The 42,381-nt window shown below is 62.7% G+C and carries 40 protein-coding genes and 4 pseudogenes; 31 read left to right on the top strand and 13 right to left on the bottom strand.

Translation table 11 applies throughout. The features are described 5' to 3' along the window. Positions 1–275: 275 nt before the first annotated feature. Together JMY28_RS37190 and JMY28_RS37195 are read right to left on the bottom strand one after the other, a co-directional pair. Positions 276–2,549, bottom strand: a complete 2,274-nt coding sequence (locus JMY28_RS37190) for an EAL domain-containing protein (RefSeq protein ID WP_201700873.1) — start codon at positions 2,547–2,549, stop codon at positions 276–278. Between the two features lie 354 nt (positions 2,550–2,903). Next, positions 2,904–5,117, bottom strand: coding sequence for a glycoside hydrolase family 3 C-terminal domain-containing protein (locus JMY28_RS37195; protein WP_201700874.1), 2,214 nt, complete (start codon positions 5,115–5,117; stop codon positions 2,904–2,906). Between the two features lie 509 nt (positions 5,118–5,626). On the opposite strand from JMY28_RS37195, the gene JMY28_RS37200 reads away from it, so the two are divergent. Further along, entirely contained in the window at positions 5,627–6,064 is a 438-nt protein-coding gene (locus tag JMY28_RS37200; RefSeq protein ID WP_201700875.1) for a carboxypeptidase regulatory-like domain-containing protein, read from the top strand. 401 nt (positions 6,065–6,465) lie between these two features. Continuing rightward, entirely contained in the window at positions 6,466–7,179 is a 714-nt protein-coding gene (locus JMY28_RS37205; RefSeq protein ID WP_201700876.1) for a GNAT family N-acetyltransferase, read from the top strand. A 13-nt stretch (positions 7,180–7,192) separates the two neighbouring features. Here JMY28_RS37205 and JMY28_RS37210 read toward each other — a convergent pair whose 3' ends face one another. Continuing rightward, entirely contained in the window at positions 7,193–8,158 is a 966-nt protein-coding gene (locus JMY28_RS37210) for a GlxA family transcriptional regulator (protein WP_201700877.1), read from the bottom strand. Positions 8,159–8,267: 109 nt separating this feature from the next. Between JMY28_RS37210 and JMY28_RS37215 the strand changes: the two genes are divergently transcribed. The 3 genes and pseudogenes from JMY28_RS37215 to JMY28_RS39230 all read left to right on the top strand — a co-directional run. Next, positions 8,268–8,561 (top strand): hypothetical protein, encoded by a 294-nt coding sequence (locus JMY28_RS37215; RefSeq protein WP_201700878.1) that lies wholly within the window; start codon positions 8,268–8,270, stop codon positions 8,559–8,561. Positions 8,562–8,730: 169 nt separating this feature from the next. Continuing rightward, positions 8,731–9,105 (top strand): BON domain-containing protein, encoded by a 375-nt coding sequence (locus JMY28_RS37220; RefSeq protein ID WP_201700879.1) that lies wholly within the window; start codon positions 8,731–8,733, stop codon positions 9,103–9,105. A gap of 113 nt (positions 9,106–9,218) precedes the next feature. Beyond that, a pseudogene (locus JMY28_RS39230) lies at positions 9,219–9,506 on the top strand (NAD(P)-dependent oxidoreductase); the annotation flags it as partial. A 42-nt stretch (positions 9,507–9,548) separates the two neighbouring features. Here the strand turns inward: JMY28_RS39230 and JMY28_RS37230 are convergent. Beyond that, positions 9,549–9,638 (bottom strand): annotated as a pseudogene (locus JMY28_RS37230) (GNAT family N-acetyltransferase); the annotation flags it as partial. A gap of 265 nt (positions 9,639–9,903) precedes the next feature. Between JMY28_RS37230 and JMY28_RS37235 the strand changes: the two are divergent. After that, the gene (locus JMY28_RS37235) at positions 9,904–10,212 is read left to right on the top strand and encodes a hypothetical protein (protein WP_201700881.1); all 309 of its coding nucleotides are present in this window, start codon (positions 9,904–9,906) and stop codon (positions 10,210–10,212) included. Between the two features lie 348 nt (positions 10,213–10,560). Here JMY28_RS37235 and JMY28_RS37240 read toward each other — a convergent pair whose 3' ends face one another. Beyond that, positions 10,561–10,836, bottom strand: a complete 276-nt coding sequence (locus JMY28_RS37240) for a hypothetical protein (RefSeq protein WP_201700882.1) — start codon at positions 10,834–10,836, stop codon at positions 10,561–10,563. 244 nt (positions 10,837–11,080) lie between these two features. On the opposite strand from JMY28_RS37240, the gene JMY28_RS37245 reads away from it, so the two are divergent. Further along, a complete protein-coding gene (locus JMY28_RS37245; protein WP_201700883.1) occupies positions 11,081–11,941 on the top strand; it encodes a substrate-binding domain-containing protein in 861 nt (286 codons plus the stop codon). Between the two features lie 46 nt (positions 11,942–11,987). On the opposite strand, the gene JMY28_RS37250 is transcribed toward JMY28_RS37245, so the two are convergent. Beyond that, on the bottom strand, positions 11,988–12,473 hold the full coding sequence (locus tag JMY28_RS37250) for a VOC family protein (RefSeq protein ID WP_236597216.1): 486 nt from the start codon (positions 12,471–12,473) through the stop codon (positions 11,988–11,990). A 197-nt stretch (positions 12,474–12,670) separates the two neighbouring features. Here JMY28_RS37250 and JMY28_RS37255 point away from each other — a divergent pair, with 197 nt between their 5' ends. Next, on the top strand, positions 12,671–13,837 hold the full coding sequence (locus tag JMY28_RS37255) for a radical SAM protein (RefSeq protein WP_201700884.1): 1,167 nt from the start codon (positions 12,671–12,673) through the stop codon (positions 13,835–13,837). 22 nt (positions 13,838–13,859) lie between these two features. On the opposite strand, the gene JMY28_RS37260 is transcribed toward JMY28_RS37255, so the two are convergent. Then, complete coding sequence (locus JMY28_RS37260) at positions 13,860–15,191, bottom strand: leucine-rich repeat-containing protein kinase family protein (RefSeq protein WP_236597217.1); 1,332 nt, start codon at positions 15,189–15,191, stop codon at positions 13,860–13,862. 510 nt (positions 15,192–15,701) lie between these two features. Next, positions 15,702–16,157 carry an MEKHLA domain-containing protein gene (locus tag JMY28_RS37265; RefSeq protein WP_201700885.1) on the bottom strand — a complete coding sequence of 152 codons (456 nt, stop codon included), beginning with the start codon at positions 16,155–16,157 and terminating at the stop codon, positions 15,702–15,704. A 389-nt stretch (positions 16,158–16,546) separates the two neighbouring features. On the opposite strand from JMY28_RS37265, the pseudogene JMY28_RS37270 reads away from it, so the two are divergent. From JMY28_RS37270 to JMY28_RS37280, 3 genes and pseudogenes are all read left to right on the top strand, one after another. Next, positions 16,547–18,087, top strand: a pseudogene (locus tag JMY28_RS37270) (methyl-accepting chemotaxis protein). Between the two features lie 166 nt (positions 18,088–18,253). After that, positions 18,254–18,748 (top strand): molybdopterin-dependent oxidoreductase, encoded by a 495-nt coding sequence (locus JMY28_RS37275; RefSeq protein ID WP_201700886.1) that lies wholly within the window; start codon positions 18,254–18,256, stop codon positions 18,746–18,748. Between the two features lie 303 nt (positions 18,749–19,051). Next, entirely contained in the window at positions 19,052–19,258 is a 207-nt protein-coding gene (locus JMY28_RS37280; RefSeq protein ID WP_201700887.1) for a hypothetical protein, read from the top strand. Positions 19,259–19,332: 74 nt separating this feature from the next. On the opposite strand, the gene JMY28_RS37285 is transcribed toward JMY28_RS37280, so the two are convergent. Next, positions 19,333–19,701 carry an antibiotic biosynthesis monooxygenase family protein gene (locus JMY28_RS37285; RefSeq protein WP_201700888.1) on the bottom strand — a complete coding sequence of 123 codons (369 nt, stop codon included), beginning with the start codon at positions 19,699–19,701 and terminating at the stop codon, positions 19,333–19,335. Between the two features lie 145 nt (positions 19,702–19,846). Between JMY28_RS37285 and JMY28_RS37290 the strand changes: the two genes are divergently transcribed. The 4 genes from JMY28_RS37290 to JMY28_RS37305 all read left to right on the top strand — a co-directional run bounded on the left by JMY28_RS37290 (position 19,847) and on the right by JMY28_RS37305 (position 24,133). Further along, entirely contained in the window at positions 19,847–20,275 is a 429-nt protein-coding gene (locus JMY28_RS37290) for a MarR family winged helix-turn-helix transcriptional regulator (RefSeq protein WP_236597218.1), read from the top strand. A gap of 118 nt (positions 20,276–20,393) precedes the next feature. Continuing rightward, positions 20,394–21,665 carry a cardiolipin synthase gene (gene cls, locus JMY28_RS37295; protein ID WP_201700890.1) on the top strand — a complete coding sequence of 424 codons (1,272 nt, stop codon included), beginning with the start codon at positions 20,394–20,396 and terminating at the stop codon, positions 21,663–21,665. A gap of 133 nt (positions 21,666–21,798) precedes the next feature. Next, positions 21,799–22,785, top strand: coding sequence for a GNAT family N-acetyltransferase (locus JMY28_RS37300; RefSeq protein WP_201700891.1), 987 nt, complete (start codon positions 21,799–21,801; stop codon positions 22,783–22,785). 106 nt (positions 22,786–22,891) lie between these two features. Continuing rightward, positions 22,892–24,133 (top strand): cystathionine gamma-synthase family protein, encoded by a 1,242-nt coding sequence (locus tag JMY28_RS37305; RefSeq protein ID WP_201700892.1) that lies wholly within the window; start codon positions 22,892–22,894, stop codon positions 24,131–24,133. A gap of 62 nt (positions 24,134–24,195) precedes the next feature. On the opposite strand, the gene JMY28_RS37310 is transcribed toward JMY28_RS37305, so the two are convergent. After that, positions 24,196–25,098: an NAD-dependent epimerase/dehydratase family protein gene (locus JMY28_RS37310; RefSeq protein ID WP_201700893.1), complete on the bottom strand. Its 903-nt coding sequence runs from the start codon at positions 25,096–25,098 to the stop codon at positions 24,196–24,198. Positions 25,099–25,241: 143 nt separating this feature from the next. After that, positions 25,242–25,388 (bottom strand): annotated as a pseudogene (locus tag JMY28_RS39240) (LysR family transcriptional regulator); the annotation flags it as partial. A gap of 745 nt (positions 25,389–26,133) precedes the next feature. Here JMY28_RS39240 and JMY28_RS37315 point away from each other — a divergent pair. From JMY28_RS37315 to JMY28_RS37370, 12 genes are all read left to right on the top strand, one after another. Next, complete coding sequence (locus tag JMY28_RS37315) at positions 26,134–26,904, top strand: GntR family transcriptional regulator (protein WP_201700894.1); 771 nt, start codon at positions 26,134–26,136, stop codon at positions 26,902–26,904. Then, a complete protein-coding gene (locus JMY28_RS37320) occupies positions 26,901–28,640 on the top strand; it encodes a fumarate reductase/succinate dehydrogenase flavoprotein subunit (RefSeq protein WP_201700895.1) in 1,740 nt (579 codons plus the stop codon). The genes JMY28_RS37315 and JMY28_RS37320 overlap by 4 nt, the downstream gene beginning before the upstream one ends. Before the next feature lie 11 nt (positions 28,641–28,651). Next, complete coding sequence (locus JMY28_RS37325) at positions 28,652–28,897, top strand: 4Fe-4S dicluster domain-containing protein (RefSeq protein ID WP_201700896.1); 246 nt, start codon at positions 28,652–28,654, stop codon at positions 28,895–28,897. A 46-nt stretch (positions 28,898–28,943) separates the two neighbouring features. Then, complete coding sequence (locus tag JMY28_RS37330; protein WP_201700897.1) at positions 28,944–30,371, top strand: ABC transporter substrate-binding protein; 1,428 nt, start codon at positions 28,944–28,946, stop codon at positions 30,369–30,371. Positions 30,372–30,416: 45 nt separating this feature from the next. Next, complete coding sequence (locus JMY28_RS37335) at positions 30,417–31,277, top strand: ABC transporter permease (RefSeq protein ID WP_201700898.1); 861 nt, start codon at positions 30,417–30,419, stop codon at positions 31,275–31,277. Positions 31,278–31,279: 2 nt separating this feature from the next. After that, positions 31,280–32,092, top strand: coding sequence for an ABC transporter ATP-binding protein (locus JMY28_RS37340; protein WP_201700912.1), 813 nt, complete (start codon positions 31,280–31,282; stop codon positions 32,090–32,092). Positions 32,093–32,158: 66 nt separating this feature from the next. Then, entirely contained in the window at positions 32,159–33,154 is a 996-nt protein-coding gene (locus JMY28_RS37345) for a HEAT repeat domain-containing protein (protein WP_201700899.1), read from the top strand. Beyond that, positions 33,151–33,444: a gamma-butyrobetaine hydroxylase-like domain-containing protein gene (locus tag JMY28_RS37350; protein WP_201700900.1), complete on the top strand. Its 294-nt coding sequence runs from the start codon at positions 33,151–33,153 to the stop codon at positions 33,442–33,444. The genes JMY28_RS37345 and JMY28_RS37350 overlap by 4 nt, the downstream gene beginning before the upstream one ends. Before the next feature lie 85 nt (positions 33,445–33,529). Continuing rightward, the gene (locus JMY28_RS37355) at positions 33,530–34,414 is read left to right on the top strand and encodes a hypothetical protein (RefSeq protein WP_201700901.1); all 885 of its coding nucleotides are present in this window, start codon (positions 33,530–33,532) and stop codon (positions 34,412–34,414) included. 314 nt (positions 34,415–34,728) lie between these two features. Beyond that, on the top strand, positions 34,729–35,724 hold the full coding sequence (locus tag JMY28_RS37360) for an aldo/keto reductase (RefSeq protein WP_201700902.1): 996 nt from the start codon (positions 34,729–34,731) through the stop codon (positions 35,722–35,724). Positions 35,725–35,946: 222 nt separating this feature from the next. After that, positions 35,947–36,693, top strand: coding sequence for a glucose 1-dehydrogenase (locus tag JMY28_RS37365; RefSeq protein ID WP_201700913.1), 747 nt, complete (start codon positions 35,947–35,949; stop codon positions 36,691–36,693). A 128-nt stretch (positions 36,694–36,821) separates the two neighbouring features. Beyond that, positions 36,822–38,129 (top strand): chloride channel protein, encoded by a 1,308-nt coding sequence (locus JMY28_RS37370; RefSeq protein ID WP_201700903.1) that lies wholly within the window; start codon positions 36,822–36,824, stop codon positions 38,127–38,129. Between the two features lie 33 nt (positions 38,130–38,162). Here the strand turns inward: JMY28_RS37370 and JMY28_RS37375 are convergent, their stop codons facing one another. Both JMY28_RS37375 and JMY28_RS37380 read right to left on the bottom strand, forming a co-directional pair. Next, positions 38,163–38,804: a DUF1109 domain-containing protein gene (locus JMY28_RS37375; protein WP_201700904.1), complete on the bottom strand. Its 642-nt coding sequence runs from the start codon at positions 38,802–38,804 to the stop codon at positions 38,163–38,165. Beyond that, a complete protein-coding gene (locus JMY28_RS37380) occupies positions 38,801–39,346 on the bottom strand; it encodes a sigma-70 family RNA polymerase sigma factor (RefSeq protein ID WP_201700905.1) in 546 nt (181 codons plus the stop codon). The genes JMY28_RS37375 and JMY28_RS37380 overlap by 4 nt, the downstream gene beginning before the upstream one ends. Positions 39,347–39,764: 418 nt before the next feature. Here JMY28_RS37380 and JMY28_RS37385 point away from each other — a divergent pair, with 418 nt between their 5' ends. The 4 genes from JMY28_RS37385 (at position 39,765) to JMY28_RS37400 (ending at position 42,139) form a co-directional block, all read left to right on the top strand. Further along, the gene (locus JMY28_RS37385) at positions 39,765–40,403 is read left to right on the top strand and encodes a cytochrome b/b6 domain-containing protein (RefSeq protein ID WP_201700906.1); all 639 of its coding nucleotides are present in this window, start codon (positions 39,765–39,767) and stop codon (positions 40,401–40,403) included. Positions 40,404–40,459: 56 nt separating this feature from the next. Further along, positions 40,460–41,236, top strand: a complete 777-nt coding sequence (locus JMY28_RS37390) for a molybdopterin-dependent oxidoreductase (protein WP_201700907.1) — start codon at positions 40,460–40,462, stop codon at positions 41,234–41,236. A gap of 92 nt (positions 41,237–41,328) precedes the next feature. Further along, positions 41,329–41,595 (top strand): pentapeptide MXKDX repeat protein, encoded by a 267-nt coding sequence (locus JMY28_RS37395; protein WP_201700908.1) that lies wholly within the window; start codon positions 41,329–41,331, stop codon positions 41,593–41,595. A 142-nt stretch (positions 41,596–41,737) separates the two neighbouring features. Further along, a complete protein-coding gene (locus JMY28_RS37400; RefSeq protein ID WP_201700909.1) occupies positions 41,738–42,139 on the top strand; it encodes a hypothetical protein in 402 nt (133 codons plus the stop codon). Positions 42,140–42,381: the final 242 nt, after the last annotated feature.

The raw sequence follows: 42,381 nt of genomic DNA on the forward strand, positions 1-42,381 counted from the left end.
CGCTTCGTTTTCGTTCGCAGCGATCAGCGAAGGAGGCGAATTATGCGGGTCATCCCGGATATCGTCAAGCGACTTTCGAATAATATTTTTGGGGGTCGCTACGCCGATTATTTAGACCCGCATTGCCGCTTGCTTCTCCATTCGCTTGCAGCCAGTCGAGGAAGGCCCGTATGCCCACGGGTGGCACCAACGTGTAGTTCGCCCCTTCTGTCACCAGATCGGGGAATGGCCGTGCACCCTGCCCGCAGCACAATCCGCGTTGATGTCGTTGTTGATCAAACGCTGACGGTCTCTACTACTCCTTCGGGAAGGGGCTGTGGCAACCCGACACAAAACCCTTGCGCGTAGTCGATGCCAATCCCGCTGAGGCGCCCGATGATCGCCTCGCTTTCCACAAATTCGGCGATAGTCGCCTTGCCCGCGGCGTGGGCCACCTGGTGAATGGACTGGACGATTGTCCGATCGAGGTCGCTGCTGGCAATACCACGCACGAAGCTGCCGTCGATCTTCAGGTAGTCCACGGGCAGGCGCTTCAGGTAAGTGAACGAGGACATGCCGGAACCGAAATCGTCGAGTGCGAATCGGCAACCAAGCGCGCGCAGACTCTCCATGAGGGCAATCGCTTTCGAGAGATTGGTAATCACAGCTGTTTCCGTGATCTCGAAGCAGACACTTTCGAAGCTAATCCCGCAGCGTTGCTGCTGCTGCACGATATACGCGAGCAAGTCCTCGTCGCCGAGCGACGCGCCGGAGAGGTTGATCGACCAGACGTTTGCTGCAAGATGGCCCGCCGCGATGGCTTCGAAAGCATGGCCGATTACCCATCGGTCGACGCGGGGCATCAAGTTGAAGCGCTCGGCCGCTCCGATGAAGTGCGCGGGGGGAATCACTCCGCCCGATTCGTCGACCATGCGTAGCAGCAACTCGACGTGCACTTCCTCGCCGCCAGCCCCCTCTTTGAGCGACTTGATCTGTTGCGCGTACAGGCGGAACCGGTCGTGCTCGAGCGCGGCTTTCACGCGGGCCACCCACTCCATCTGCGTATGGGTGGTCGACTGGAGTTGATCTTCGAGGCAGTACTGATGCACGCGGTTGCGGCCTTTTTCCTTGGCCATATAACAGGCGACGTCGGCGGCCTTCATGATGTCCCAAGTCGAGGTCTGCGTGGCGTCTACGTCCACTACGCCAATGCTCACGCCGGTCGTCAGCAAACGCTGGTCCCATGGCAGGCGAATGACCGTCACGGCCTCCCGCAGATCCTCCGCGACCCGCAGGGCGTCGTCGATGCAGCACTCCGGCAGCACGACGCCGAATTCATCGCCGCCGAGGCGTGCCAGGACATGGGCGGCTCGCAGTTGTTGTTTCAAGGCGCTGCCCACGCAGCGGATCAATTCATCGCCGGCCGCGTGGCCGCACGTATCGTTGACGACCTTGAACTGATCGAGGTCGAGGAACATCACCGCATGCGAGCGTGTCCCGGCCTTCTCGAGCAAGCCCGATAGCCGGCGCTCGAATTCGCGGCGATTCAACAGACCCGTCAAATGATCGTGCGTAGCCTGATATTCGAGTTCAGCAGCGTGCTTGCGCTCCGTGCTGGCGTCTCGAAGCACCATCACCGTGCCCAGCATTTCCGCTTCGTCGTCGCGGATCGTCGCCACGGAACACGCCACGGGCAAGAGCGAGCCATCCGGGCGCGTCACCGAAAGTCTGCGCTGTGCTTCGTCAACCGCTGCTGCGCGGTTGTGCAGGCATTGAGCGGTGACGATATTGCCGGAGCGCTCGTCGTAGAGATCACAAACGTCGAACAGCGGCTTCTGGTAGATATCGCGCGAGGGACGCCCGAGCATGCGCTCGGCGGCGGCGTTGCAATAGGTCACGCTCGCCTCGTTGTCCATGCGGATCACACCGTCATCGATCGAAGCGAGCGTCGCTTCGGTGAGACTCTTTTCCTTGGCGGCAGCCGCCTCCGCGCGCTTGAGCCCGGAGATATCGAATAGGCAACCGACGATACGCGTCGCCCGGCCGCTCTCATCGCGTATGGCCTTGCCGCGCCCCCGGCACCAAAGGTATTGACCATCGGCCATTCGCAGCCTGTACTCGACGTCGTAGAGGCTGTCATGCTTCAGGTGGTTGACGATGGTCTCGCGCAAGCGGAGCAGATCCGCCGGATGCACGAGCGCATTGAAAGCGCGCGTGTCCATGGGGAGGTCGCCGTCGCCATAGCCGAGTTGCTGGTACAGATAGCGCGAATAGTAGGCACGGTCGCTGACAAGGTCCCAGTCCCATAGCCCAGCATTGATGCCTTCGAACCCGAGGCTGAGGCGCTCCTCGCTCAAACGCAAACGGGCGGCAAGGCGCTGGAAGAGGCGCAGCAGCAGCGCCGTCGTACAAGCGAGCACGATCACAACCCACGCTACTTCAGCGCGGGAGTAATGAGCGAGCGCGGCCGGCGCTACGGCACTCACCCACGCAGGGACAAGCACCACAACAATTCGACCGCGACGATTGCCTTCGGTAAGCCAGTTCACTGCGCGTGTGATCAGTCTCATGGCTGATTTAGTATTCTTTTTGGTTCAGCTTCCATGCGTCGCGTGCGCGCGGCACTACGAAACAACGTCACAGTGAAGCGTGACGGTGTGTAACTGGAAAACGCGCAAACGGAGGAAGGCCCGCGGACGGGTGGGTCAGTTTATCCGGTTTCCCTATTCAGAATGAATGGGGATTACCCGCGGAAGTCATTTGCGTTTGCGGGAATTTGCGTTTGCGTTCTTACGCTCACGAATGGTAAATATGGAAAGACTTGCGAATCGACTTTAGAACCGGCTCGCAAACGTTCGCGAGCCGCGCGTTCTCATGTATTGAAGCGTGGAGGCTGCCAACACAGCCTCCACGCGCCCTCTTGATTAGCGGCTCTGCAGACGGATATCGCGCGAAGACGCGCCCACATACACTGCGCTGCCAGGCACATAGGCCCAGTCGTTATGCGTCGTGTCCCAAACGCTTTGCGCGCGTTCGGTAATCGTCACGCGCACCGGCTGCGACTGGCCCGGCTTCAGGAACACCTTCTGGAAGCCAACCAGACGACGCGGCGGCTCGCCGGCATAGCTCACGCCCAGATACACCTGTGCCGTTTCCGCACCGGCTACGCGGCCATCGTTGCGCACCGTGAACGACGCCGTGATCGTATGCCCCGGACCCTGCTCCACCGTCAAACCCGAATAGCTGAAGTGCGTATACGACAGGCCATAGCCGAACTCGTAAAGCGGCGTGATGTTGTTCGCGTCATACCAGCGATACCCCATGTCCAGCTTTTCGGAGTACACAGGATCGGTCGCGAAGGCGCCGTTCGTCCCCCACGTCGGCGTGTCCTGATCGCGCACCGGGAACGTGACCGGCAGCTTGCCCGAAGGGTTCACCTGACCGAACAGCACGTTCGCAATCGCTTTGCCGCCGCCCTCGCCCGGATACCATGCGTCGACGATCGCCGCGACCTGGTCCTTCCACGGCATCAGCACCGGATTGCCGCTCTCGATGATCACGATCGTGCGCGGGTTGGCTTTCGCAACGGCCTCGACCAGTTGATCCTGATTCGACGGATTAGCCAGGCTCAGGCTTTGCAGATCGCCGAAGTCCTCACCCGCAGGCTGCGCCACGACGACGATCGCCACGTCGGACTGGCTCGCGAGCGTCGCGGCCTGAGTGATCTCCTGCTGCGTATAGGCGCGGAACGGCTGCGTCTGGTCGGTGTTGCCCGCGAAGCTCACCTGCGCCGAAGGCGCGAGTTGCTGGATCGCCTGCGTGATCGGCGTATTGAGCTTGAGCCACGGGTTGGTCCACCATCCGCAGCCCGTGGACGACGCGAACGTGAGTCCGCCGCAGCCCGAGAAGTTGCCCGTCACCGGATCGCGCGTGTTGCCCGAACCGCCGCCGGTCAGTACGGCCGTATCGGCATGAGCGCCGATCACCGCGATCTTGTGCAGGCTCGGCGCCGAAAGCGGCAGTTGGCTGTTGTCGTTCTTCAGGAGAACGATGGATTGCTCTTCTGCGGCCTGCGTGAACGCGTTGTACTTCGCGAAGTCGATCGTGGCGCCGCCCTGAGCCGGATGGTCCAGCACACCGGTGCTGATCATCACATAGAGCTTGCGTCGCACCATGTCGTCCAGACGGTCCTGCGAGACTGCCTTAGAGGCAATCGCCTGTTTGACCAGATCGGGCGTGAGGTAGACCGTCGGGCCCACGTCCTCTTCCTCGTCGAGGCCCGCGTTGATCGCCGGCGCCGTGCTATGCGTCGCGCCCCAGTCCGACTGCACCTGGCCCTGGAAGCCCCAATCCTTCTTCAGCACATCGGTCAGCACATGCGTGTTCTCGCATGCGTAGGTGCCGTTCAGGCGGTTATAGCTGCACATCACGCTGCCCGGCCGCGCTTCCTTCGCTGCGATCTCAAACGGCAGCAGATAGAGTTCGCGCAGCGTGCGCTCGTCGATCTGGCTGTTGCCGCCCTGACGGCCCGTTTCCTGTTCGTTGCCGACGTAGTGCTTGATCGTGGCGATCACCTGCTGGCTTTGCGTGCCGATGGTGCGTGCCGCCAGCATTTCGCCCGCCAGCACGGGGTCTTCGCCGAGATACTCGAAGAGGCGGCCGCCGCGCGGTTCGCGCGCGAGGTTCGTGCCGCCGCCCAGACCCATGCCGAATCCTTGCTCGCGCAACTGGTCGGCTATGCGAGCGCCGAAGTCGCGCGCGAGATACGGGTCCCAGCTTGCCGCGAGCGCGATCGTCGCCGGAAAAGTCGTGCTCTTCTGGGTCGTACTGCCGGAGCCCGTTGCGGAATCAACCATATTCAGGTCGGGAATGCCCAGACGCGGCACGCCCTGAATATAGCCCGCGCCGCCGCCGGGCACGGCACTCATTTGATATTCGGAGTGGATGAACTGGAGCTTCTCATCCTGTGTCATGCGCTTGAGCAGCAGGTCCGCGCGAACGTGCGCGCCGAGATTCTGGGGGACGGCCATCAACGGCATCGGCAACGGATAAGGTACGTCGTTGCTGCTGTCGCCGGCATAGGCGGTAGCGGCCATCGCAAACAGTACGGCGGCGGTGGGCCAACGGGTGATCCTCATATGTCTCTCCGAGAGTTCGAATACGTTATGGAGTACTGATCAGACCGGTAAACGGGGTCTGGCAGAGCAGCCGGCCGCGTCAGGCACCGGCAAACTTCCTGCAGGGGAAACTGGCTGAGCCGCTGCGCGCAAACGTTTGCTTCTGTGCTCGCGTGTGGGCTTCGCCGGTTGATGTAGCAAAACTCCAAATAATCATATAAAAACTATTGAGTAGCCTTACGGGCTTTTATCTCAGTATTTTCCCGGCTGGCGGTAGCTAACACGCATGAAAGGCGCGAAAACGACAGTTAAACGTAATACTTGAGTAATGTTATTGTTGCGAACGCAACGGAAATCGGCATTCGATGTGAATTGCATGACGCTCGCGAATCGGCAGCGGGCCCCTGTGAACGCAGCGCGCGGTGCGCGTCGCGGGCCGAAAAAAGCTAATCTGTCACGAGGCTAGGCGCCAAGCGGCGGCGCTCGCGCTGCCGTGCGCGAAATCGACATCACCGTAAGGAGTGGCCACGATGGAAAGGCAACGCAAGGCTCCCCGAATCGCTTCGACCCTGCTTGTCGTGGCGTGCGCATTCACCGTGGCAAGCGGCGCACTCGCGCAAACGGGCATGCCGCAAACGGAGCAGCAAGGCGACATCTCGTTCGTGTCCGGAGGGGTTGGCCGCGACGAGTCCACGGCGCTGCGGCACGCGCGCAGCCAGTGGCCGCTCTCGCTGCTGTTTACCGGTCCCGGTTCGAGCTATGTCGCGGATGTACAGGTGCAGATCTCGGGCGCCGGCGGAGCGTCCGTGCTCGACACGCGTTCGCACGGCCCGTACATGCTCGTGCGGCTGCCCAACGGACGCTATACAGTCAGCGCCACCTATAACGGCGTAACGAGGACGCAGCGCGTGAACGTCGCCGGCAACGGCAGCGCGCGTGCAACGTTCTCGTTTCCGGGCAAGCACTGAGGGCGAGTCGCATTCGAGATCGGCGTGCGCGTGCTGACTGCATGCCGGCAACACGTGCCGCTGCGATGTATCCGCAATCAATGCGCCGCGCCGAGGCGACGATGAAGTCGATGAATGCGCGCGTATTCGCGGGCACGTAATGGCGCGCGGGATAGTAGACAAAAAGCGGAGAGCGTTCGTTAGTCCAGTCGGGGAACAGGTTCAATCGCGCGGCTCACGTCGGGTGGCTCCACGCGGCATGTCGAACTGGATACCGTGCTCGAAGCGCGGGTCAGGGGTGCGTGACGAAAAGCATTGGCGCGAATGACGCCAAAGTTGGCGCGTTCGGCTGTGGTCCGCCGAACGCGCCGCGACTAGACTATCGTCGCAAACCACCCACATGCTCCAGGGAAGCGCGAATCATGCTCGATGTGCTGGCAACGAAACAGGCGGGCAGCACGTCCGCGCTGGACAACACAGTCTGGCACGCACTAACCGGCCGCCAGCGCCATCTTGCCGTTGGAAATGACCGCGCACTGCGGTATGCGCCCACCGTTGCCCCTTTCGCGGCCTTGACGGACGCCACGGCCGAATCATTCGACGCCTTGCGGGAACTGATCGAAGAAGACGCCCCCGTTGCCCTGACCACGCTGGATGCCGTGGAGCCTCCCGCGGGCTTCGCCCTGATCAGGCATGCCACGCTGCTGCAAATGGTCTGGCAAGGCGAACCGCATGCGCCCAACGCGCTGGAACACGTCCGGCTAACGGAGCGTGACGTGCCGGAGATGCTGGCGCTGGCCGCGGCAACGCAGCCCGGCCCGTTTGGTCCGCGCACCATCGAATTCGGCGGCTACGTTGGCATACGCAGAGATGGCAAGCTCGTCGCCATGGCGGGCGAGCGCATGAAGATCGAAGGGCACACCGAAATCAGCGCCGTGTGCGTGGACCCGGCGTTCAGGGGGCAAGGGCTCGCGGCGAGCCTCATGAAGCTGCTGATGGCGGCGATCTGCGCGCGCGGCGAGACACCCTTCCTGCACGTGCTTACGTCGAATCACGGCGCCATTGCGATCTATCGCGCGCTGGGCTTTGTCGAGCGCCGCGAGATGCATCTCACGGTGCTTGGCCTCGCGCCATAGCAAAGCCGGCCGCTCACAACAAGTCGGCGCGCAGTTCCCGCACCCCTCTTCCCAACCGCTGCCGCAACAGGCTGCGCAGCGTCGCGCCGTCGCCGTAACCGACTTCGGCGGCAATCCTCTCCAGGTCGAGCTTGCCGCTGCGCAGCAGCGACTGCGCGTGCTCGACCCGCAAGTCCTGAAAGTACGCGAGCGGCGACTTGCCGAGCACCTCCTGGCAGCGGCGCTGCAATGAGCGCGAACTGGTTGCCAGCGCCTTCGCGGCGTCCTGCAGCGAGAATCCCGACTTGAGATTTTTCCTCGCCCATTGTTCGAAGCGCTGAATGAGCGGATCGGCTTGCGCCAGATGATTCGGGATGATGTACGGCGCCTGCGAGGAGCGGATGTCGGCCAGCAGATAGCGCGAAACGAGCGACGCCAGTTCCGGGCTCGCAGAGCGGATCAGCCAGAGCGCGAGATCGAGATGCCCCATGGCCGCGCCGGCCGTCACGCCGATATCCGAAGGCACTAGCATGCGCGATTCGTTGAGCTGGACATGCGGATAGCGCTGCCGGAAGAACGGCGCGAGCGCCCAATTGGTGGTGGCTTCGCGGTGATCGAGCAGCCCCGCCTCCGCGAGGATGAACGTCCCGACGCACGAAGCGCCGACACGCGCGCCCCCCGCTTGCCATTCGAGCAAACGCGCCATTGCCTGCGCGACGTCCGGCCGCTCAAAAGACTCCATCAGTTCTTGCGCAGACAGCGTCAGCAACGCCGGCACGATCACCCAGTCCGGCTTCGCGTCCGGCGCGACCGGCTGCACCGGCACCGCCAGGCCGTGAGCCGAGCGCACCCGCTTTCTCACCCCCACGAGCGTGACGTCGAAACGCGGCACGCCGCCCATGGCCGCGGCCGAAAGCTTGTTTGCCGCCGAGAACGCGTCGAGCGTGACGGAGAGCCCGGTATCGAACACACCGTCGAGAGCCAGGACAGAAATGCGCATGGCGTAAATGCCTCTAAAGTTGTCGTTTGTGACAGTACAGTCGACGAGACCCCAACGATACACTCAATCGCGTTGCAAGTCGCAACACACATTGAACAAGGAGATTGTCATGAAGGTTCTCGCCATTGGATCAATCGTCAAGGAACTCACGCCTGCGCAACGGGACGAGATCATGCCGCACGAAGTGCCTGCCACGCTCAAGCTCTACCTGGACGGCAAAATCGAGCAGCACTGGTTTCGCCAGGACAAGCCCGGCGTGGTGTTTCTCATGAGCTCGGGCTCGGTGGACGATGTGAAGGCCACGCTGGATACGCTGCCGCTCGCCCAAGCCGGCATCCTCGCGTTCGATCTGCTGCCGGTGGGCCCGCTCGCGCCGCTCGGCCTGCTCCTTCAAGGGAAGTAAGCGCAACGAAGGAGGCGTCGTCCACGCATGCGCCATGGGTTGCCGGCGACCTCCTGGCAGCCTTCTTCTCCTCGCCAAAGATTTCACCTACAACGTACTGATCCGCCGCTTGTTTTCGATGCGTTGGCGGCAGTCGGGGAACCTGGAAAACCTGGCAAAGGGAAGAAGGATGAAAACTAACCGCAAAAGCCAAACCGTCCACACGCTGGTCTTCGTGGCCATCGCGACTTGCGCGGGTTATGCGCACGCACAAACGGCCGCGAGCGCGCCCGGCGAGGCATCCGCTCAAGAAGGCGCGAGCGCGCAATCGGGCCGCTCGGACAGTGCGCTCGTGCGTGACGTCCGCCGCGCCTTCACGCGCACGACGGGACTGAATTTCGCCAACATCCACGTCACGGCGCATGAAGGCGTCGTCTCGTTGACGGGGTCGGTCCCGCACCACTCGCAGATCGCGCGGGCCGGCGACGCGGCGGGGTCGGTACGCGGCGTGACGTCGGTGTCCAACCACTTGACCGTGCGCACGGCCCGCGGCAGCGGACCTTGATTGGCGGACTCCGAAGCGGACTCGTTGCCGGATTCGATCGGCCGCACAGCAGGATCTTCCCGGCGCGCGTCCTGTCAAAGTGGCCTCATCGAACTTCGATCAAGGAACCCTCCGTGTCCGGCCAGCCTGCGTCCTCGACTCTCGTCTGCGAGCCTTTCACCGAATCCGACATCTGTTCGACTACGCCCTGCAACAGCAGCAGCGCGTATGGCGCGCGAGCCACGCTCTTTGCGAAGCTGCCGCAGGGCGCGTCGTTCATCAACGTCGGGCGCGGGCCGCAACTGGACCAGAAAGCGCTGCTCGACGCGCTCGACAGCGGTCATCTACGCGATGCGATTCTCGATGTCGCCCACCCCGAGTTGCCGCCGGAGCATCCGTTCTGGACGCATCCGCGCGTGCGATAGTCACGGTACGCGTATACAGAAATATGGAGGCCGGCGTGTCACGGGGCCGATCACATATCCGTCGCCAAAGCGGCGAAAAAGCGCGAAGCCGATCAGTTCGCCGTCGCGGTCGAGTGCGATGCCGCTCGCTTGATACTACCGCTCGTCGATCACATCGAGAAGACCGAACACGGTGAGCCTTTGCGCGTCGATACTCAGTTCAAGCAGTTTGCGATCACGAGCGAGGCGGTCTGGTGAGCGCCGTCGACGGGAAAGAACCCGACGCACGTGCTACGGCGCGGTGCCCCCCTCGAAGCCACTGACCCAGAGTCAAGCCCCCCGCCTTCCCGACGGCGCGCTACCACCCGCGCAGCGAACGGACTACCATTGAACTCTCGCTTCGAAGGTGACGGCTATGGCTACCTATGGTGTCGACGGTGTACGCATCAGTTCCTCAACGGACCGGGTAACACACGTGCGCTGGGCGCAAATCGACCCCCAGACGCACAATTGGCTCTCGACACCCACCATCTCCGAGGTGGCGGCCGTCACACACGACATCCGCTCGGGCGCAGTGGTTTATTCGGTATTTACGCTGGGCGGCATGAGATTTCTTGGCCCGAAGATCAAGCCGGTACCGCATCCCAACGGGGTCGATGGAATCGATCTGGAAGTGCCGGACGGCAACGTCGAAAAATCCATCGACGATCTACCGCGCGTCTAGCGGTTCGTCGATTACCCCGCCGACTTCCGAAAAGCGCGATGTGCCCGGCCAGGCGCACATCTACCGCTTGTCCTCAGCACTGCCTGGTTGATCGAATAATTTGGAATGCAGAGTATATGAACCGGCAGTGAACCGGGAGCCGATAAAAAATGCTGCCGTCAGTTGTAGCCCAATATCGCCGACGTAGCGACGTCTGCGCGCTCACTTGGGTTGCCAATCAGCGCGACGTGGCCATGCTCACGGTTATCCATGATCGTTGGTGCCGCAGGCGCTGCCGCCCCTCCCAAGCGATCGCACGGGTCCATGCGGCCGTACGCCGTGTCCCTAAATCGGCGGACCGATGCTCGACTATTGCGAAGTCGTCAGCTTGAGGTTCGGACGCAAATCGTGCGTAATCGCTTCACGTTGCCCTTTGCGCTGGTCCGACACCTGTTCGATGCCCGCCTTCAGCACCTCCTCGCAAAACGCGATTCGCGTGCGGTAATACTCGGCCTGCAATTGCGCATCCAGAACCCGCTGCTCGGCCTGGAACAGCGCCATACGTAATTCACCCAGCGCGCGTTGAGCCTGCTTCTCCGGCGTTGCGGCATTGTGGGCAATCAGGTTTGAAAGCCAATGCAACATGGATAAGCCTCCCTGTCTTCGATTTCACGCTCCGACGCGCCAAGTTTGATAACTGCCAAAACCGACGCTGGGAAAAGACTATCAGAGGCGAAGAAAAGCAGTGTGTGCACAAACGAACGTGTTGTATAAACGATGCAAAATGGTCGTAGCGCGACGCGCTTTCGCCGCACGCTTTTCATCACGCGCTTTCATCACACGCTTTCATCACAAATAGGGAGCGATGCATGTCCTGGCCGGGTCAGCCATGACTATCCACAAGCTGAGGGTTCGCACACTCGCGTTCTGCGTAGCGCTCGCGTTACTGGGCCCCGGCGCGTGTCTGGCGGACCAGGTGAAGGTCATGATGTCGGGCTGGTTTGCGCCAGCGTATCGCGAGCTGGGCCCACTATTCGAGGACGAGACCGGCAGTACACTGGTCACGGTATGGGGGGCCGCGGCGGGCACGGCGCTGAATGCCATTCCCGTGCGGTTCGCGCGTGGCGAGTGGGCCGACGCGCTGATCGTGGTCAGCTATGCGCTCGACGATCAAATTCACGCCGGCAATGTCGTGCCCGGCAGCAAGGTGGACTTTGCGCGCTCGCCAATCGGCATGGTGGTGCGCGAGGGTGCGCCGAAACCGGACATCAGTTCGGTCGACGCCTTGCGCCGCACGCTGCTTGAAGCGAAATCGATTGTCTATCCGGAAAACGCGATTGGCGTCTATATCGCGAACGAACTGTTTTCGCGTCTGGGAATTGATGGGCGTGTGAAAAGCAAGAGCCGCATGGCGCCCGCTGAGCGGGTTGCCACTGTTGTTGCGAACGGCGACGCGGAAATCGGATTCCAGCAGGTCGTGGAACTGTTGCCAGTGAAAGGCGTGACGGTGGTCGGCAGTTTGCCCGCGGAATTGCAGCGTTACGTGGTGTACTCCGGGGGCATCGCTACGACTGCGAAAAATCCGGTCGGCGCAGAGGCGCTGATTCGCTTTCTGTCTTCGCCGGATGCAGCGCCCGCGATTATGCGCAGCGGGCTCGAACCGATCACGGCGCCACAGCCGCTGCCGCCGATGCAGCCGCAACCGCAACCGCAACCGCAGCCGCCCCAGCCGCAGCCGCAGCCGAACTGAGCGAAGCCGCAGTGCTGCCGAAAAGCCATCGCCAAAAAATTGGCCTCTAGTCCGCCGCCATCCCTTTTTCCGCCAACTCCTTTTTCGCGCTTTCGTTCTTGGTCAAGTACGTGAGGCCCATGCCGCGCAGAACGTTCGGCGCCTTGGTGTACTGGATAGTGTCATAGCCCACGATCTCGATGCGATTGCCCCAGGGATCGCGGAAATCCAGAAACGGACCGTCGAGCAACTTGACGCCCGCCGCCTTCAGGGCGGAGCGCGCCGCCTCCTTGTCGTCGACCACGAGGCCGACATGCCGGCCATCGTCGGCGGGCTGCTTGCGTCCCGCCTGCAATGCGATGAATTGATCGCCGAGATCGATGAAGGCCATGGTCCGGCTCTTGCCGCGCAATTGAAAGTCGAAGATGCGGCCATAGAAAGCCAGCGCTTCCTCGATATCGCCAACTTCCAGCGCGACGTGGTTGAAGCCAATCGCGCGCGGCTTGGTGGTTGTGGTGTCAACCATTTCACCCTCCTCCTGCAACCCGTGCATTGCGTTTACAAACTCGCCCGGAACTGACTTCCCGATGAGACATCTCAAGTATGGAGATTGAAGTCGTCTCACACCAGCCTGTCAAACAGGATTTGTTCGATCCATTTCTGGACCGATATCGCGCCTGATCCGGCGCGTGTGCCGGCCGTAGCCTATGATGGTTCGTGCGCAATGAGTCGGCAAACCATGAGGGCACCATGGATAGCACAGAGCGGACCATCAAGTGGCGCAGTCTGCCAAATGTAAGCAGCGTCGCGAGCGAGCCACGCAATCCATTGCCGGCAGTCTGCGACGTATCGGTGACGAACGTTTGCAACGCCGCATGCGACTTCTGCGGCTTTTCGCGTGAGAAGAAGCTCGCGGGCCCGCGTCGCTATATCGATCCTGACGAATTCGCGCGTGCGATGCCGATGCTGCGCAAACGCAGGATTCGCTACATGACGCTGCAGGGCGGCGAGCCTCTGGTTCACCCGCAGATCGAATCGCTCGTAGGGTCGGCCACGAAAGCCGGCATCCAGTGCGGCGTGATCACGAACGGCTGGTTCCTCCCCCGCCACATCAAACAGCTGGCTGGCGCCGGCCTCAAGCGTCTCCTGATATCGATCGATAGCGCGGACATGCGCGAGCACGAGCGTAATCGCGGGCTGCCGGGCCTTGAGGGCCGTATCCGCGAGGGCATCGCACAAGCCCATGCGTTCGGCATCCCGGTCTGCGCGACGGTTACGGTTAGCCATCTGGTCCATTACGCATCGCTTCCCGAGACGCTCGAGCGGCTTGGCTTCGATTCCGTGGTGTTTTCCTATCCGAGGCGGGAGGCGTTCGGTTCCACATCGCTTGTTTACGACGAAAAATCGACGCTCGTCGATCTCAGCCGTGACGAACTACTCGAAGCATTGAGTGCAATCGAGCGCCTCAAAAAGCGCTTTCGTGTGATGGACCCGAGCGCGGCACTGAATGAGGTTGCGCGGTTCGTGCGCGGCGAACAGCAACGCATTCCGTGTATCGCTGGCAGCAAGTATTTTTATATCGACTGGAACCTCGATGTCTGGCGTTGCGAACCGTGGCATGAGCCTATGGGCTCCGTCTTCGACCTCGACCGCCTGCCCGATCAACGGGAACCCTGCAATGCCTGCATGATGGGGTGCTACCGGCATGCCAGCGTCCTGATGCACGGTGCGATGGGCGTCACTGAGTCAGTCTATGCGCTGGGCAGGGGCGAGCTTCGCACTGCAGTGAGCTTGTTGTTCCAGCGCGGCGTTGCGTATTCGCTGTGGGCGCTGGCCACTGAGGAGCTCCCTCGAACCGCGCTTGCAGCATTGGCAGGACGGACCGGCGCACGCCGGTCATCGCCACAAAGCGCGTAAATGAGGCGCTAACTGCTTGCGCTCAATCGCTCAACGCGGACAGCCGCTCGACAATCTCGTCGAACGAGGGCCGCATCTCGACCTGCTCTGCGAAACAGTCGGCTATCAGCGCATCGAACCCAGCGGCACGATCATGCGCTTCTGCAGCCAAACGCTGCGCGAGTTCTTCCAGCAGGCAGCCGAACGCACGTACCTCGATACGCTCGAGCGCCTGCGCCTGTGCGCGATCGTCGATATCGTGCAACGACGCCGCGCCGAAGTCGCCGAGCAGTACGTGCCCTGCACCATCGTGCAGGATGTTGTGCGCATAGAGATCGCCGTGCATGATCCCGCGCCCATGCAGATGCCGCGCCGCCGACGCGATCCCGCGCGCGATCTGCAACGCCACCCGCCTGTCGAACCGTACATCGGCCCCGTAGACGTCCCGCGTGCACGAGTCGAGGCTCGGGGGTCCGGCGAGATTGACGAACGACGGATGGATCAGTTCCATCACAAGGCCATGCTCGCCCAGCGGATGACCGGTGGCCTTGCCGAGCACCGGGATGAGGTTCGGATGCGAACCAGCTTGCAGACACGCGGCCATTTCGAGCTCCGGCAAACCGTCGCTCGTCACCGCGCCCTTGAACAGCTTGACGGCGACCGCCTCGACCGGGTGCCCGTCGCGTAGAAGGCGCGTCGCGCGATGCGTCACGCCCGATGCGCCCTCTCCGAGCGTTTGTCCAAGCGCGAGCGTATGCCAGTCGATATCGGGCACCGGCGCCTCGGCCAGCGCCACCTGCTCGCGCATGGCGTTCAACGGATTGCCGGCGTAGGCGAGCCATGCCAGGCGCGGCAGGCGCAGCAGCCAGTCGGGCAATGCATCGAGCCGGTTCGCCGCAATCCGCAGCAGTTCGAGCCGGCTGCAAGCGGCCATCGTCTCGGGCAGCGAGCGCAGCCGGTTGCCGGCTAGCATCAGCTTCTGCAAATTCGGACGCTCGCCGATTTCGGCCGGCAGTGCGTCGACGTCGTTATCGGTCAGGATCAGCCAGCGCAATTGCGGCGGCAGCGCGCGCCCTGAAACGTGGCGGATGCGGTTCGCCTTGAAGCCGACCATGCCCAGCGACTCGCACTCGCCAATTACGGGCGGCAACTCGGTGAAGCGGTTATTCGAGGCGAACAGAATGCGCAGATGGCGCAGCCTCGGCAGCTCGTCCGGCAGCGTCGTGAGCGCATTGCCCGAGAGGTCGAGCACCTCCAGGGTGTCGGCGAGATCGAAGATCTCGCGCGGAAATTCGGTCAACCCGCAGGCGAGCTTGAGCTGTCGTGCGCCGGCGAGTTGCCCGTCACGCAGTTGTTCGAGGGTAGCGGTCTTCACGCGTGAATTGAATGGGAGATGGCAAGGAAATCGCGAACGCCGGCGCGCAACGCAGCGCCGGCCATCGCAATTCTAGCGGGTCGCGCGCTGCGATCGCATTTTGCCTCGCATGCTTCAGGAACGCGCCTCGTCGCTTGCGGCAGCTTACTCATGCACGCTCGTCGCAGACCAGCCGCCGCCCAGCACCTTGTACAGCGTGACCTGGTTCGACAATCGCGGTCCGCCTCGACCTGATCGACATAGGTCGCGCGCCCCGCCAGTGCGTTCGACACTTCCTTGAACGCCGTCTGAATCGCCTTTTCGTAGTCGGCCACGTCGATATCCTTCTCGATCTTCCCAAGCGGCGGCTTTTCCTGCTCCCCCCATCTCTTGCATGAATCTGTTGTGACATATATCCCATCGAATCGGGCATTGAATCGCGTTGCCCGGAAATAGAAGGCGCGAATCAATTGATTCGTAATACTAAATTTTCGACGTGCGGCTCAGAAAGGCGATGCGCGCTCGACCGCGTCAGCAAGACGCGACATGGGGAATCATCGCAGCCTGCCCGTGCAGCACGCCGGCTTCGTCGATCAGTTGCCATACGGTCGCGCGCTCGATCCAGAAGCGCTGCCCCGACTTCGTGATGCGGATGCCTCGATAGTCTTTCACGAAGCCTTCACGCGTAACCGAATCGAGAAATGCCTGGCGCTCGCTACGCTCGGGCGCCTGCGCCGAAAGACGCGAAGGCAGCGCCGTGATTTCATCCCAGTCATAGCCGAAGATCGCCTGTGCGCGACGATTGCCATACATGAACACAGGGTCCGCCTGCGTACCGTGCGCAAGCAAGCCGAACGGCGCGCGCTCGTAGAGCCAGGCCGCGCCCTCTGTGTCGCTCATGCCTTCGGGCGCGAGCGCAACGCCTAACAGGCGGCGATAGCTATTCGCGAGAAGGCGAAAAAGTTCGGTATCCATGTGCGTTGACATTCAGACTGGCTCCTTCGAATCGAGGGGTTTTGCGTTGCGCAATTCTATCAACCGCGCGTAAAAGCGCGCGCTGCCCATTGGAAAATGCATGCCGATACGGTCTTCGACACGTGCAGCGGTGCCAAACGGTGACGGTGATTTTAATTAGCATCCCATATTAACTCTCGAATCTCCGTCACGTGCAACAGCACGCGTTTCTTAGAATAGCTCGTGAATAGTCCGACTTTCTCAGGCGTTTTCGATGGCCAGCACAGCACGAGAAAGAGGTTTTAGACGGCTTCCGTATCACGAAAGACGACGTAATGCGCCAATACTCAAGAAGGGTCGGCGCGTGCCGTAATAAGGAGGTCGGCGCACCATGCGCCCAGCGTTTTCAGCAATTCGCCCCTATGAAGCTCAGCCGCAAGATTCCCCTCGCTTTCGCCGCGTCTCTCACCCTCATGTCGGCGGGTGCGTTTTACGGCATCCACACGCTCAACCAGGCGATCGATACCTATCGCACCACCGTGCAGGACGCCGCCGCGAACGAGCGCATGGTCTCGGCCACGCTCGTCGAGTTCAAGCTGCAAGTGCAGGAGTGGAAGGACACGCTCCTGCGCGGCAAGGACCCGCAAAAACTCGATCGTTACTGGGGCGCGTTCCAGAAGCGCGAGCGTACCGTGAACGATCTCGCCGCGGCGCTCGAAACGAAGCTGCCCGAAGGCGTTGCGCGCACGCTCGTCGAACAGTTCGCCGCGGCGCATGAGGCGATGGGCCAGGGGTACCGCAAGGGCTTCGAGGCGTTCAGGGCCGCGGGCGCCGATCCCGTCGCGGGCGATACCGTGGTCGCCGGTGTCGATCGCGCGCCGGCCGAGCTGCTCGACCGCGCCGCGCAGACCATTGCCGCCACCAACGCACAGGTGGCCGCACAGGCTGCGGTGCAGGCCGCGCACGCCACCATCGTGAGCGCCGTGCTCATGGTGGTCGCGTTCCTGCTCGCGCTGGCGGGCGGCGTGCTGTTCAGCCGCACGGTAACGCGCCCGCTGGGGCGCGCCGTGGGCTTTGCCCGCGAGGTCGCCAACGGTGACCTGTCGACCGATCTGCATGCGCGGGGCGACGACGAAACGGCGGAGTTGCTCATGGCGCTGGCAAAAATGCAGACGAGTCTCGCGCGCGTAGTGAGCGAGGTCCGCGCCAATGCCGAAGGCGTGGCGAGCGCGAGCGCGCAGATCGCCTCGGGCAACCAGAATCTGTCCTCGCGCACCGAAGAGCAGGCAGCATCGCTCGAAGAAACCGCTGCGAGCATGGAAGAGCTCACATCGATCGTGCGCATGAACGCCCAGAATGCGGAGCACGTCAGCTCGCTTGCGGGCACGGCGGCGCAGACCGCGGCGCGCGGCGGCACGGTGATGCGCGGCGTGGTCGGCACGATGCAGTCCATCGCCGACAGCTCGAGCAAGGTCGGCGAGATTATCGGATTGATCGACGGCATCGCATTTCAAACCAATATTCTCGCGCTCAACGCGGCCGTCGAGGCGGCGCGTGCGGGTGAACAAGGCCGCGGTTTCGCCGTTGCGCGGGCGAAGTCCGCACGCTCGCGCAGCGTAGCGCGAGCGCGGCGCGCGAGATCAAGACGCTCATCGAGCAGTCGAAAGAACACGTCGCAAGCGGATCGTCTCAGGTGGCCGACGCCGGCCAGATCATCGACGAGATCGTCGAGGCCGTGCAGCGGGTTTCCGGCACCGTTCAAGATATTTCGACGGCGTCGCGCGAACAGTCGACGGGCATCGAACAGGTGAACATCGCCGTCACGCAAATGGACGAAGTCACTCAGCAGAACGCGGCGCTCGTGGAGGAAGCATCGGCTGCAACGTATGCGCTGGCCGAACAGGCGCACGCGCTTCGCGAGACCGTCGCCGCGTTCAGGCTCAGGGATGCCGCCATGGCCTGACTTCAAGCGTCCGAACGCGCCACTTCGGGGGACATAACCGCTATGGCATGTCCGGCATCTCACTCACGAAGCTGATTCCGGCAGATCGCCAGCGTAATATACGCGAAGCTATATCGAACGCGACATTGCCCGCTCGTTGAACAGATACCGGCCCGGAGACTCATACATGGATATCGCGACCGCCCCTGCCCCAATCGACCATGCCGCTGGGCAATGCGCCCCGCTTCAACTCACGGGTAGCCTCGTGCATCCGATGTCCCTGTCGCTCGAGGCGCTCCGGCAATATCCGGCCGTGACGTGCCCGGCGTTCGATTTGCGCTGCTACACCACGCAGCGCTTCATCCGCACGGTCGCGCCCTACCGCGGCGTGCGCTTGACGGACCTGCTCGGGGAGGCGGAACTGCGCAACGACGTGGATGGCGACTTCAAGCGCATGATCTTCCTCGCCGTCGGCCACGATGGTTACTTCATGACGTTCTCGTGGCACGAACTGTTCAACACGCCCGTTGGCGAGCAGGTGGTCATCGCGTACGAATGCGGGGACAAAGCGCTCGACGCGCAGCATGGCGCCCCCGTGCTGTTCTCCGGCGCCGATCTCGTACCCGCGCCACGCCACGTCAAACGTCTCGCGCGCATCGAGGCTCGCGTGCTCGCGCTCTGAGGCCGCTCTACCCGGCTGGCTTGTGCAACGCAGGCTGGCCCGCATTCTCGCTATATGTGAGCCGCGCCCGGCCGCGGCTCACCTTGCGGCTCCGTCGGCCACCGCCTGTCGCGCTCATACCCCTAATTCGTTAGGCGTTACGCCGCGAGAAATCTTAGCCCACTGCTTGAAAGCAAAGCTTACGGTATGTAAGATCATCGTAATCTTTGGACTCGGAACGCGTCTTCCCGGGTCTTTTGGTGAACTTCGAGTCAATCCATCGATAATTTAGTCATCCTTTACTTCATCGTCAGGGAGAACAGCGTGTACACGTACTTCAGCCGACTCAACGCCACGTTCACCATCGCCGGCCTCCTCATGATGGCACCGTTCATGGCCATGGCCCGCCCGCCAGCACTGACCACGTCCCCACATGGCGATTCCATCGTCAAGAATCGTATGTCGAGCCGCGCCGCAGATGACGAACATCGCACCAGCGAGTCCGATGGAAGTGAATCTGCTAACAAGTGACGAGTGGTAAGCGTTCCTGATCGAATTCACCTCACTTCCTCTCGCCTGCCGAATGAAACTGGAGAAGGCCGTGCCTAACTCGCGCAAATACCCGGCACGGCAACCTTCTGGAAGATGTGCGGCGATGCGGTCACCGAGGAAGGATAAGCGGCCAGGCTCGACCGGAACGCCGGATGCGAGAATGCCGCCCGAAAATGCGCGGTGGATTCCCAGACCGCGTAATTCATATAGGCCGGATGTTCTCCGAGCGCGCGATGGAGTTGCGTCGAAATGAAGCCGGGTTGTTGCTTCATGAATGCGGCGTCGTCGTGCCAGACCTCGAGAAACTTCGCCTCATCGGCCAGATCGAGTGTGAAGACGTTCACGAGCACGACGGGCGCGGCGTCAATGGCAAGTTGACACTCGATCGGGCAGGAAGGATCAAGCGGTCGTAATTGCAGCATGGTGCACACTCCTGGTTCTGTAAGCATGATGTCAACCCATCATGGGCAATTTATAGTAAATTGACATTATGATGTCAATTTGAAAATAAGGTGCCATATGAACGAACCTGCGAGAACACCGGCCGGCGAAATCCTGTCGAGCATCATGCTCGATCTCTTCCGGCTCAATAACGGACTGCTCACCTCGGGAGACCGCCTGGTCGAAGGCCTCGGGCTCACGAGCGCGCGCTGGCAAATGCTAGGCGCCATCAGTGCCGCAGAGCGCCCACAGCCAGTGGCCTGGATCGCCCGGGATCTGGGGGCCAATCGGCAGAACGTACAACGGATCGTCAACGACCTCGCAAACGACGGTCTGGTGCGCTTCGAGACAAATCCTCACCATCGCCGCGCACAGCTGGTCGTTTTGACCGACGAGGGCAGGCAGGCATTCGAAGCCGCCATGTGTCTTCAGGCCCCTTGGGTCAACCGCCTGGCCGATGGCGTGACGGTCAACGAGATCAAGGCCGCGCATCGCGTCATGATGAAGTTGCTGGCGAATCTGGACGACATGGCCGAAGCCGCGGATCCGCGCTAATCCGCGCCGATCCCGATCGCTCCGCGCCCCTTGCGCATGCAATGTGCTACCAGCATGGCATCGTTCCCAGGCGGGCGCCGGGACACCCACGGATCCATCCGCCAGACGAGGCCCACGCATGTCGACAATTGCCCTCATTGTCGTGACCGTCGCGGTGACGCTCGTCATCATCCTTGTGATTGCGAACCTCACGAGCGGCGAGAAGAAGATCGAGCACAAGATCAAACGCCTTTACGCGAGCGACAGTCCACAGTTCATCCGCTCGATGGGGCTGCTGCTCGGGCCACCCGTCGTGGGAGGCAATCGCTTCGAAGCGCTCGTGAACGGCGACAAAATCTTTCCCTCGATGCTGGAGGGCATGCGCTCGGCGCAGCGCACCATCACCTTCGAGACCTTCATTTATTGGTCCGGTGCGATCGGCGAGGAAATCGCGCGCGTGCTGGCCGACAAGGCCCAAGCGGGTATCGCCGTGCATGTGCTGCTCGACTGGGTTGGCTCTTCGAAGATGGACAAGCGCTATCAACGGATGCTGCGCGAGGCGGGTGTCCAGCTCGTGCTGTATCACAAGCCGCACTGGACCGGTCTTGGCCGCATGAACGACCGCACGCACCGCAAGCTGCTCGTGATCGACGGGCGCGTCGGCTTTACAGGCGGCGTGGGTATCGCCGACGAATGGACCGGCCACGCGCAGGATGAAAAACACTGGCGCGATACGCACTTTCGCGTTGAAGGCCCGGCGGTCGGACAGATGCAGGCAGTCTTCATGGACAACTGGGTCAAGGCGACGGGCAATGTGCTGCACGGCCCGCAATACTTTCCGGAGATTGACGCCGCGAGCAACGGCCTCGCGCACATGTTCAGCAGTTCGCCGTCGGGCGGCAGCGACGACATGGAGCTGATGTACCTCATGGCGATCACCGCCGCGGCGCACACCATCCACTTGTCGACGGCGTACTTCGTGCCGGACAAACTGACGATCAACGCAATCGTCGAAGCGGCGAAGCGCGGCGTGAAGGTGCGCATCATCACGCCCGGCAAGCGCATTGACACCCACACGGTGCGCGAGGCATCGCGCGCGTGCTGGGGCGACCTGCTCGCGGCGGGCGTGGAGATGTACGAGTATCAGCCGACGATGTTCCACTGCAAGGTAATCGTCGTCGACGAATATCTGGTGTCGGTCGGCTCGACTAACTTCGACAGCCGCTCGTTCAAGCTCAACGACGAAGCCAATCTCAACATCTACGACCGCGATTTTGCGCGCCAGCAGACCGCCATTTTCGATGCCGACGCTGCCCTCGCGAAACACATCACGCTTGACGACTGGCGCCGCCGGTCGCTGCGCGAAAGGCTGCTCGAACGCGTGGCCGCCCTCCTCGATTCGCAACTATGACCCGCGTCGACAATGTCTGAACCGCCGGCACGGGCGCTGCCGGCCATTCGACAACGAAGCGAAGATCGCCGACAATCGGTGCCCAATTTCCGGCAGTCAACAACACAGTCAGAATAAAAGGGGACCGCAACCCATGCTGCACATCGAGGATCTGGCCACTGCGCCGGAGGGGTTTCTGCCCGACGAGCCGGAGGGGGCGGAGTTTTACCAGGCCTTTCAGACGGCTCGGCTGGACGACTTCAGCTTTGGCTACTTCGCCGTGTACCGGGACAGCGCGCTCGTTACCGTGGCGCCCTACTTCGTCATGGATTTCCGGCTCAATACCTTGCTCCCCAACGGCTGGCTGAAGCGCAGCTTGAGCTGGATCCGCTTCAAGCTGGCCTGCATCGGGCATCCGACGGTAGACGCCGGCCGCATCCAGGGAGAAGTCTCGCAGGAAACGCTCGCGGCCATCAGCACGGCGCTTGCGAAGAAAGGGAGCCTGCTCGCCTACAAGGGATTCGCCGAGGATTTGCCGCTGCGCGGCTTCGTTGCGGCAAAAGGCCTGCCCGTGCCTGTGCTGTCGATCGGCCCGGACTACTATCAGGCGATGAAGAGCGACCGTAGAAACCTGCTCAAGCGCAAACTGAAGAAAGCCGCCGCGCTGCGCTATGAAGAGTGCGCGGGGCTACCCGATCATCTCGTCGCCAAAGTGCATGCGCTGTATCTGAACACCTGGCAAAAAGCCGAGTTGAAGTTCGAGAAGCTCACGCCGGAGTATTTCGCCAATACCCGCAGCCTCAGCCATTATCTGCTGTACTTTCTGGACGACGAGTTGATTGGCTTCACCCAGTTGATCGGCAAGGGACGGCACCTCGTCAACCGTTATATCGGGCTCGACTATGCCAGGAGTCACGAATACGGCTTGTACTTCGCCATGTTCATTCGCACGGTCGAATTCGGCATTCGCGAAGGCTTTGAGGAAATCGAGCTGGGGGCCACGTCCTATGAGTTCAAACGCATTCTGGGCGCGCGCCAGATTCCCACATGGAATCACTACCGGCACAACAACGTGTTGGTGAACTGGATGCTCGGGAAGCTGCGCGGTGTGCTGGAACCGTCGGAGTCCGAACTGCGTTAGCGCGCGCCGCGCATTGGGAACACCGGCGCCGCGCGCCCCAATGCCAGCAACACGCGTTACAGGCGATAATGTGCCAAATGCAATCGACTTGAGAAACGGAGTAAGAATGAGCAAGCAAGGCTTCACCACCGGCATCGTTCACGGCGACAGAATCGCGGGCACCGAGCACGGCGGCGTGCGTCAACCGATTCACACGTCCGTGCAATACGGTTTCGAGCGCGTCGAGGACCTGATTGGCGTGTTTCAGGGCACGAAGAAAGGCGGCTTCAACTACGCGCGCCAGGGCACCCCCACGACCGCCGCGCTAGAGCGCAAGATCACGAGCCTGGAAGGCGGCACCGGCACGGTCTGCTTCAGCACCGGCATGGCCGCGATCACGGCAACCTTCCTCACGCTGCTGCGCGCGGGCGATCATCTCGTGTCGAGCCGTTACGTGTTCGGCAACACCAACAGCCTGTTCGGCACGTTGCGCACGCTCGGCGTGGAAGTCACGACCGTCGACGCCTGCGACGCCGCGAACGTGAAGAACGCCATCCAGCCGAATACGCGCATGGTGTTCGTCGAAACCATCGCGAATCCGGGCACACAGATTCCCGACCTGCAAGGCATCGGCGAATTGTGCCGCGAGCGCGGCATTGCCTACGTCGTCGACAACACGATTACTTCGCCCGCGTTGTTCCAGCCGAAGGCGGTCGGCGCGAGCCTCGTCATCAACTCGCTGACGAAGACCATCGCGGGCCATGGCGCCGCACTCGGCGGCGCGGTGACGGATACGGGCCTGTTCGACTGGAGCGCGTATCCGAATATCGCCGACGACTATCGGCGTTCGGCGGCGAAGGATCAGGGGCTCTTGCAGATCCGCAAGAAAGGCCTGCGCGACATGGGTGCGTCGTTGTCTTCGGAGCAGGCGCACGCCATCGCGATGGGTGCGGAAACGCTGGCCCTGCGCGTGAAGCAAAGCAGCGACAATGCGCTCGCGCTCGCGCAGTTTCTCGAAGGCCACTCAGCCATTGGCAAAGTGTTCTATCCGGGCCTCAAGAGCCATCCGCAATACGAAGTCGCACAGGCGCTGTTCAAGGGCGCGTCATGGCTGCTCTCGTTCGAATTGCTCAACGCCGAGCGCATGATCGACGTTGTCAACGCGCTCGAACTGCCGATCAAGGCGACCGGTCTCGGCGACACACGCACGCTCATCATTCCCGTCGCGCCGACGATCTTCTTCGAAGCCGGCGCAGAAACGCGCAAGTCGATGGGCATATCCGACGGCATGCTGCGGCTTTCGGCGGGCATCGAGGATATCGACGATCTGATCGCGGACTTCTCGCAAGCGCTCAAGCTGGCTGCGTAACACCTGGCGTGTCGCTCTCGTGAACAGGGCCAGCACGCGCTGGCCCTGTTCGTATGCAGCGCTTACGGATTGAAGCGTTTCGCCTCGTCGCGCCAGTAGTGCTGTTGCTGCCAGCCAAGCAGCCGTTTGAGCTTCTCGTTGCTGAGCAGCGTCTCGAACTCGCCGAGGGGCTTCTTGACCGGCACGCCCGGATAGTAGCGATCCAGCAGGGTCTGGGTCGGCAAGTCGGAAGACACATCGTCCGCCGCGACGTTCATGATCTCGAAACCGAGCCCGTCCGTTTCGATGGCCAGCCTGCACGCGTTGGCGAGGTCTCGCCCGTCGATATAGCTCCACGCAATGCGCTTGCGCAGCGCGGGGTCCTTGAGCCACGTGGAGAACTTTGCGTAGTCCTCGGGATCGAGCACGTTGCCAATTCGAAAGCAGTAGATGTCCGACCCGGTGCGCGCCTGGAATGCCTTCGCGGTCACCTCGTTGACCACTTTCGACGTCGCGTAGCTGTCCATCGGATCGACCGGATAGTTCTCGTCGAGCGGAAAGTACGCGGGATCGCGATGCCGGTGGGCGAACACCACGCCGTAAGTCGTCTCGCTCGAGGCCACGATCACCTTGCGGACCCCCAGTTTCGAAGCGGCGTCCAGAATGTTGTAGGTCCCCATCACGTTGATGCGGTAGACCTCGTTATCGGTCGTCAACATGATGCGAGGAATCGCCGCGAAGTGAACGATCGCATCGACCGGCTTCGGCTCCAGGTCGTCGGCGAATTCCACCGGCGCGGTGGTCGACGCGATCGCATTGAAGACCTGGCCCGCGTCCGTAATGTCTGTGATCAACGTGCGCACGGTGCGCTTCGGCATGGGCACTCGGTCCAGATTCAACACTTCGTAGCCGTTCGCCATCAGGTTCTCGACCACCCATTTTCCGGCAAGGCCGCTGCCGCCGGTCACCATGACTCGTTTTGCCATTTGTCTCTCTCCTGTTCGTCGCGTCATTCCAGCCTCTGCGAACGGGCACGTTACCGCAAACATTGGCCGGCTGTCACGATCGCCCCTGTCTTTCCAGCCGGATGGATTCTCTGCGCGGCGCACAGACAATTCGCTGCCGCAATTCACTCGCCCGATTGCGCGGGCGCAGGCACCGCAGCGTGCCGCTTGAACCGCTCCGCCAGAAAATCGATAGTCGCACGCGCGCGCGCCGATTGATTCCGCTTGTTCGGGTAATAAACGAACAAATCGGCAAGCGGCTGCACGAACTCACCGGAGTGGTTAGTTTGAGGTGGCTCGTAGAAAACCTTCTATGAGTTGAACGCGGTGGCCTTTGCTTGTGTTCGCGCCGGTATGCCAGTGTTGCCCCTGTGCGGGGCGGCACCTACTTTTCTTTGCGGCGGCAAAGAAAAGTAGGCAAAAGAAAGCCGCTCAAACCGCCAGCGCCTGCCACAGTTCACCTCTGGCCGTACATGCCAGTGGCTCCGGAGCGTCTGTCGCCTCGCACCACCCAGGTCAGTGACAAAGGGCTCATTCATCCCGCGGCTCGCTACGCGCGCCGCGGCCGGGTCTGCAGGGGAAACCGATCTTTCTGCCAGGACATTCGGGTTTGGGTTATGCGCCTTCGGCGCGCGTAGCGCCGCCGGAAGGATGAGCGCCTTGTCACTCCGCTTGGAGGCAAGTGGTGACAGACGCTCCGGAGCCACTAACTGTGGTGGCGCGAGATGAACCGTGGCAGGCACTAGCGGTGTGAGCGGCTTTCTTTGCCTACTTTCTTTGCCGCTGCAAAGAAAGTAGGTGCCGCCCCGCACAGGGGCAACACTGGCATACCGACGCGAACACAAGGAAAGGCCAAAACAGCCACAACCACAAACCAGCCTCTTCCGTAGTAACGTCGAAATCCACAACAACACAGCGCCAACCAGAAACACACGAAATAGATATCAGAATTCGTTCGTTTGTCGCAGATGAAAGCCTGACTAGACTGCACATCCATCTTGTTATGACAAGCCAACCATGTCACGAACGAATCTGGTGGCGCTTTCCCCCCAGCCGCTCTACGTCCAGATCAAGGACACCCTGCGCGAGCGCATCCTGAATGGCACCTACGCGCCGCACAGCCAAATGCCCTCTGAACACGAGCTATGCGCCCTGTTCGGGGTCAGCCGCATTACCGTGCGCCAGGCGCTTGGCGATCTGCAAAAGGAGGGCCTCGTTTTCAGGCTGCACGGCAAGGGCACGTTCGTCTCGAAGCCCAAGGCATTCCAGAACGTGACATCGCTGCAAGGCTTCGCAGAAGCGATGTCGTCGATGGGCTACGAAATCGTCAACCAGTTGCGCAGTTTCAGAATCATCAAAGCCGATCGCCACATCGCGCAACGTCTAAACCTGGCGGAAGGCGCGCCAGTCGCGGAAATCCACCGCGTGCGCATGCTCAACCGCGAACCCGTTTCGCTCGAACTCACGTGGGTGCCCGAAGCGCTCGGCAAGCGGCTCGCCAACGCCGATCTCGCCACGCGCGACATCTTCCTGATTCTCGAGAACGACTGCGGCGTGCCGCTCGGTCATGCCGATGTGTCGATCGACGCGATTCTCGCCGACGACGACATCGCCCGCGCCCTGCGCGTGGAAGACGGCAGCCCCGTGCTGCGCATCGAGCGCCTGACGCACGACGCATCCGGTAACCCCATCGATTACGAATACCTGTACTTCCGCGGCGACGCCTTCCAGTACCGGCTGCGCGTCGACCGCCAGAAAACCCGTGCAAGGGGAAGGAAAACGCAATGAATACCGAAGTGCTCGAATACGACATCGTGGTCGTCGGCGGCGGCACGGCCGGCCCAATGGCCGCAATCAAGGCCAAGGAGCGTAACCCGGCGCTCAAGGTGCTGCTGCTCGAAAAAGCCAACGTCAAGCGCAGCGGCGCGATCTCGATGGGCATGGACGGCCTGAACAACGCCATCATTCCCGGCCACGCCACGCCCGAGCAGTACACGCGCGAGATCACCGTCGCTAACGATGGCATTGTCGATCAGGAAGCCGTGTATGCGTATGCCCGGCACAGCTTCACGACCATCGAGCAACTGGACCGCTGGGGCGTGAAGTTCGAGAAGGACGGTAACGGCGACTACGCCGTGAAGAAGGTCCATCACATGGGCGCTTACGTGCTGCCCATGCCCGAAGGGCACGACGTGAAAAAGATCCTGTACCGGCAGCTCAAGCGCGCGCGCATCGAGATCACGAATCGCATCGTCGCCACGCGGCTCATGACGGACTCGCAGGGCCGCGTAAGCGGCGTGCTCGGTTTCGACTGCCGCACGGCGCAGTTCCACGTGGTGCGCGCGAAGGCCGTGATCCTGTGCTGCGGCGCGGCCGGGCGCCTCGGCCTGCCCTCCTCCGGCTACCTGATGGGCACTTACGAGAATCCCACGAATGCGGGCGACGGCTACGCCATGGCGTACCACGCCGGCGCCGCGCTCGCGAACCTGGAATGCTTTCAAATCAATCCACTTATTAAGGACTACAACGGACCGGCATGTGCGTATGTCACCGGGCCGCTGGGCGGCTTCACCGCGAACGGCAAGGGTGAGCGCTTCATCGAATGCGACTACTGGAGCGGCCAGATGATGTGGGAGTTCTATCAGGAACTGCAGAGCGGCAACGGCCCCGTGTTCCTGAAGCTCGATCATCTCGCCGAAGAAACGATCCAGACCATCGAGCAGATCCTGCACACCAACGAGCGCCCGAGCCGCGGCCGCTTTCATGCGGGCCGGGGCACCGACTACCGGCAGCAGATGGTCGAGATGCATATCTCCGAGATCGGTTTTTGCAGCGGGCATAGCGCGTCGGGCGTCTACGTGAATTCGCGAGCCGAGACGACCGTGCCCGGCTTGTACGCAGCAGGCGACATGGCAGCGGTGCCTCACAACTACATGCTGGGCGCGTTCACCTACGGCTGGTTCGCGGGCGCGAACGCGGCCGAATACGTGGCGGGCCGCGAGCACGCGAGCCTCGCCGAAGGCCAGATCGCCGCCGAACGCGCGCGCATCTATGCGCCGCTCGAACGCGAAAACGGACTCCCTCCGGCGCAGGTCGAGTACAAGCTGCGCCGCATGGTGAACGACTATCTCCAGCCGCCCAAGGTCACGCGCAAGATGGAGATCGGCTTGCAGCGCTTCGACGAAATCGCCGAAGACATCGAGTCGATCAAGGCCAACAATGCGCACGAGTTGATGCGCGCCGCCGAAGTGCGTGCCATTCGCGACTGCGCGGAGATGGCCGCGCGCGCCTCGCTGTTCCGTACCGAAAGCCGCTGGGGCCTGTATCACCACCGGGTCGATTACCCGCAGCGCAACGACGCCGACTGGTTCTGCCACACGCACCTGCGCAAGGACGCATCCGGCAGGATGACGAGCGAAAAGCGCGCGGTCGAGCCGTACATCGTCCCGCTCGCGCAAGCGGATCGAGGCGCCTACGATCAGCTGCGCATTCGCGAATCCGCGGAACTCGCCACCGAACACTGAGGAATCCGAAAATGGCCTACACGCCGCACGAAATTTTCCAGCGCAGCAGTGCGCCCGTCACGATCGACGAAAACCGCTGCATTGCCGACAAGGGCTGCACGGTATGCGTGGACGTGTGCCCGCTCGACCTGCTCGCGATCGATGTGAGCAAAGGCAAGGCATACATGCAATTCGACGAATGCTGGTATTGCATGCCCTGCGAACGCGACTGCCCGACCGGCGCAGTCAAGGTCGACATTCCGTACCTGTTGCGCTAGCCGCTGCGACTCCACGACGGTCCCCATATTGCTCGCCAAAAAAGCCATGAAAACACGCCAACGGATTCTTCGCCTTCTCGCCGCACCGCTTGTGTTCGCCGTTGCAATGTCCGCCCAGGCCGAGACGATTCGCGTCGCGATCGGCACCCAGGACACGACCATCAACTGCGCGACGGGCGGCCTCCTGATCCGAGAATTGCATTTGCTCCACAAGTATCTGCCGCATACCGGCAAATACGCGACCGTCACTTACGACGTGCAGTGGAAAGACTTCACTTCCGGTGCGCCGCTCACGAACGAAATGGTAGCGGGCAAGCTAGACTTCGGCGCCATGGCGGATTTCCCGGGCTCGCTCAACGGCGCGGCGTATGAGAAGGCCGGGCGAAAGAGCCTCTTCATCACCGTGCTCGAAGGCAGCACCGAGGGCAGCGGCAATGGCATCGTCGTGCCCGTCAATTCGCCGGTGCATTCGATCGCCGACCTGAAGGGCAAGACAATCTCGGTGCCGTTCGCCTCGACCTCGCACGGCATGCTGCTGCGTGCAATCAAGGCACAAGGCTGGAACCCGGATACCGACGTGAACATCATCACGCAGGCGCCGGAAGTGGCCGGCAGCGCGCTCAAGGCGGGCAAGATCGACGCGCACGCCGACTTCGTGCCGTTCGCCGACCTCTTCCCGTATCGCGGCATCGCCCGCAAGATCTATGACGGCGCACAAAGCCATGCGCCCACCTTCCACGGCGCGCTCGTCGATGCCGCGTATGCACAGAAGTATCCCGAAGTCGTGGTCGCGTATCTGCGCACAGCAATCGAGGCGAACCGCCTGATCGCAGAGGATCCCGAAAAATATAGTCTGCTGATCGAGAAAGTGACGGGCATCGAAGCGCCTGTCGATTATCTCTATCACGGCCCGCTCGGCCTGCAAACGCGCGATCTCACCTGGAAGCCGGAGTACCGCCAGGCGGTGGCGACCGCCATCGACACGTTGAAACTGCTCAAGAAAACGGATGTCACGCTCGATGCGAACACGTTCGTCGACGACCGCTACATCCGCGAAGCGTTCAAGGAGTCGGGGCTCGACTATGACGCCGCGCTGAAAAACTACGCGCGCCAACCGCTTTTGGCAAATGACGCGCTGACCGGCAAGCCCATTCGCGATCCCCTCGCGGTCACGCAGGTGTGGGTCGCAAACGAGGCGCACGTGCGCAACTATGCAAGCGCGGCGGAAGGTTTCGCTGCGCTCGCGAAGCTTGAACAGTCCGGCAGCAAGGTGCGCGCGGTGTACGTGCAGGACCACGACAGCGGCCAGAAGCTCTTCGCTTCCGACGCCTGGTACGTGCGCGACGCGCATGGCGGCGTCACCGCCTTCCTGCAGAAGGCGGGCGCCGATGCCTATGCACAGCACACGTCGGGCGCTGTCGTGGACTATGCCGCCGCAAAAACGGGGGCGCAACAGGCCCTCGCTTCGCGCTAGCACGCCATGTCCTGTCCGCTCATCTTCACTTTATGAGGAGTCCGCATGTCTGCCACGCTCGACCTCGCAGCCCGGCAACGCCCGGTCGCCCAGGAACCGGCAGTGACTGGAGCCGCGGCGCGCTATGCACCGATGCGCCGCCGCGCCTGGCGCGCCGGATCGATCGTGCTGTTCGTGGCCGCCTGGCAAGCGGCCGTTCATTACCGCCTATCGCTTGGCATCGTCACGTTCGCGAACGTCCCCTCACCCGCCGACGCCATTCCCGCGCTCTGGGCGCTACTCCATTCGCCCAAACTTCCGATGCATCTCGCCGCGAGCCTGACGCGCGTGCTGGCCGGCTTCTGCGCGGCGGCTGTGGTCGGCGTCGGGCTCGGACTCGCAATCGGCCGCTATCGCGCGCTTGAAGATGTGCTGCTGCCGCCGCTCGAAGTGCTGCGGCCCATCCCGGCGGTCGCGTGGATTCCGCTCGCGATCCTGATGTTTCCCTCTTCGGAACTGAGCATGATGTTCATCACGTTCATCGGCGCGCTGTTTCCCATCTTGCTGAACACGATCCACGGCGTGGAGGCCGTCGATCCCCGCCTCGTCGCCACCGCGCGAGGTCTCGGCACCGGCTCGCTGTCGCTCTACACGGAAGTGGTGTTGCCAGGTGCGGCGCCTTCGATTTTCACGGGCCTTTCCATCGGCATGGGCACCGCCTGGTTCTGCCTCGTGACCGCGGAGATGATCGCCGGTCAATGCGGCATAGGCTATTTCACCTGGGAATCCTATACGTTGCAGAACTACGCCGATATCGTCGTCGGCATGGCACTGATCGGCGTACTCGGCATGGGCAGCAGCCTGCTCGTCAAGCGCATTGGCGCAGCGTTGACGCCGTGGTATCGCCTGCGGGGAGCCCGCCAGTGAACATGCCAGCCGCCATCCAGCCGCAAGCCCGCGTCCGGGCCCCGGTGTCCCACGCGCCCGGGCGCATTGACGTGCGCTCGTTGACCGTGGAGGTCGGGCCGCCGCACGCGCGCTTCGCCGCACTCGACTCGCTCGACGTCGATATCGCGCCCGGCGAGTTCGTTTGCGTGCTCGGGCCGTCCGGCTGCGGAAAGTCCACATTGCTCGGCGCCATTGCGGGGCACCTGCCGGCCACGCACGGCGAAATCGCCGTGGACGGTCTCGCGGTCGATCGCCCGCATCCCGAGCGTGGACTCGTATTCCAGCAGCACACGCTGTTCCCCTGGAAGCGTGTGATCGACAACGTGGCCTTCGGCCTGAAGATGAAGGGCGTTGGGGCAAGCGAGCGCCGGCGCGAAGCCGCCGAACTGCTCGCGCTGGTCGGCCTCGCGGGGTTCGAGTCGCACTATCCCGCGCAGTTGTCGGGCGGCATGCAGCAGCGTGTGGAGATCGCGCGCGTGCTGATCAACCGTCCACGCATTCTGCTGATGGACGAGCCCTTCGGCGCACTCGACGCCCAAACGCGCCGCATGATGCAAACGCTGTTGCTCGACATCTGGGCGCAGATCCGCACGACCGTCGTGTTCGTTACACACGACATCGACGAAGCGCTGTTTCTCGGCGACCGCATCCTGATGCTCTCGCAACGACCCGCGCGCCTAATCGCCGATATTGCGGTGCCGCTCGTGCGGCCGCGTAGCGACGAGAGCACGACCGAAGCCGGATTCATCGACATCAAGCGCCGCTGTCTCGCGTTGTTGCGCGAAACGGCGTAGCCCGCAAGCGCCTTCTACGTCACCCGAAACACTACCTGAGCGCCCACCAGACGACCGCCTTTGCCCATGACCGCTTCCGCTCCCACCTTACCGAACCCGCAGCACCTGAGCGCCGAAGCGAGCGCCTTGCTCGCGCGCCTGGCCGACGCCGATCCCGCCGTGCGGCGCATCGCGCTCTTCGAACTCGCCGATCTCGAAGATGAAGCGCTGCTGCCGGCGTTCATCGCCGCGCTGCGCGACGACCCCGCTCCAGATGTGCGGCGCGAAGCCGCCGTCGTGCTGGCCTCGTGGGAAGACGACGACGTCGTTCAAGCGCTCTGCACCGCGTTGCTCGACACCGACGACGACGTGCGCGAAGCCGCGGCACAAAGTCTTTCGGAGCTGAAAGCCCAGTCGTCGGGTCACGTGCTGCGCCGCTGGGCCACGCGGCCCGAACCGTTTGTGCGCCGCGCGGCGCTGCGCGGCCTGCGCGAACTGCGCTTTGCGGATGCCTTCGAGCCGGCGCTGCACGCGCTCGCGGATACAGAGGCCGACGTGCGGCTCGAAGCCGTGGCCGTGCTTGGCTGGCTCAAGGAGGCACGCGCGCTTAAGGCGCTCGCCGCGCTCGCCGCCAGCGACGCGCATCCTGAGGTCCGCCGTGCGGCCGTTGGCGCGCTTGGATTCGCGTCGCCTGGCGATCAGGCCACGCTCGACGCGCTGCTCACGGCGCTGCGCGACGACGCCTGGCAAGTGCGCGAAGAAGCCGCGACGACGCTCGGCAAATTGCGCGCCGCCACGTCGCTCGAACCGCTAGTCGTCGCGCTCGGCGACGCGTACTGGCAGGTCCGGCTGCGCGCGGCGCGCGCGCTCGGCCAGCTACGCGATGCGAAAGCCGCCGCCGCCGTCGCCACGCTGCTCACGCACTCGATCAGCAATTTACGCAAAGAAGCGGCGCTCACGCTAGGCGAACTGGCCGCGCGGGAATCATTGGCGGCGCTGCAAAGCGCGGTACAAGACCGTGATCCCGAAGTGCGCAAGGCCGTGCGCATCGCGATCGGGCAGATCGAGGGCGCAGCGCCATGAAAACGCCGCTCGAAGTCCGCAACGACTCCGTCACGCGAGCGCTCACGCTGTGCTGGCCAACGGGCGAAATACAACGCGTGGACCACGTCCGGCTGCGCGCAGCCTGCCCGTGCGCAGCCTGCCGGCGCGTGCGGCTCGGCGGCGTCGCGCCCGCGGCCGCACCGGACGTGACGCTGCTCGCCATCGAGCCGATGGGCTACGGCGTGCAACTCGCGTTCAGCGACGGCCATGCACGCGGCATATATCCCTGGACGTACCTCGAGCAACTCGGGCACGGCGAGGACCGCTAGCTTCCTCCCTCGACTCCCTCGGTTTCGCAGCCCCCCGCCCCGCTTCGGTCTTCGATTAAAGAACTCTCCCGCAGCGCCGATATGTATGCCAAGCCGTGCTCGTTTGGCCGGCGCTCCAACCGTTGACAGAGAATCGAAGAAAAAGATGCGAAACAGAATAGCCCGCCTGCTCGTTGGCACTTCCATCACCTCCGTTGCGCTATTGTCCGGATGTGTCCAGTTCGTGCCGGTCAAGGATATGGCCAACGACAAGCCCGGCTATCTCGCGGCACACTTTGGCGTGGACTCATTGCCCACGAGCCTTCGCGACAAAATGCCGGCAGCGGGTACGCACAAACTGCCGTTCAAGGTCTTGACGGTGCTTGGCAAGGTAACGGGGCACGTTGGCACAGCCGGAATCGAGCGCGACTTCAAAACCGTGCTGATCAACGCGCAAGATACGGGCATGGTCCAGCAGGTGTATGAAAGCTCGGCGAATGGTGTTCCCGCAGCCGCAACGTTCAGCCTCTCCTACCTCAACATTTACAGCCTGAAAGAAGAAACGGCGAACTACGCGCAGACAGCGGCGTTCATCCCCTTCGTCGCGCATGATGCCGACAACGGCGAGTTTGCTTTCAACGCGCCGCAGGAGGATGAAACCTATACGACGACCTTCAAGTTCGGCACGACGGTTCAGATCGTCAACTTCCGGCCGCTCACGTGGACCTGTCATGCAAGCCGCTACTATCCGGCTTCCCAGTTCAACGCCGCGCTGACTGGCAAAGCGATCGACCTGGACTGCGAGCAAACGAAAGATGGCATCGTCCAGAACAAGACGCGTCGAACGTATCTGACTGAATACGGCATCGGTCTAACCCGCTCGGTCGCTACGACCGCCGGAAAGCTGGACTGGTCGTATAGCGGCTTCGACAAGGACGGGCTCCAGACGCTTACGCCTCACGGCCAGGCGGCGATCGAAAAGCCGATTTGAGGCGGAGACCGTGACGGGGCGCGCGCGTCGGCGCCGCTCCTGTGTCACGAAGTGCCCTTGTTCGGGCGAAAAAAACGTTACGGCCTCCTGAGTTTCAATTTTGACGTTAGACGTGCTTACCTCGCCGGAAGTGCGGGGCCATTGACAACCACCAGAGCGGCATAGGCTGCCGCCACCTCCTGCCACCACCGTGCTCGAAGCCAACGCGAGGGGGCGAAAAGATGGCAATGCGCCAACAGCCCGCTAAACTACGGGCGCAGAGGCCATTGAAACGCCGGCGAGGTAATTTCGCCAACCACAGGAGGAGCACGTAAATGACGCTTTCAAAGAGAAAATTCGGCCGTACCGGCTGGAATGTGTCCGAAATCGGGTTTGGGGCATGGGCAATCGGCGGTTCGTGGGGCAGCGTTGCCGAAGACGATGCGAGAGCCGCGCTGAACGCCGCGCTCGATAACGGCGTCACTTTCATCGACACCGCCGACGTCTACGGCGACGGCCGCTCGGAGCGCATTATCCGCGACGTGCTACGGGAACGCGGCGGCGAGCGTCCCATCGTGGCCACCAAACTCGGCCGGCGGCTCGACCCGCACGTGACCAGCGGCTATCTGAACAAGCGCGAACTCGAAGGCTTCATCGACCGGAGTCTCTCGAACCTGGGTGTCGACACGCTCGACCTGGTGCAACTGCACTGCCCCCCGACCGAAGTCTATTACCGTCCCGAAGTGTTCGACGCGATGGACGACTTTGTCGCCGCCGGCAAAATCCGCTTTTACGGCGTTTCGGTCGAAAAAGTGGAAGAAGCGCTGAAGGCGATCGAATATCCCAATGTGGTTTCGGTGCAGATCATTTACAACATGTTCCGCCAGCGTCCTGCCGATCTGTTTTTCAGGGAGGCGCAAAAGAAGAACGTTGCGGTCATCGCGCGCGTGCCGCTGGCGAGCGGCATGCTCACCGGCAAGTTGTCCGCCGACTCTGTTTTCGCGCCAGACGATCACCGTGCGTTCAATCGCCATGGCGAGGCGTTCGACGTCGGCGAAACGTTCTCGGGCGTGCCGTATGACGTCGCCTTGAAGGCGGTCGACGAACTGCGCGGCCTGGTCCCGGTGGGCGCCTCTATGGCACAACTCGCCCTGCGCTGGATACTCATGGAAGATGCCGTCTCGGTCATCATTCCGGGCAGCAAGAACGCGGCCCAGGCGGCGTCGAATGTCTCGGCGGCAAGCCTCGCGCCACTGTCCGATGCAGCCATGCAACACGCGCGGGACGTATACGAACGCCTTATCGCGCCGCACGTCCACCAACGCTGGTAAAGACGCTTGCAGTCGAAGCCACTGGAGTTTCCGCGCCCGCTGACTCCAGTTTGTTCAACTTTGCCCCGATTGTTCGGTTGATCCCGCCAGTCTGTTCGCGCCCGGCCGCTTTATCGCGGCGGCGCGGATCTCTACATTCTTACTCGTCGCCGGCCGATTGGTTCGTGCAACTCAAGAGGCCGGTTCCTAGTCGATGGTGCAACTTACGGTGCGGAGAACATGATGAGCAAACTTGCAGGCAAGGTGGCGGTTGTCACGGGCGCGTCGAAAGGCATCGGCGCCGCTATCGCCCGCGCCCTCGCGGCCGAAGGCGCTTCGGTGGTGGTCAACTATGCGAGCAGCAAGGCGGGCGCGGATGCGGTCGTGAGCGCGATTACGGCGGCCGGAGGCAAGGCGGTTGCCGTTGGCGGCGACGTGTCGAAGGCGGCGGACGCGCAAGGGATCATCGGTGCGGCCGTCGAAACTTACGGTCGGCTCGACATCCTCGTGAACAACTCGGGCGTCTACGAATTCGCGCCGATCGAAGAGTTCACGGAGGCGCAATACCGCAAGCAGTTCGACACGAACGTGCTCGGCGTGCTGCTCACGACGCAAGCGGCCGTGAAGCATCTTGGCGAGGGCGCGAGCATCATCAACGTGAGTTCGGTCGTGACGACGCTCACGCCGCCGACAACGGCTGTCTATAGCGGCACGAAGGGCGCCGTGGATGCGATCACCGGCGTGCTCGCTCGCGAACTGGGGCCGCGGAAAATCCGCGTGAATGCGATCAATCCCGGCGTGGTCGAGACGGAAGGCGCACACACGGCTGGCGTCATCGGTTCGGATTTCGAAAGCCTTGCAGTCAGCCAAACGCCGCTCGGACGCGTGGGGCAGCCCGACGATATCGCCTCGGCCGTGGTGTTCCTCGCATCGGACGATGCCAAATGGTTGACGGGCGAACATATCGTCGCGAGCGGGGGCATGCGCTAAGGCGCTTTGGTGGAACTGGCTGGCGGCGTAAATCGCGTGCGTGGTAACCTCCCGAAAATCGGTCGTGTCGCCCTCGCTGCGGCTCGACCGGCAATGCTTCAGAAAAGGGAGTTTGGCCAAGCCGTTTCATGCGAGTTTCCGACCTTATAGATAGTCGTACGATCTTGCGCAGCCGGCGGCGTTGGCTGTATTTCGGCGTGTTCTGGCTTGGCGCGATCGCGACGGGGCTCGTCGCGGTCATGTATGCGCGGCTCGTCGACTTCGGCTACGCGCTTTTTTTGCAGATGACCACTCATCACCGGTGGCTGCCGATTCTCATCACACCGGCAATCAGCGCGTTCTGCGTCTGGGCCACGCGCCGCTGGTTTCCGGGTTCGGAGGGCAGCGGCATCCCGCAGGTCATCGCGACGCTGCACGACGTGCGCGAATTCGGCCCGCGTCTGCTCACGCTGCGCATCCTGATCGGCAAAATCGCCCTGTCGTTCCTTGCGATTCTCGGCGGATTCACGATTGGGCGCGAAGGGCCGACCATCCACGTGGGCGCCGCGCTGATGTACAGCCTCCGGCGTTTCTACCCGGCGCGGCTGCGCAGCATGTACGGCGTCGGCCTCGAATACAAGCTCGCGCTTGCGGGCGCGGCCGCGGGCCTTTCTGCCGCGTTCAATGCACCGCTCGCAGGCGTGGTCTTCGCTATCGAGGAACTCACGCGCAGCTTCGAGGCGCGAACGAGCGGCGTGATCATCACGGCGATCATCTTTGCGGGTGTCGTCTCACTCGCGCTGCAAGGCAACTATGTGTATTTCGGCACGATCGCCATCAGCGGCCATTTGCCCGATCTGCTCGCCGTCGCCGTCATTCTCGTTGGCGTGATTACCGGCCTCGCGGGCGGCGTATTCTGCTGGCTGCTGCTCAACACCGAGCGATGGATGCCCGCCCGCTTGTTCGTTCTCCGAAAGGAGCGGCCCGTGGTGTTCGGCGCCCTGTGCGGTTTGTTCATCGCCGCGATCGGCGTGGCGAGCGGCGGCAATCTGTTCGGCAGCGGCTATGCGGAAGCGCGCGGCATGCTCGAAGGCCACTCGCAGCTCGGCGTGGCCTATCCCGTGCTGAAAATGGCCTCGATGGTCGGCTCGTATCTGCCGGGCACGCCGGGCGGCCTCTTCGCGCCGTCGCTGGCGATCGGCGCGGGCATCGGCAATGTGCTGCACATGGTGTTCGGCCAGATGCAGTTGCCGATGCTGATCGCACTCGGCATGGTCGGCTATCTTGCCGCCGTCACGCAGAGCCCGATCACGGCATTCGTCATCGTCATCGAAATGATCGACGGCCACGCGCTCGTGATCTCGTTGATGGCAACGGCGCTCGTTTCGAGCCAGGTATCCAGGCTATTCGCGCCGCCGCTTTACGAAGCCCTGGCGCAACGCTTCCTGAAGCCGTGACGGGCGCCCACTCGCGTTGACCGGCACACGCCGTTACCAGCGCAGCAGCCGCGGCCCCAGCCACGCGCCAATGCAGGCCGGCAGCAACATGCCGATCACATACCAGACGCTCCAGAACGCCGGACTCATCTCCGGGCAATGCAGGCAATACGCGATGGTCGCGAGCGCGCTCGCAAAGAGCCCGGCCGCCGCGCCCGCCGCGCGCAGGCGGGTGGGCGCGAGATCGCGCACGGCCCAGAACACGGCCACGAACGTGGGCACCGATAGCAGCACGATATTGAACGGGCACGTGCGCCATGTGTGGCCGAGCACGAGCGGCACGCGTTGCGCGGGCGCCGCGTCGCCCAGCGCGAGCCACGCGAGCGCCAGCACGGCGACGAATGGCAGCGCCACGAGTGCCCACGCATAGCCGCCGCGCTGGCCCGGCCGCCCGAGGCGGCTGACCGCGAGCGCAGCAGCGGCCGCGACACACAACGGGAACGCGAGCTTCGCCCAGAATATCGGCGTTTGCATGACACTCATGAGATCGCGCCGCACGCCGAACACCACGCTCATCAGCACGACCGAGCCCGCGAAACCAAGCAGCAGCGCCCGCGCGAAGCGGCGCAGCACAGCCTTGCGGTCCACGCGCGCATCGCCCGTGGCAAGCAGGTTGATCAGATCGTCGGTTTTCATTGCGCTCCCCTGATGCGCGCGGCAAGCGCTTTCAGACCGCGATGAATACCCACCTTGACCGCCGATTCGGAAAGTCCCGTGAGCTTCGCCGTTTCCACGACCGAAAGCCCTTCCAGCTTCACGTGGACGATAGGCAGGCGCTGTTTGTCGGGCAACTGCTCGAGCAGTTTGCCGATATCGCGGCGCGCCTGCGCGGGTTCGTCGTCGGGCGCGGCGAAGAGATCGGTGTGATCGTCGAGCGGATCGTTGAGCACGTCGCGGCGTGCGCGCGAGCGGAAAAAGTCCATTAACTTGTAGCGGGCGATCGCGTGCACCCAGGCCGTGAGCGGTTCGTCGGGGCGCCATGTGTGACGCGCGTTATGCACCGCAAGCAGGATCTCCTGCACGAGGTCCTCGACGTCGTCGCGCAACTGCGGAATACGCCGGCGCAGGTAGCCACGCAAATGACGCGTGAGTTCCTCGAGGAAGTCGCGATACGCTTGCGCGTCGCCTTCCAGGCCGCTGACAAAAAGCGCTTTGAGACGGGTTTCCGCGGAGTGCAAAGGTCGTCCTGGATTGTCGCGACGATAGGTTGGCGGGTTGGCGGGCAAGGCGCTCGCCCGGTCTTGCGACGGCGAACTTTCAAAATGATTACGAACGCCGCCGCACTCGCGCCCGTTCGCGTGAGCGTAGCCGAACGCTTCGCGCGCCGCAACGCCATGCAGGCCGCGGGCGTGCGCGCGAGGCGTCGCCCCTTCCGTCATCGTCGCCCATGTGCTGGTTAAGCCCACCTTTTGCTTCTCCCCGTGGCGCGAGCCCGAGCGCCCGTTGCGAGTAGTTCGTCCGCAGCGCCAGCCGGGTTACAGCCGAAGCAATATATTTTTGGCCGCGCTCGGGCCGCGATTTTTTTCTCGACGCGCTGTAACCGACTCGCGCGCCACAGCGAATTCACTGTCAACGCTGCGCCAACGAGGAATCGCCATGCAAACGTCGATCGGTGAAACGCCCGCACTTGAAGCACGCATTCGCCACCCGCGCGCAATCCAGCCGCTCTGGCTCCGCGTCACGCATTGGCTCAACGCGCTCGCGGCGCTCGTCATGATGTTTTCCGGCTGGCGCATCTACGATGCGTCGCCCGTGTTTGCGCAATTCGTCATACCCACGTCGATCACGCTCGGCGGCTGGCTCGGCGGCGCGCTGCAATGGCATTTCGCGGCGATGTGGCTGCTGTTTTTCAACGGGCTCTTCTATCTCGCCATGAATCTCGCTACAGGCCGCTGGCGCACGAAGTTCTTCCCCCTGAGCGCGCGCGCCGTATTGCATGATTTGCGCGCCGCGTTGACCGGCCGACTTTCTCACGCCGACCTGAGCCAGTACAACGCCGTGCAGAAACTCGCCTATCTCGTCGCGATCGCCGATCTCGTCGTTCTCGTGCTTTCGGGCCTTGCGATCTGGAAGTCGGTGCAGTTTCCGCTGCTGCGGGAATTGATGGGAGGCTACGACCGCGCGCGCGTGGTGCACTTCTGCGCGATGACGTTGCTTGCGGCGTTCGTGCTCGTTCACGTGACGATGGTCGCGCTCGTGCCACGCTCGTTGCTCACCATGCTTCGCGGACGCTGAACTCGCTGTCCGCTGCAATGAGAGACGCCATCCCCATCTGTTGATAAGGATTCCAGATGAAAACGACCGGACGCAAAATCATCGAACTCGACCGCGCAGCGATTCTTGCCGATGCACGGCGCGAACTCGACATGCCGTCTCGGCGCCTGTTCGGCAAGCGCATGCTCACGCTCGGCGGTCTTTCGCTGCTGACAGGCTGCACGATCACCGACGACGCCTCGGTCAACACCTTCCTCACCGCCGTTTCCCGGCTCAACGATCGCGTGCAGGGGTGGCTGTTCGACCCGACCCGGCTCGCGCCAACGTACACCGAAGCCCAGATCACGCGCCCCTTTCCCTTCAACGCGTTCTATAGCGAAAGCGAGGCGCCGGTCGTCGATGGCGGCGACTATCGGCTCACAATCAGCGGACTCGTCAAGGGCCAGCGTGTCTGGACGCTCCCTGAGTTGTATGCGCTGCCGCATGCCGAGCAGATCACGCGGCATATCTGCGTTGAAGGCTGGAGCGCGATAGGCCGTTGGGGCGGCACGCCGTTCGCGCATTTCCTGCGGCGTGTCGACGCCGATCTCACCGCGAAATACGTGGGCTTTCGTTGCGCCGACAACTACTACGAAAGCATCGACATGGCCACGGCGCTGCATCCGCAGACCTTGCTCGCTTTCGACTACGACGGCGAGCGCCTGCCCGCGAAATACGGCTATCCGATGAAGCTGCGCATGCCTACGAAGCTCGGCTACAAGAACCCCAAACACATCGTCGAGATTTTCGTCACGAATACGTATCCAGGCGGCTACTGGGTCGACCAGGGCTACAACTGGTTCGGCGGTTCGTGACATCTTCCTGCCGCCGCTTCGCACGACGGTTCCGTTTCACTTCCGCCCGAAAAAGGGCAACGGCTTTTTCCACCCAGCAAGGAGCAACGCAAATGAACACGATCCGATTCGCAGCTATCGCCATCTCCGCCGCCCTCTTGAGCGTGAGCGCAAGCGGCGCATTCGCGCAGGCAAGCGGCGCGATGTCGAACGACACCATGTCGCAAGACTCGATGCACAAGGACACCATGGGCAAGGGCGCCATGTCGCACGACACGATGAGCAAGGACGGCGCGATGAGCAAGGATAAGATGGACAAGCCCATGAAGAAAGACGCCATGGGCATGGATCATCCGGCGTCGGGCGCCATGGCGCATTGAAGCCTGGTTGAACCCAGCTCGAACCCAGGCAGTGCGCTCCCGGCGTGGCTTGCGCCAGGAGCGCAGCGCGCGCGCCTTGCCACTGTGCAATTCGCAATGCATGATTTCGGCGGGGCCGCACACCCTGCACCGGGAGCACGTCATGGGAAGCGAATGGCTACGCCGCATGAAACTCTTTATCCAGCGCTTCTGGCAGCCGACCAGCGCATGCATGACCTGCATGCCGGGGAGCTGGGGCAACATCATGAGCCTGACCCATTGGTCCATCGCATTCAAGACTGGACTCTTCACCGGCTTGCTGGCCGTGCTGCTCACCTTCACGCCGGCGACGAAGTGGTACGCGAATCGCTATGGCAACGCGCTGCTGGTTGGCTGCCTGACCGTGATCGGCGACGCCTACGCTCACACGAGTCACTATCGCATTCATGTTCTCGAACACGTCGCGACGGGGGTCGTGTCTGGCTTGTTTGCGCTCGCGGCCTCGTATCTGTTAGAGGACCCCGCGCGCCGCATACGAACGCTGTGGGCACGCTTGATCGGGTAATTCACGAGGCGAGGCGAAGCGCGCGAACGCGGGCAACGCCTCCGGTTCGATCCGCTGAACCGGCAATGTGCCCGCCAGGGTTTTGTTCCGCTTAGGCGTGGCCCGTCATTGCGACTTCGCGAAATCCTGTCTGAGCTTCCCTTGAAATTTCGCCTTCCAGCAGGTCGCGTATAAACTCGACCCAAAGGAAGGAAAGCAGAGATGTTCAAGGTACCGCACCAGGTGTACACGGCAGAGTTCAA

The organism is Paraburkholderia hiiakae (genome assembly GCF_904848665.1).
Lineage (GTDB): Bacteria > Pseudomonadota > Gammaproteobacteria > Burkholderiales > Burkholderiaceae > Paraburkholderia > Paraburkholderia hiiakae.

What these genes read in the sequence shown, in the direction of transcription:
- JMY28_RS37190 (WP_201700873.1), bottom strand. Translation starts at nt 2,549, where the DNA reads ATGAGACTGATCACACGCGCAGTGAACTGGCTTACCGAAGGCAATCGT.
- JMY28_RS37195 (WP_201700874.1), bottom strand. Translation starts at nt 5,117, where the DNA reads ATGAGGATCACCCGTTGGCCCACCGCCGCCGTACTGTTTGCGATGGCC.
- JMY28_RS37200 (WP_201700875.1), top strand. Translation starts at nt 5,627, where the DNA reads ATGGAAAGGCAACGCAAGGCTCCCCGAATCGCTTCGACCCTGCTTGTC.
- JMY28_RS37205 (WP_201700876.1), top strand. Translation starts at nt 6,466, where the DNA reads ATGCTCGATGTGCTGGCAACGAAACAGGCGGGCAGCACGTCCGCGCTG.
- JMY28_RS37210 (WP_201700877.1), bottom strand. Translation starts at nt 8,158, where the DNA reads ATGCGCATTTCTGTCCTGGCTCTCGACGGTGTGTTCGATACCGGGCTC.
- JMY28_RS37215 (WP_201700878.1), top strand. Translation starts at nt 8,268, where the DNA reads ATGAAGGTTCTCGCCATTGGATCAATCGTCAAGGAACTCACGCCTGCG.
- JMY28_RS37220 (WP_201700879.1), top strand. Translation starts at nt 8,731, where the DNA reads ATGAAAACTAACCGCAAAAGCCAAACCGTCCACACGCTGGTCTTCGTG.
- JMY28_RS37235 (WP_201700881.1), top strand. Translation starts at nt 9,904, where the DNA reads ATGGCTACCTATGGTGTCGACGGTGTACGCATCAGTTCCTCAACGGAC.
- JMY28_RS37240 (WP_201700882.1), bottom strand. Translation starts at nt 10,836, where the DNA reads ATGTTGCATTGGCTTTCAAACCTGATTGCCCACAATGCCGCAACGCCG.
- JMY28_RS37245 (WP_201700883.1), top strand. Translation starts at nt 11,081, where the DNA reads ATGACTATCCACAAGCTGAGGGTTCGCACACTCGCGTTCTGCGTAGCG.
- JMY28_RS37250 (WP_236597216.1), bottom strand. Translation starts at nt 12,473, where the DNA reads ATGCACGGGTTGCAGGAGGAGGGTGAAATGGTTGACACCACAACCACC.
- JMY28_RS37255 (WP_201700884.1), top strand. Translation starts at nt 12,671, where the DNA reads ATGGATAGCACAGAGCGGACCATCAAGTGGCGCAGTCTGCCAAATGTA.
- JMY28_RS37265 (WP_201700885.1), bottom strand. Translation starts at nt 16,157, where the DNA reads ATGTCAACGCACATGGATACCGAACTTTTTCGCCTTCTCGCGAATAGC.
- JMY28_RS37275 (WP_201700886.1), top strand. Translation starts at nt 18,254, where the DNA reads ATGGATATCGCGACCGCCCCTGCCCCAATCGACCATGCCGCTGGGCAA.
- JMY28_RS37285 (WP_201700888.1), bottom strand. Translation starts at nt 19,701, where the DNA reads ATGCTGCAATTACGACCGCTTGATCCTTCCTGCCCGATCGAGTGTCAA.
- JMY28_RS37290 (WP_236597218.1), top strand. Translation starts at nt 19,847, where the DNA reads ATGCTCGATCTCTTCCGGCTCAATAACGGACTGCTCACCTCGGGAGAC.
- cls (WP_201700890.1), top strand. Translation starts at nt 20,394, where the DNA reads ATGTCGACAATTGCCCTCATTGTCGTGACCGTCGCGGTGACGCTCGTC.
- JMY28_RS37300 (WP_201700891.1), top strand. Translation starts at nt 21,799, where the DNA reads ATGCTGCACATCGAGGATCTGGCCACTGCGCCGGAGGGGTTTCTGCCC.
- JMY28_RS37305 (WP_201700892.1), top strand. Translation starts at nt 22,892, where the DNA reads ATGAGCAAGCAAGGCTTCACCACCGGCATCGTTCACGGCGACAGAATC.
- JMY28_RS37310 (WP_201700893.1), bottom strand. Translation starts at nt 25,098, where the DNA reads ATGGCAAAACGAGTCATGGTGACCGGCGGCAGCGGCCTTGCCGGAAAA.
- JMY28_RS37315 (WP_201700894.1), top strand. Translation starts at nt 26,134, where the DNA reads ATGTCACGAACGAATCTGGTGGCGCTTTCCCCCCAGCCGCTCTACGTC.
- JMY28_RS37320 (WP_201700895.1), top strand. Translation starts at nt 26,901, where the DNA reads ATGAATACCGAAGTGCTCGAATACGACATCGTGGTCGTCGGCGGCGGC.
- JMY28_RS37325 (WP_201700896.1), top strand. Translation starts at nt 28,652, where the DNA reads ATGGCCTACACGCCGCACGAAATTTTCCAGCGCAGCAGTGCGCCCGTC.
- JMY28_RS37330 (WP_201700897.1), top strand. Translation starts at nt 28,944, where the DNA reads ATGAAAACACGCCAACGGATTCTTCGCCTTCTCGCCGCACCGCTTGTG.
- JMY28_RS37335 (WP_201700898.1), top strand. Translation starts at nt 30,417, where the DNA reads ATGTCTGCCACGCTCGACCTCGCAGCCCGGCAACGCCCGGTCGCCCAG.
- JMY28_RS37340 (WP_201700912.1), top strand. Translation starts at nt 31,280, where the DNA reads ATGCCAGCCGCCATCCAGCCGCAAGCCCGCGTCCGGGCCCCGGTGTCC.
- JMY28_RS37345 (WP_201700899.1), top strand. Translation starts at nt 32,159, where the DNA reads ATGACCGCTTCCGCTCCCACCTTACCGAACCCGCAGCACCTGAGCGCC.
- JMY28_RS37350 (WP_201700900.1), top strand. Translation starts at nt 33,151, where the DNA reads ATGAAAACGCCGCTCGAAGTCCGCAACGACTCCGTCACGCGAGCGCTC.
- JMY28_RS37355 (WP_201700901.1), top strand. Translation starts at nt 33,530, where the DNA reads ATGCCAAGCCGTGCTCGTTTGGCCGGCGCTCCAACCGTTGACAGAGAA.
- JMY28_RS37360 (WP_201700902.1), top strand. Translation starts at nt 34,729, where the DNA reads ATGACGCTTTCAAAGAGAAAATTCGGCCGTACCGGCTGGAATGTGTCC.
- JMY28_RS37365 (WP_201700913.1), top strand. Translation starts at nt 35,947, where the DNA reads ATGAGCAAACTTGCAGGCAAGGTGGCGGTTGTCACGGGCGCGTCGAAA.
- JMY28_RS37370 (WP_201700903.1), top strand. Translation starts at nt 36,822, where the DNA reads ATGCGAGTTTCCGACCTTATAGATAGTCGTACGATCTTGCGCAGCCGG.
- JMY28_RS37375 (WP_201700904.1), bottom strand. Translation starts at nt 38,804, where the DNA reads ATGAAAACCGACGATCTGATCAACCTGCTTGCCACGGGCGATGCGCGC.
- JMY28_RS37385 (WP_201700906.1), top strand. Translation starts at nt 39,765, where the DNA reads ATGCAAACGTCGATCGGTGAAACGCCCGCACTTGAAGCACGCATTCGC.
- JMY28_RS37390 (WP_201700907.1), top strand. Translation starts at nt 40,460, where the DNA reads ATGAAAACGACCGGACGCAAAATCATCGAACTCGACCGCGCAGCGATT.
- JMY28_RS37395 (WP_201700908.1), top strand. Translation starts at nt 41,329, where the DNA reads ATGAACACGATCCGATTCGCAGCTATCGCCATCTCCGCCGCCCTCTTG.
- JMY28_RS37400 (WP_201700909.1), top strand. Translation starts at nt 41,738, where the DNA reads ATGGGAAGCGAATGGCTACGCCGCATGAAACTCTTTATCCAGCGCTTC.